Source organism: Bacillus sp. JJ1562, assembly GCF_036962705.1.
Taxonomy (GTDB): Bacteria; Bacillota; Bacilli; order Bacillales; family Bacillaceae_L; genus Ferdinandcohnia.
In genome coordinates this window covers 115343-157414 of sequence record NZ_JBALOQ010000018.1, presented here as the reverse complement: position 1 = coordinate 157414, position 42072 = coordinate 115343, and the positions used below count along the sequence as shown (strand labels likewise).

Annotated in this window: 43 protein-coding genes and 2 pseudogenes (1 of these 45 running past the window's edge); 41 read left to right on the top strand and 4 right to left on the bottom strand. The window is 38.2% G+C overall.

The features are described 5' to 3' along the window. Window positions 1-583 precede the first annotated feature (583 nt). Window positions 584-1420: a hypothetical protein gene (locus tag V7097_RS12735; RefSeq protein ID WP_335703995.1), complete on the bottom strand. Its 837-nt coding sequence runs from the start codon at window positions 1418-1420 to the stop codon at window positions 584-586. A gap of 77 nt (window positions 1421-1497) precedes the next feature. Beyond that, a complete protein-coding gene (locus V7097_RS12730; RefSeq protein WP_335703994.1) occupies window positions 1498-1869 on the bottom strand; it encodes a rhodanese-like domain-containing protein in 372 nt (123 codons plus the stop codon). Between the two features lie 155 nt (window positions 1870-2024). On the opposite strand from V7097_RS12730, the gene V7097_RS12725 reads away from it, so the two are divergent. The 6 genes and pseudogenes from V7097_RS12725 (at window position 2025) to V7097_RS12700 (ending at window position 8036) form a co-directional block, all read left to right on the top strand. Beyond that, a complete protein-coding gene (locus V7097_RS12725; protein WP_335703993.1) occupies window positions 2025-2861 on the top strand; it encodes a lipoate--protein ligase family protein in 837 nt (278 codons plus the stop codon). Between the two features lie 342 nt (window positions 2862-3203). Next, window positions 3204-4643: pseudogene (locus V7097_RS12720) on the top strand (vitamin B12-dependent ribonucleotide reductase); the annotation flags it as partial. Window positions 4644-4849: 206 nt separating this feature from the next. Continuing rightward, entirely contained in the window at window positions 4850-5404 is a 555-nt protein-coding gene (locus tag V7097_RS12715) for a hypothetical protein (protein ID WP_335703992.1), read from the top strand. Continuing rightward, complete coding sequence (locus tag V7097_RS12710) at window positions 5385-5777, top strand: hypothetical protein (RefSeq protein ID WP_335703991.1); 393 nt, start codon at window positions 5385-5387, stop codon at window positions 5775-5777. The genes V7097_RS12715 and V7097_RS12710 overlap by 20 nt, the downstream gene beginning before the upstream one ends. Before the next feature lie 79 nt (window positions 5778-5856). Further along, window positions 5857-6984 (top strand): annotated as a pseudogene (locus tag V7097_RS12705) (vitamin B12-dependent ribonucleotide reductase); the annotation flags it as partial. 167 nt (window positions 6985-7151) lie between these two features. Further along, entirely contained in the window at window positions 7152-8036 is an 885-nt protein-coding gene (locus V7097_RS12700; protein ID WP_335703990.1) for a patatin-like phospholipase family protein, read from the top strand. Between the two features lie 43 nt (window positions 8037-8079). Here V7097_RS12700 and V7097_RS12695 read toward each other — a convergent pair whose 3' ends face one another. After that, a complete protein-coding gene (locus tag V7097_RS12695) occupies window positions 8080-8487 on the bottom strand; it encodes an SA1362 family protein (RefSeq protein WP_335703989.1) in 408 nt (135 codons plus the stop codon). Between the two features lie 301 nt (window positions 8488-8788). On the opposite strand from V7097_RS12695, the gene V7097_RS12690 reads away from it, so the two are divergent. From V7097_RS12690 to V7097_RS12560, 27 genes are all read left to right on the top strand, one after another. Beyond that, the gene (locus V7097_RS12690; RefSeq protein ID WP_335703988.1) at window positions 8789-9310 is read left to right on the top strand and encodes a YqhR family membrane protein; all 522 of its coding nucleotides are present in this window, start codon (window positions 8789-8791) and stop codon (window positions 9308-9310) included. Between the two features lie 93 nt (window positions 9311-9403). Next, window positions 9404-10465, top strand: coding sequence for a M24 family metallopeptidase (locus V7097_RS12685; protein ID WP_335703987.1), 1062 nt, complete (start codon window positions 9404-9406; stop codon window positions 10463-10465). A 40-nt stretch (window positions 10466-10505) separates the two neighbouring features. Next, window positions 10506-11063 carry an elongation factor P gene (efp, locus tag V7097_RS12680; RefSeq protein ID WP_335703986.1) on the top strand — a complete coding sequence of 186 codons (558 nt, stop codon included), beginning with the start codon at window positions 10506-10508 and terminating at the stop codon, window positions 11061-11063. A gap of 161 nt (window positions 11064-11224) precedes the next feature. Continuing rightward, on the top strand, window positions 11225-11506 hold the full coding sequence (locus V7097_RS12675) for a YqhV family protein (RefSeq protein ID WP_335703985.1): 282 nt from the start codon (window positions 11225-11227) through the stop codon (window positions 11504-11506). A gap of 76 nt (window positions 11507-11582) precedes the next feature. Then, a complete protein-coding gene (gene spoIIIAA, locus V7097_RS12670; RefSeq protein WP_335703984.1) occupies window positions 11583-12506 on the top strand; it encodes a stage III sporulation protein AA in 924 nt (307 codons plus the stop codon). Then, on the top strand, window positions 12507-13022 hold the full coding sequence (gene spoIIIAB, locus V7097_RS12665; protein WP_335703983.1) for a stage III sporulation protein SpoIIIAB: 516 nt from the start codon (window positions 12507-12509) through the stop codon (window positions 13020-13022). It abuts the gene before it with no gap. Between the two features lie 15 nt (window positions 13023-13037). Then, window positions 13038-13244 carry a stage III sporulation protein AC gene (gene spoIIIAC / locus V7097_RS12660; protein ID WP_057997579.1) on the top strand — a complete coding sequence of 69 codons (207 nt, stop codon included), beginning with the start codon at window positions 13038-13040 and terminating at the stop codon, window positions 13242-13244. A 14-nt stretch (window positions 13245-13258) separates the two neighbouring features. Beyond that, entirely contained in the window at window positions 13259-13648 is a 390-nt protein-coding gene (gene spoIIIAD / locus V7097_RS12655) for a stage III sporulation protein AD (protein ID WP_335420607.1), read from the top strand. 35 nt (window positions 13649-13683) lie between these two features. Continuing rightward, entirely contained in the window at window positions 13684-14880 is a 1197-nt protein-coding gene (gene spoIIIAE / locus V7097_RS12650; RefSeq protein ID WP_335703982.1) for a stage III sporulation protein AE, read from the top strand. A 15-nt stretch (window positions 14881-14895) separates the two neighbouring features. After that, window positions 14896-15546 (top strand): stage III sporulation protein AF, encoded by a 651-nt coding sequence (spoIIIAF, locus tag V7097_RS12645; protein WP_335703981.1) that lies wholly within the window; start codon window positions 14896-14898, stop codon window positions 15544-15546. After that, complete coding sequence (gene spoIIIAG, locus V7097_RS12640; protein WP_335703980.1) at window positions 15547-16215, top strand: stage III sporulation protein AG; 669 nt, start codon at window positions 15547-15549, stop codon at window positions 16213-16215. It begins immediately after the preceding gene. A 1-nt stretch (window position 16216) separates the two neighbouring features. Beyond that, the gene (locus V7097_RS12635; protein ID WP_335703979.1) at window positions 16217-16834 is read left to right on the top strand and encodes a SpoIIIAH-like family protein; all 618 of its coding nucleotides are present in this window, start codon (window positions 16217-16219) and stop codon (window positions 16832-16834) included. A 245-nt stretch (window positions 16835-17079) separates the two neighbouring features. Beyond that, the gene (gene accB / locus V7097_RS12630) at window positions 17080-17580 is read left to right on the top strand and encodes an acetyl-CoA carboxylase biotin carboxyl carrier protein (RefSeq protein ID WP_335703978.1); all 501 of its coding nucleotides are present in this window, start codon (window positions 17080-17082) and stop codon (window positions 17578-17580) included. Between the two features lie 15 nt (window positions 17581-17595). Beyond that, window positions 17596-18945, top strand: a complete 1350-nt coding sequence (accC, locus tag V7097_RS12625; protein ID WP_335703977.1) for an acetyl-CoA carboxylase biotin carboxylase subunit — start codon at window positions 17596-17598, stop codon at window positions 18943-18945. A 382-nt stretch (window positions 18946-19327) separates the two neighbouring features. Next, window positions 19328-19738, top strand: a complete 411-nt coding sequence (locus tag V7097_RS12620) for an Asp23/Gls24 family envelope stress response protein (protein WP_335703976.1) — start codon at window positions 19328-19330, stop codon at window positions 19736-19738. Window positions 19739-19903: 165 nt separating this feature from the next. Then, window positions 19904-20296, top strand: coding sequence for a transcription antitermination factor NusB (nusB, locus tag V7097_RS12615; RefSeq protein ID WP_335703975.1), 393 nt, complete (start codon window positions 19904-19906; stop codon window positions 20294-20296). 53 nt (window positions 20297-20349) lie between these two features. Further along, window positions 20350-21216: a bifunctional methylenetetrahydrofolate dehydrogenase/methenyltetrahydrofolate cyclohydrolase FolD gene (gene folD / locus V7097_RS12610; protein WP_335703974.1), complete on the top strand. Its 867-nt coding sequence runs from the start codon at window positions 20350-20352 to the stop codon at window positions 21214-21216. A gap of 12 nt (window positions 21217-21228) precedes the next feature. After that, entirely contained in the window at window positions 21229-22575 is a 1347-nt protein-coding gene (gene xseA, locus V7097_RS12605; protein ID WP_335703973.1) for an exodeoxyribonuclease VII large subunit, read from the top strand. After that, window positions 22576-22809: an exodeoxyribonuclease VII small subunit gene (locus V7097_RS12600; protein WP_335703972.1), complete on the top strand. Its 234-nt coding sequence runs from the start codon at window positions 22576-22578 to the stop codon at window positions 22807-22809. Between the two features lie 2 nt (window positions 22810-22811). Then, entirely contained in the window at window positions 22812-23705 is an 894-nt protein-coding gene (locus V7097_RS12595; protein WP_335703971.1) for a polyprenyl synthetase family protein, read from the top strand. Between the two features lie 58 nt (window positions 23706-23763). Then, the gene (gene dxs, locus V7097_RS12590) at window positions 23764-25653 is read left to right on the top strand and encodes a 1-deoxy-D-xylulose-5-phosphate synthase (protein WP_335703970.1); all 1890 of its coding nucleotides are present in this window, start codon (window positions 23764-23766) and stop codon (window positions 25651-25653) included. A 2-nt stretch (window positions 25654-25655) separates the two neighbouring features. Beyond that, the gene (locus V7097_RS12585; protein WP_335703969.1) at window positions 25656-26489 is read left to right on the top strand and encodes a TlyA family RNA methyltransferase; all 834 of its coding nucleotides are present in this window, start codon (window positions 25656-25658) and stop codon (window positions 26487-26489) included. A gap of 163 nt (window positions 26490-26652) precedes the next feature. Beyond that, the gene (gene ahrC / locus V7097_RS12580; protein ID WP_335703968.1) at window positions 26653-27102 is read left to right on the top strand and encodes a transcriptional regulator AhrC/ArgR; all 450 of its coding nucleotides are present in this window, start codon (window positions 26653-26655) and stop codon (window positions 27100-27102) included. Window positions 27103-27132: 30 nt separating this feature from the next. Beyond that, window positions 27133-28842, top strand: a complete 1710-nt coding sequence (gene recN, locus V7097_RS12575) for a DNA repair protein RecN (RefSeq protein WP_335703967.1) — start codon at window positions 27133-27135, stop codon at window positions 28840-28842. Between the two features lie 371 nt (window positions 28843-29213). Then, window positions 29214-30503, top strand: coding sequence for a SpoIVB peptidase (spoIVB, locus tag V7097_RS12570; protein WP_335703966.1), 1290 nt, complete (start codon window positions 29214-29216; stop codon window positions 30501-30503). 287 nt (window positions 30504-30790) lie between these two features. Beyond that, on the top strand, window positions 30791-31585 hold the full coding sequence (gene spo0A, locus V7097_RS12565) for a sporulation transcription factor Spo0A (RefSeq protein ID WP_335703965.1): 795 nt from the start codon (window positions 30791-30793) through the stop codon (window positions 31583-31585). A gap of 153 nt (window positions 31586-31738) precedes the next feature. Next, window positions 31739-32467, top strand: a complete 729-nt coding sequence (locus V7097_RS12560) for a glycerophosphodiester phosphodiesterase (protein ID WP_335703964.1) — start codon at window positions 31739-31741, stop codon at window positions 32465-32467. A 25-nt stretch (window positions 32468-32492) separates the two neighbouring features. Here the strand turns inward: V7097_RS12560 and V7097_RS12555 are convergent, their stop codons facing one another. Then, on the bottom strand, window positions 32493-32756 hold the full coding sequence (locus V7097_RS12555) for a DUF2627 domain-containing protein (protein WP_335703963.1): 264 nt from the start codon (window positions 32754-32756) through the stop codon (window positions 32493-32495). A 178-nt stretch (window positions 32757-32934) separates the two neighbouring features. On the opposite strand from V7097_RS12555, the gene V7097_RS12550 reads away from it, so the two are divergent. The 8 genes from V7097_RS12550 to V7097_RS12515 all read left to right on the top strand — a co-directional run. After that, a complete protein-coding gene (locus V7097_RS12550; RefSeq protein WP_335703962.1) occupies window positions 32935-34656 on the top strand; it encodes a sigma-54-dependent Fis family transcriptional regulator in 1722 nt (573 codons plus the stop codon). Window positions 34657-34818: 162 nt separating this feature from the next. Beyond that, the gene (yqiS, locus tag V7097_RS12545; RefSeq protein ID WP_335703961.1) at window positions 34819-35724 is read left to right on the top strand and encodes a phosphate butyryltransferase; all 906 of its coding nucleotides are present in this window, start codon (window positions 34819-34821) and stop codon (window positions 35722-35724) included. A gap of 36 nt (window positions 35725-35760) precedes the next feature. Then, the gene (gene bcd / locus V7097_RS12540) at window positions 35761-36858 is read left to right on the top strand and encodes a branched-chain amino acid dehydrogenase (RefSeq protein WP_335703960.1); all 1098 of its coding nucleotides are present in this window, start codon (window positions 35761-35763) and stop codon (window positions 36856-36858) included. A 112-nt stretch (window positions 36859-36970) separates the two neighbouring features. After that, a complete protein-coding gene (buk, locus tag V7097_RS12535; protein WP_438824230.1) occupies window positions 36971-38083 on the top strand; it encodes a butyrate kinase in 1113 nt (370 codons plus the stop codon). Between the two features lie 251 nt (window positions 38084-38334). Continuing rightward, window positions 38335-39756 carry a dihydrolipoyl dehydrogenase gene (gene lpdA, locus V7097_RS12530; protein WP_335703959.1) on the top strand — a complete coding sequence of 474 codons (1422 nt, stop codon included), beginning with the start codon at window positions 38335-38337 and terminating at the stop codon, window positions 39754-39756. Window positions 39757-39838: 82 nt separating this feature from the next. Then, the gene (locus V7097_RS12525; protein WP_335703958.1) at window positions 39839-40834 is read left to right on the top strand and encodes a thiamine pyrophosphate-dependent dehydrogenase E1 component subunit alpha; all 996 of its coding nucleotides are present in this window, start codon (window positions 39839-39841) and stop codon (window positions 40832-40834) included. Between the two features lie 12 nt (window positions 40835-40846). Beyond that, window positions 40847-41830 (top strand): alpha-ketoacid dehydrogenase subunit beta, encoded by a 984-nt coding sequence (locus V7097_RS12520; RefSeq protein WP_335703957.1) that lies wholly within the window; start codon window positions 40847-40849, stop codon window positions 41828-41830. 63 nt (window positions 41831-41893) lie between these two features. Next, a protein-coding gene (locus V7097_RS12515) for a dihydrolipoamide acetyltransferase family protein (protein ID WP_438824233.1) crosses the window boundary here: on the top strand, window positions 41894-42072 show its start. It continues 1084 nt past the right edge of the window; only the first 179 of its 1263 coding nucleotides appear in the window; its start codon is at window positions 41894-41896; the stop codon falls past the right edge of the window.

Genomic DNA, 42072 nt, shown 5'->3' with positions numbered 1-42072 from the left:
GGCAAACACAAGATCAGCCAATATGGTTGGTCTTTTTCGTGTTTTTGGGGTTTGCAATGTGCGAAAGAGTAACACTAAGTAGAATCGTGCCGCTTTTGCGATTGAAATGGGTAAAAGGGGAATGCAAAGTTTAGATGCGTTCCATTTTTTGGAGTTATGATGTGTGAAAGGTAACGCAAGCAATCACTATTGAGGATATTTTGGCAGTTGTAAAACAATAAATGATATACCGTCAAGTCGAAAAACGATAAATGGTATACTGCAAACGGTCTAAACGGTGTATTACCCAGCCGTAAAACAATAAATGATTACCGCAAATGGCCTAAACGGTATATCACAATGCCGCAAAACGAAAAATGATATACCGCAAACAGCATAAACGGTATATCACCCAACAGTAAAACGATAAATGGTATACCACAAACGGCCTAAACGGTATATCGCCAAGTCGAAAAACGAAAAATGGTATACATAAACGGTATATCACCAAACTGCAAAACGATAAATGTATACCGCAAACCCTCTATTCGATAAGTTTCCTCACCTAAATTTCTTCCAGATCATTTATTTAACTAAGCTCTCTTTATCCAGAAAGCAACAAAGCACCTAGTAATGGTAAAAGAAGTGCAGCAATCCAGAGTGGTGGGAACAGCTTTCTTGATTTTTTTATTTTCTTAGTTGGCAAGCTGAATTTAAAAATACTTTTATGTAAACAATCCATCATAGCAAATATCATGGTGGTTCCCAAAAAACTATTTAGAAGAGAAACAATATAGTATGCCACTTTTTTATCAGTAAATGGAAGCTTAGCGATTAAAAATGTCAAAATAAATGAGGCAAATACAATAAGTAATAGGGTTCCAAGATTTTGTATAAATAGTTTCGGCGATTCTACAATGGCATCTTTAACAGTTGCATCTTCTAAGACAATTATGTATGGAGTTAGGGAGAAAAAAAGTACAATCAGAATTACTATTATGGCTAGTGGCCAAAAAGTATGAACTAATAGAGAGAGTAAGATACTGATTAGGAGCTCAATTATTGAAAATTGTACCATTCTTTCAAAGTAATAGGGTGCTATTTTTAATATTGAATATGTATTATCAGGTCCCTCTAAAAAGCATTTCATGGAGCCGAGATACATGCTAAGTGCGTAGCTTTTTATAAGTAGTATTCCGATGGTGGCAATGCTAGTAAGTAGCCAGTTACTTGTATAAGGCTCATATAAAGAAAAAATGACATCATCTAAAAGTGGAATCCCATAGGGTATTTGAATGTCAAAATTGGAAAATGAAAATGGAGTAAAGCCAAAATAAACCCCTAATACCCCAATGAATGTTAGAATCACATTCACGATAAGTGGGATGATGATTAGTCTTGGGTGGTAGATGGTATGGTAAAGTCCTTTCGAAATGTTCAAAGTATCACCTCGGGTTATTCTTTCCATATTTTATCATAAAGGGGCATGAAAAAAACCTATTCCAATGATGGAATAGGTTATTTTTTCTTTATTTTACCTGACCACTTTTTAAAGCCACCTTGTAGCTGGTAAAGGTCTTTATAGCCTTTTCTACGAAGTAATTGTGCTGCACGACCACTACGAACAGTGTTTTGGCAGTATAAGTAGACTGGTTTATCAGGTCTGATTTCTGTTAAGCGCATTTTCATTTGTGATAACGGTATATTACGTGCACCTAGAATATGACCCCCGTCAAATTCGTTTGGTTCACGGACATCGATCAGTTGTGCTTTACGATATCCTTCACGAAACTGTTCTTCGTTTAAAATAGTTACTATTTTTCTTTGGTAGAAGAATGTAAAAATTCCGTATGCAATGAGTGCACCTAAAACAATTAAAAGTATTTCCAAAATCAATCTACTCCTTTTTCTATCTCTCATTTTCTATTATATTCGTGTGGTTAAAAAGAATCAAAGGAATTCTCTGGAGGTTTTGATTTTGAAAAACAATTTTTGTTCTGATAGACTAAGGAATGGCAAACAATATAGAACAAAGAGGGTTTCGTATGGAAAAAGAGGTATGGAGATTTATTGATTCTGGCCATTGTTCGCCAGAGTTTAATATGGCATTAGATGAAGCGTTACTTGATTGGAACAGCGAGGGGAAAATTCCACCGACGATACGTTTTTATGGTTGGAATCCAGCAACTCTTTCAATCGGTTATTTTCAAAAGGTAGAAAAAGAAATTGATCTTGAAGCTGTGAAAAAATATGGTCTTGGCTTTGTTCGTCGTCCAACAGGCGGAAGAGGAGTGCTACACGATCAGGAGCTTACATATAGTGTGATTGTGTCGGAAGAGCATCCTGACATGCCCAAAACGGTAACAGAGGCATACCGTGTCATTTCTGAAGGAATTTTGCAAGGCTTCCGAAAACTAGGTTTAGATGCGTATTTTGCTGTTCCTAAGACTGCTGAAGAACGGGAAGGATTAAAGAATCCACGATCTGCAGTGTGCTTTGATGCACCTTCTTGGTACGAGCTTGTTGTGGAAGGAAGGAAAGTAGCTGGTAGTGCCCAAACGAGACAGAAGGGTGTTATTCTTCAGCATGGTTCGATCCTACTAGATATAGATGAGGATAAATTATTCGATCTATTTAAATATTCAAATGAACGTGTCAGGGAAAGAATGCAACGCAATTTTAAAAATAAAGCAGTTGCTATAAATGCATTAAGAGAGATTCCAGTTACAAATGAAGAAGCAAAGCAGGCTTTTAAAGAAGGTTTTGAGGAAGGACTAGATATTGTGCTTGAACCTTATCAATTGACAGATGAAGAATTGAACTATGTACATGAAATTGCAGAAAGACGATACAAAACAGATGAATGGAATTTTAAACGATAAACGACTTTTTTTAGTCGTTTTTTTACTTGGATAAAACCGGAAATCTTTGGTGTAACTGAGTTTTGGCTAATATAGGTAAAAAGCAACCGACAAAATTCTTCAAAAAAGACTAAATAATTTAGTTTACCTAGTTTTTCCTCTGTTTTTCTTTATTTATTATACTATTTTTAGTTTGACAAAATAGATTTTATTTATATAAAAATCAATATGTAGTAGTGTCGAAAATTATTTAAACACTATATATTGATTTTTGTGTTGTCTTTAATATGGATATATGATACTTTAATTTTATCACACTAAAATAAACACAATTGAATTAATAGATTTAAGGGAGATGTGAGAATGACTGTTGTGCTAGAAAAAATGAATATTAATGTTGAAAGGTTGAACCAGGATATACGCCTTTTTCCTCAGGTCCATCCAATTACAGAGGACATGAAGATAACGCATAAAGGTGTATCTAGGCTTGTAATGCTTGATAGGTATACCTTTAAGGATACTGAGAAGCTTACACTTGCAGAAGGTGACTTTGTTGTTCTAACCATTAAGGAAGATCCTAAGTTTCCTGCACGTGGTTTAGGTTTCATCGTTGACATCGATTGGGAACAAAAGACAGCACAGGTGCTAGTCGATGAAGAGTATCGCGGTGTGTTGGACAATCCTGAAGAAGTGGAAACAGGAATTGTTAATCGTTCACTTGACGTTATTGAGAAGCCACTTGAAGTCTTCTATGAGCAAATTGCAAAGAGAAATGCCACTGGTTTAGCTTCAGTTGAGAACACGGAAGAGAAGCGTAAGGAATGGTTTGAAAAGTTCTATCAAGAGCTTGTAAGTCTAAACTTCATTCCAGCTGGACGAGTTCTCTACGGAGCGGGTGCGGATACAGATGTGACGTATTTTAACTGTTACGTAATGCCGTATATTCAGGATTCTCGTGAAGGTATCTCTGAGCACCGTAAACAGGTCATGGAAATCATGAGCCGTGGTGGCGGTGTCGGAACAAACGGTTCTACCTTACGTCCACGTAACACACTAGCACGCGGTGTAAATGGTAAGTCATCTGGTTCTGTTTCATGGTTAGATGACATTGCGAAATTAACACATCTTGTTGAACAGGGTGGATCAAGACGCGGAGCTCAGATGATCATGCTTGCGGATTTTCATCCGGACATTATTGAATTCATCATTTCAAAAATGCAAAACCCAAGAATTCTTCGTTATTTAATCGAAAATACAGAAGATGAAACAATTAAAAAATACGCTCAAGAAAAGCTAAAATTCACTCCGTTTTCAGAGCAAGAGGTTCAAATGTACCAAGGTATTGTGAACTATAAACAAATTCCTGGTCTTGGTGGATTTAGTGATAAAATCATAAAAGACGCTGAACAAAAGCTAGTAACTGGTGGAACTTATAGTGTTCATAATCCGGAGTTCTTAACAGGTGCAAATATTTCTGTGTGTATCACTAAGGATTTTATGCAGGCTGTTGAAGACGATGGGTTATATGAACTTAAATTCCCAGATGTTGAAAGCTACAATGAAGAAGAGATGAAAATCTACAATGAAGAATGGCATAAGGTTGGGGACGTACGTGAGTGGGAAAAACTAGGCCATAAAGTACGTGTATATCGTAAAATCAAGGCAAAAGAGCTTTGGAACCTAATCAATATCTGTGCTACTTATGCTGCGGAACCAGGAATTTTCTTTATTGATAATGCAAACGAAATGACAAACGCGCAAAGCTACGGTCAAAAAGTTGTTGCAACAAATCCGTGTGGTAAATAGCTTGCCTCACGTTAAACATTGCGGAATAAAGCGGGGATCCTGAGATTGGCAACCCGAACCGAAGGCTGAAAGTAAAGACTCAGTCAGGGGCAACGCATAGATGGTGAACCTGTTATAACAGAATATAATCCATCCACGAGGCCGCAAAATTACACAATTTCATAAACAACCCAAATCAAGACGTGAAAATTTGAGGTGAGAGAATGAATAGAGGATATGCGGGATTCTATAAAGAACATTATTTAAGGAGTTCATACGAATACGCATATGCAAGATACCTTGATTTTCATTCTGTTCCTTGGAGCTATGAAGATACAAACTTTGATGTTGGGTATAAAGTATATAAGCCTGATTTTTTCTTCTATGGGGAAAACGGAGAAATAAAGAAGATAGTTGAAATTAAATCTCGAAATAAAAAAGCTAATGAAGATGCTAAAAAAGTTCTAGAAATAATTGCTGATAAGCACAATATTGATTGTGAATTAATTTCTTATGAGGAATTGTTAGACCTATATATGACACTAACATTCACTTTAAATTCAGTCATCACAGAATGGATAAATTCTGAACACACAACACTTAATAAGGCTGCATTTGGAGAATTGAATGGGCACTTTAACCTTAGACATAGTGAGAGTACCAAAAAGAAAATAGGCGATCATACAAAACTCCTATGGGCAAAGGACAGTGTAGCAAGACGGAAAATGCTTAGTGGATTAAGAAAAAAGAAAAAGTGGAATGAAAAAGGGCTATATTAAAACTCCTCGTGAAATAAGATTTTGTAAACAATGTGCGAAGCAATTTGAAACATTTATTACATCGGCCAAAAAATATTGTAGCCAGTCTTGTGCTGGAAAGGTTGCTATAAAAAGAGCAACAATCCATTATGTAGAACGAAGACAGATTATTCATCACGATATAAAGGATTACATTATTCGCTGGACAATTGATAATAACGAAATTGTTTCTAGAGCACCATTTAATAAAATTAAAACAACTATTTCTCCGTTATTAATAAATATCCAAACAGAATTTGGTGTAAAAGACTTCAGAGTTATATCAAAAGCTGTATTTGGTGAAGATCGTGGAAGAAAAGAATTACTAAGGTTCATGAAGAGTTTGTGTAATTAAAATGTATGCTGAACTTACGGGAACTCAACCGTAAGAACTATCGGATAAAAAGCCGGTAGGATAACATTTGCGAGAACTGGAGCAACCTCTCGCACCATACAGTGTATGTAACCTTGCAGCTGTTAATTTAGCTGAAATGGTTGATAAAGACACTAAAACTGTTAACTTTGATAAGCTTAAGCAAACAGTTGAAGTTGGAGTAAGAATGCAGGATAACGTAATCGATGCAACTCCATACTTCTTAGAAGATAATAAAAAGCAAGCGTTAGGTGAGCGCCGTGTTGGTCTAGGTGTTATGGGATTACACGACCTCCTTATCTACTGTGAGACCGAATATGGTTCAGAGGAAGGAAATAAGCTAGTTGACGATGTGTTCGAAACAATCGCAACAACTGCTTACCGTGCTTCAATCGAATTAGCAAAAGAAAAAGGCAGCTTTCCATTCTTAGAAGGTAATTCACAAGAGGATGGCAATCGTATCAGAGAAGCCTTCATAAATACTGGATACATGCAAAAAATGCCTGAAGATATCAAAGAAGGAATCAAAGAACACGGAATTCGTAACTCACACTTACTAACTGTGGCTCCAACAGGCAGCACAGGAACAATGGTTGGCGTCTCAACAGGTTTAGAACCTTACTTCTCATTCTCATATTTCAGAAGTGGACGCTTAGGTAAGTTTATTGAAGTAAAAGCAGATATCGTTCAGGAATATTTAGAGCAGCATCCAGAAGCAGATCCAAACAACCTTCCTAACTGGTTCGTTTCTGCAATGGAGCTATCACCCGAAGCACATGCTGATGTACAATGCGTCATCCAACGTTGGATTGACAGCTCCATCAGTAAAACTGTTAATGCACCAAAAGGCTATACTGTTTCTCAAGTAGAAGCTGTATATGAGCGCCTCTACAAAGGTGGAGCAAAAGGTGGAACGGTTTACGTTGATGGAAGCCGGGACGCTCAAGTTCTTACATTAAAAGCGGAAGAGAATACTTTTGATGATACAGAAGTTACAACAGAGGAAGAAGAAAAACCAAAAAACCGTGTAGTCCTTATGGATACTATCATGGATTTACGTCAAACTGACGTTACAATTGGTTCTGAAGTAGGCGATACATGCCCGGTATGTCGTCAAGGTACAGTAGAAGATCTTGGTGGATGTAACACATGTACAAACTGTAATGCTCAACTAAAATGTGGATTGTAATTTAAACAGTAAGAGGGAATCAAATCGATTCCTTCTTTTTTTTATTTTCAAAGATAATCATACGTACTAATTCCCAAGCTTCGTGATTACAAATGTATAAAGGCATTGTTTTAACATTTTTTAGCAGAACTCCCTTACTTCTATAGTGGGGGATTGGGAGGGGTTCTATGTTAATCGATGGCGTTTTTTCGGGTGGAGGCATAAAAGGATTTGCGCTAATTGGCGCGTATCAGGCAATTGAGGCAAGGGGATTGGCTTTTAAAAGAATGGCCGGAACTAGTGCAGGTTCCTTAGTTGCCTCCCTAATTGCGGCGGGTTACACAAGTGGTGAAATTATTGCCCTCATGGAAGAATTAGACCTCAGTGCTTTTTTGGATCAACGAAAAGCCCTGTTGCCTACACCCCTAGCTAAATGGCTTCTTTTATATTGGCGGCTTGGTTTATATAAAGGCGATATGTTAGAGAAATGGATTTATCAAAAGCTCCGCGCGAAGGGTGTTGTGACCTTTCAAAACCTCCCGCAAGGTCGATTAAGGATTATTGCCTCTGATTTAACGAATGGAAGAATCATAGTGTTGCCAGATGATTTAGAACGCTATGGCATTCATCCGGCATCCTTTCCGGTTGCAAAAGCGGTTCGGATGAGCTGTAGCCTCCCTTATTTTTTTGAGCCCGTCCGTTTAAAAGACTATCAAGGCAATACAATCGTAGTGGATGGTGGGGTATTATCAAACTTTCCAATTTGGCTTTTTGATGAAGAAAAAAAATTAAAAAAACGCCCTGTCCTTGGAATTAAGCTGAGTGGAAATAGTCAGCAGCAAAAACAAAATAAAATTAACAATGCCATCGATATGTTTGGAGCCCTCTTCGAAACCATGAAAAATGCCCATGATGCACGCTATATCTCACGTCGACATGAAAAAAACATCATTTTTATACCAATTGAAAGTGGTTTGACGACAGAGTTTAGTGTAACGGATGAAAAAAAGCAAGAACTCATTCAGATAGGTAAAAAGCGTGCTGAAGCCTTTTTACGAACCTGGGGTTATTAAAGGAGAATCAAAAAAACTTTATTCAGTCAACTGCTGAATAAAGTTAAAATAATGCTCGATTCTTCTTTTTTCCCTTTTTTCCTTCAATTACGGTTAGGTGTGTCGTATTCGTTTTTCTCTTTTTGTGAATAGACGATACAGTCGATCGTTTTGTCGCGCTTGTCGTAGGTTTCTTACTGCCCACTCCAATAGTCTGTGCCTTTTTTTGACTTCCAGTTTTAAATCGCTTCCTTGATTGTTTAGCTGCGCGTAAATAAGCGGAATGTTCCTTTCCTCCCATTCGTCGACTAATCACAAATTTATATAGTAGATAGATTATACCTATGAATAGGAAAATCATGCCTGCTTGCACGAGTAATGAACCCGGACGAGTGAATAGAGTGTAGACAAATCCAAGTGCACCTAATCCTAGTAAAATCATGACGACTATATTTGATTTACGACGTTTCATGAGATACACCTCCTGAAAGCTATACTTATATTGTATTATAAAACAATATCGTTGTTGCTCGTATATTTCATTAAATTAATTGATAATTGTAAAAAAAATAAGTACTTCTTCTTATATATATTCTACAAGAAATACTAATAAACCTCTATGTTAACAACATCAATTATGACAATTTTATTTTTATTCCAATAAACATTTACTATTGTGCCCAGCAATTTCCATTACTACACATTTTTCCACGAATCTTTTTTATATAGATTAAAAAAGTTCTGGACATACTACCAAATGGAGGTGTTGATCTATGGTAGATGCTGAAAAAAAGAATCCAGAACTTGAACAAAATAAAAAAGACCGTGAGATGTCTATAATCGGTAAGGTTGTTGTGATAGGTTTGTTCGGGGGCATTTTTTGGAGTTTGCTGTCCTATTTTACGTATGTTTTCCATTTTACTGAACTTAGCCCAAATCTAATTCTTAAGCCATGGATCCTTGGTGATTGGAAAAATCGTGTGTTAGGTCAGTTTATTGGAATTTTTGTGATTGGTATTATATCAATCGGAGTAGCATTTATATATTATGCTTTACTAAAAAAGTTAAAGTCCATTTGGGTTGGTGTCGGTTTTGGCATCGTTTTATGGCTAATTGTGTTTTATCTGTTTAATCCAATCTTTCCGGATATCAAAACCGTTGCCGAACTTGACCGTAATACAGTTATTACTACAATATGCTTTTATATACTATATGGTGTCTTTATTGGTTACTCGATTTCATTTGAGCAAAATGAAATGAAGGGAGAAAGGCAAGCTGTCTCTACAAATGAGTAGGTAAATGAAGGGGAATTATGATAGAATGTTCTTGTTCGAACATTCTATTTTTAAGGGAGTTTTACGTATTAGAGCATTTAGGGGGAAAGCTAGATGAGTAAATTAGAAAAATTACGAGAGAGTTTTTCTGGCTATGGAATCGATGGTTTATTGGTTACCAATAGCTACAACAGACGTTACATAACAAATTTCACCGGCACAGCAGGTGTTGCCCTCATTTCTCGAGAGAAGTCAGTTTTTATTACAGATTTTCGCTATGTGGAGCAAGCAAATGAACAAGTGAAGGAATTTGAAATTGTGCAACATTCAGGTCCGATCATTGAAGAGGTCGCTAAACAAGCTGAAAAAATGGGAATTAAAAAGCTTGGATTTGAGCAGGAGGATCTTTCTTTTGCGACATATACTGCATACGATAAAGAAGTGAAGGCAGAACTTGTCCCTGTATCAGGTACAATTGAAAAGTTACGCTTGATTAAGACAGAATCAGAGATTAAGATATTAAAGGAAGCAGCGGAGATAGCTGACGCCGCCTTTACACATATCTTAGATGTGATTCGTCCTGGCATTACAGAAATTGAAGTTTCAACTGAGTTAGAATTCTTTATGCGAAAACAGGGTGCTACTTCATCTTCATTCGACACAATTGTTGCATCAGGTTATCGTTCTGCCTTACCACACGGGGTAGCAAGCGATAAAGTGATTGAAAAGGGTGATTTTGTAACTCTAGATTATGGAGCATACTATAAAGGATATTGTTCTGACATCACACGTACCGTTGCAGTTGGTACTCCAAGCGATGAACTAAGAAATATTTATGAAGTTGTTTTAGAGGCTCAACTTCGTGGTATGGCAGGGATCAAGGCTGGCATTACAGGTAAAGAAGCTGATGCTCTAACTCGTGATTACATTGCGGAAAAAGGATATGGCGAATATTTTGGTCATTCCACCGGCCATGGACTTGGTATGGAGGTTCATGAGCAGCCATCCTTATCATTCCGATCTGACAATGTACTTGAACCAGGTATGATCGTAACCTGTGAACCAGGAATATACATAGCAGGTTTAGGTGGCGTGAGAATTGAAGACGATCTTGTTGTTAGAAAAGACGGCAACGAAACTCTTACTTTCTCTAAAAAGGAATTAATTATTCTTTAGACAAAGATTTGTCACCAATTGAATTAGGAGGAAATAATATATGATTTCAGTTAACGATTTTCGTACAGGTTTGACAATTGAGGTAGATGGTGGAATTTGGAGAGTTATGGATTTCCAACACGTGAAGCCAGGAAAAGGTGCTGCATTCGTTCGTTCGAAGCTTCGTAATTTACGCTCAGGTAATGTGCAAGAAAAAACCTTCCGCGCCGGTGAAAAAGTAGCAAAAGCACAAATCGAAAACCGTAGAATGCAATATCTATATGCGAATGGTGATTCACATGTATTCATGGACAATGAATCCTATGAGCAAATCGAGCTACCAGCATCTGCGATTGAATATGAGTTAAAGTTCTTGAAAGAAAATATGGAAGTTCACATCATGATGTTCCAAAGCGAAACGCTAGGGGTCGAGCTTCCAAATACAGTTGAGCTTAAAGTTACTGAAACAGAGCCTGGTATTAAAGGGGACACTGCTTCTGGTGGTTCTAAACCAGCTACTCTTGAAACAGGCTTAGTTGTACAAGTTCCTTTCTTCATTAATGAAGGAGATGTGTTAATCATCAACACAGATGAAGGATCTTATATATCACGCGCATAATAAATAATGTTGAGGACTCACCGTTTGAGGTGGGTTCTTTTTTTATCTATAAAATCTACAGTACTTCTACCACATTACATATCATCAAAAAAATTTCCCTTCTGAATTTAATTAAACAAGCATAGGTTGTACAAAAGAAATTTTATTGGGTGGGGACTACGATGAAACGAATGTTTTCGATGTTTGATTCTTCTGTTTTAACGATGGCTGGACTGAGGATTATCTCTGGATGTTTGGAAATTACGGCAGCCATATTAATGCTGGCTTTTAATGATGTGAAAAAGGCACTAGCCGTCAATGCGCTACTGGCGATTGTCGGTCCGTTTATTTTGATAGCGACGATGTCGATCGGTCTAATCGGATTAGCAGACCAGCTGTCTTATTCAAAGCTTCTATTCATAGGGCTTGGGGTTGGGTTTATTTTGTATGGTATCTTCCGGTAGAAATCGGATGAGTAGGCATAATGTGTCCAAGCTAGCATACATTGAATTATGAGAGATCATATGAGGAGTTTACTATATGAATGAAATAGTTGAGGTATTACCGAAATCAATCGCTAACCTAATTGCTAAGTATCCTCCAGAAAGAATAGAAAAAATGGAAGAAATCCGAATTAGGGTCTCGAGACCTCTTGAAGTTATTGAGAATGGAATCCCGATTTTCCATAACTATATCGTTACAGGTGAAGATGCCCTTCAGCTCCTCAACAAGCTAGGTCAATATTCGATTTATACACTTGAGGAAGAGTTGAAGCGTGGCTATGTCACAATCCAAGGCGGGCATCGAGTGGGACTAGCTGGTAAGGTCATTACTGAAAAGGGAAAAGTCAAAGCCATTCGAGATGTAACCTCCTTCAATATTCGGGTTGCCAAACAAAAAATCGGTGTTGCTGCACCACTTGCTCCTTATCTCTATGACTCATATTGGAAAAACACCATCATAATTGGTCCGCCTCAAACCGGTAAAACAACATTATTAAGGGACCTTGCAAGGATGATCAGTTCAGGAATTAAATCGAGAGGTATTCCCGCAATGAAAGTGGGAATCGTTGATGAACGTTCTGAGATTGCTGGTTGTGTAAAAGGTGTTCCACAAGTATCTCTAGGTCCAAGGGTTGATGTACTAGATGCCTGTCCGAAGGCAGAGGGCATGATGATGATGATTAGGTCGATGAGTCCTGATGTTTTAATAGTGGACGAGATTGGTAGAGAGGAAGACAGTCAGGCAATTATGGAGGCTGTAAATGCTGGTGTAAGCTTGATTGTCACAGCACATGGTCATCAGATTTCTGACCTCATGAAGCGACCGTCTCTAGAAACAATGATAAACGCAGGAGTAATGGAGAGATATGTAGAGCTATCACGCACAAAAGGACCAGGTACTGTAAAAGCCATCCTTGGTCCAACTGGAAAGCAACTTTTACCAAAAGTGAGCGTGACGTAAATGATAAAAATAATTGGAGCCATATTTATATTACTTGCAACAACATGGGCTGGATTTGAAGCGGCACGCAAATTAAGTGAGAGGCCTCGCCAGCTCAGGATGCTTAAAACGGCCTTGCAATCACTAGAGGCAGAAATCATGTATGGACATGTTCCATTAATTGATGTGGCTACCCATCTTTCACGACAAATTCCGAAGCCAGTTTCTTATTTTTTCGAAGGTTTTGCAAAACGGCTTCAAACGGGCGAGGTCAGTGTCAAGGTAGCCTGGGATGAGAGTCTGAAACAAGTGTCTAAGTTGACCGCTTTTCACCAAGGAGAAACTGAGATTCTTCAGCAGTTTGGTGAGACACTTGGGCAGCATGACAGAACTTCACAGCAGAAGCACATTTTGCTTGCTATTACCCATCTTGAACGAGAAGAAAGCGAAGCAAAAGATAGACAATTGCGTTATGAAAAAATGGTGAAAAGCCTGGGCTTTTTGTCAGGATTATTAGTAGTCATTTTATTGATTTAGGGGGAGAAGAAGCGAATGGGAGTGGATGTAAATATTATTTTTCAAATAGCCGGTGTAGGAATAGTGGTTGCCTTTCTCCATACAATCCTAGATCAAATGGGTAAAAAGGAGTACGCCCAGTGGGTTACACTTTTGGGCTTCATCTATATCCTGTTTATGGTTGCAACAATCGTAGAGGACCTCTTTAAAAAGATTAAATCTGTATTCCTCTTTCAGGGGTAAGGAGGGGATGAGCGATTGAGATTATTCAAATCGTTGGATTAGGTTTAATTGGAACCTTTCTAGCACTCATTGTAAAAGAACAAAAACCAACCTTTGCCTTTATGCTTGTTGTGTTTATCGGCTGTGTGATTTTTCTCTTTTTAGTTGGAGAAATCGCAGATATTATTCGGATGCTTGAGAAGGTTGCCATTAATGCAAATGTGAACACTGTGTATGTTGAAACAATTCTTAAAATCATCGGAATTGCCTATATCGCTGAATTTGGAGCACAAATTACAAAGGATGCAGGTCAAGGATCAATTGCCTCAAAGATTGAACTCGGAGGAAAAATCTTAATTTTAGCAATGGCGATACCAATATTAACAGTTTTAATAGAAACAATAATTGGGCTTATTCCTAGTTAATCTATTGAAACGAATGTTTCAAGGGGGTGGTTGGCGTGACCGGTAGTAAAGCTTTTTCTTTCCTAATCTTATTGCTTTTCTTTTTTTCTTTACCTCAAATTGTACAAGCCTCACCCTCACAGCAAGAAATCATCGACAATCAAATTCAAAATCAGGTTGAGGAACAGTTAGAAACCCTCGGCATCGACGAAATAAAACAATTTTGGGATGAAATTGTAACGGAATATGGCGGGTATTTACCTGAAAGTCAAAAGGGTAGTTTACTAGAATTCATCCGCGGCGAAAAAGAGCTGTCATTGAAGGAATGGCTTCTTGGACTCGTCAAATTCGTGTTCCACGAGTTAATTGCAAATGGAAAGCTTCTTAGCACACTGATCATGCTTACGATTTTTAGTATGTTTTTACAAACACTTCAAAATTCATTTGAGAAAAGCGCTGTCAGCAAGGTCGCTTATTCGATTGTATATATGGTGTTAATCATCATCGCGTTAAATAGCTTCCGGGTTGCCATTATGTACACAGAGGAAGCCATCCAGTCGATGATCAACTTTATCTTAGCATTAGTGCCATTATTGCTTGCATTAGTAGCATCATCAGGTGGAATAGCATCAGCGGCATTTTTCCACCCACTGATTTTATTTTTAATGAATACAAGTGGGCTTTTGATTCAATATATCGTTTTACCGCTCTTGTTTATGTCTGCGTTGCTGAGCATCGTAAGTACTTTAAGTGAACAGTACAAGGTGACACAGCTTGCCAAGTTACTCCGAAATGTGAGTATTGGAATCATTGGTGTCTTTTTGACCATTTTTCTTGGAGTGATATCCGTACAAGGAACCACGACAGCGGTTGCGGACGGAATAACAATCCGGACGGCAAAATTTCTTACCGGCAATTTTATACCTGTCATTGGTCGAATGTTCACCGATGCCACCGATACCGTAATAAGTGCATCAGTTATATTAAAAAATACAGTGGGGATTTTTGGGGTGGTAATCCTTTTGTTAATTGCTACGTTTCCGGCAATCAAGGTGCTGTCCTTAGCGATTATTTATAAGCTGGCAGCAGCGCTCTTACAGCCACTTGGAGGAGGACCTGTCATTGAATGTTTAGATATCATCAGTAAAAGTGTCATTTATATTTTTGCAGCATTAGCAATCGTGTCGCTGATGTTTTTCCTGAGTATCACGGTCATTGTAGCTGCTGGAAACCTGACATTAATGGTTAGATAACAAATGAGATTGGGGGTGAGGACGCTGAGTTTTATTGCTGAATGGATAACGAATATTATTTTATTTATTTTACTCGCCACAATTGTGGACATGCTGTTGCCAAATTCGAGTATGCAAAAATACGTGAAAATGGTAACAGGGCTATTATTAATCCTAATTATCTTAACTCCGTTGTTCTCCCTTTTTAAATCTGATTTGGATCAGGCCTTGTTAAATATGAACTTAAAGCCGGTTCAAACCGAAAAAAATCTAGAAAATTTAATAGATTTGAAGAAAAAAGAAATACAAGCCTCACAACGTGCATATGCTGTAGAAACAGTGCAAGTCCAAATCATAAATGACATTAAAGAGGAGTTGATGAAAAATCAAGCAAATCTCACAGTTCAAGATGTAGCAATACACCTTACTAATGAAGCTGAAAACAATGAGACTGTTTCTTATGATGACATTCAGTCAATCGAGGTGGTGCTATCAAAAGAGACTGCCGAGCCTGATAATGTCCCAGTAGTCAAACAAGTTGAGATTGATACCTCCAAACAGATTGAACCAGTGAATAAAAAAGTAGACCAAACCAACGTCAAAGCAATCACAAAATCATTATCTACTAGATGGGAAATTGACTCAGAAAAAATCGTAGTCACTGTGGAAGGGGGGAAAGAGTCGTAGATGGATAAGAACAAAGGAATTTTGAACACAATCAAAGGGATGTTCCCCGGATCTAAGGATGATCCGCCAGATAAAAAGGGAAACAGGAAAAATCAATATTTCTTGCTTTTATTAGGAGTTGGAATTGTCTTTATGTTAATAAGTAATCTATTTTCAGATGATAAACCAACATCTTCTGTGATGACTGCATCTTCAGATGTAAGTGCAAAAGATGAGCCAGCATTTGGGCAGCAAAAGGATGACCTGACAATGGCAATTTCAAAATATGAGGATCGTTATAAAAACGAGCTCAAGGAGGCACTTGAAGCCATTGCTGGTGTCGAAGACGTAATCGTTTCGGTTAGTGTAGATGCTACTGAAACAAAAATACTTGAAAAGAACACCGTAACCCAAAGCCAAATCACAAATGAAGAGGACAGGGATGGTGGGAAACGACAAGTAGAGGATATTACATCAGATGAGCAAACTGTAATCATTCGCAGTGGTGATTCAGAAACACCAATCGTCCTGAAAATTGAAAAGCCAGAAATACGCAGTGTTCTAATCGTCGCTAAGGGTGTTGAGAACGCGAAAATAAAACAAATGGTAGTGGAGGCTGTTACAAAAGGATTTGATGTTCCAAATCATAAAGTAGCTGTTGTACCAAGGAAAACGAAGGGGGATTCATAAAATGTTATTGAAAAAGCAAACGGTGTGGTTATTAACAATGCTAAGTCTAGTTGTTGTGTTGTCAGTCTATTACATTACAACACCTGAAAATAACAATAATAATGTTGCAGTGGAGCAAGACGAGCAAAAGGACAATGAAAAAGAAAATATGGAAACATCCACTGATAATAAAGAAACATCCACTGAGAATAAAGACGGTACGAGTGTTACTGTAGAAGAAGATGAAGATGGCAATGTCATTTCTTCTGTTGCAAGTGATGATATGTTTGCGGAATTACGTCTTCAGGTTGACGAGCATCGTAGTAAATTAAGAAGCACTTTAGAAGAACAAACAGCTTCAACAGAACTTACTGCTGATCAAAAAAATAAAGCATATGAAGATTTAAAAAAGCTAGATGATATTCAGACAAAAGAAAAGATTATTGAAACAATGATTAAAAGTAATAACTACGACGATGCTCTAGTTCGAGTAGAGGGCGATAAAATTAAAATTACAGTTAAATCAAAGGATAGCTCAAAGAAGCAAGCTAACGAGATCCTACGACTTGTTCGAAGTGAGTTAGGTGAACTTCAAAATGTGGCAGTACAATTTGAAGTATCTGGTGAAAAAGAAAAATAATGTTAACGAAAGCACGGTATAAATGGCCGTGCTTTTTTGTTTTTTTATAAAAAAATGAAAATCAGGAAAAGATTTGGTATGATTGGATTACCGATGTTAGCGTTTTCGATAAAAAATCTCTGCAAAATATTGAAATGACCCTTTTAAATATCGTATCATATTAGTATGTGGTACTAATACTAGCAATAAAATGCTACTCTAAAATTTCGTAATATATTTTGATTTATTTACAAGGAGTGTAAGGAATGTTAAAAATTCAAGAGCTACGTGAGCTTATTAAGTTAGTTGATCAATCAAATATTGATGAGTTTACCTTTGAGAGCGAAGGCTCAAAAATTAAAATGAAAAAAAATAAAGAAGTAGCTGTTCAAACAGTTGTTGAAAGCAAGGTACAAGCACAGCCTGTTGCTCCAGTTGTTACAGAGGTAGCTCAGCCTGCTGCGCAACCGGTACAACCACAGGCAGTGCCAGCAGAACCTGTTGCAACTGCACCAGCAGTTGATAAAAACTTACATAAAATTGTTTCACCGATGGTTGGTACTTTCTATTCATCTCCATCACCAGATGCTGATGTGTATGTTCAAAAAGGTGATAAAGTAAAAGAAGATTCTGTTGTATGTATTGTTGAAGCAATGAAGCTATTTAACGAAATCGAAGCAGAAGTAAATGGAGAAATCGTTGAAATACTAGTTGAGAATGGTCAGCTTGTGGAGTATGGCCAACCATTATTCCTAGTAAAAGCATAAGTAAGGAGCGACCGTATGTTAAAAAAGATATTAATAGCAAATCGAGGAGAAATTGCAGTCCGTATCATTCGAGCTTGTAAAGAGCTTGGAATTGAAACGGTAGCCGTTTTCTCTGAAGCAGACCGTGAATCTCTTCACGTTCAATTAGCAGATGAGGCCTATTGTATTGGACCTAAATCTTCAAAAGATAGCTATTTGAATTTTACAAATATTATTAGCGTGGCAAAGCTAACAGAAAGCGAAGGTATTCACCCTGGATATGGCTTCTTAGCAGAAAATGCGGATTTCGCAGAGCTTTGCCGTGAAGTAAATCTAACCTTCATTGGTCCGAGTCCTGAAGCCATTAACAAGATGGGTACAAAGGATGTTGCTCGTGAAACAATGAGAGAAGCAGGGGTACCAATCGTGCCTGGTTCTCAAGGAATTATCAAGGATGCAGAGGAAGCAATCGCACTTGCAAATGATATGGGATACCCTGTTATTATCAAAGCTACTGCTGGTGGCGGCGGTAAAGGGATCCGTGTGGCTAAGGATGAAGAGGAGCTAGTTAAAGGTATCAACATCACTCAGCAAGAAGCAGCAACAGCCTTTGGTAACCCTGGGGTATATATTGAAAAATATATTCAAGATTTCCGTCATGTAGAGATTCAAGTGTTAGCAGATAACCATGGAAATGTGATACATTTAGGAGAAAGAGATTGCTCGATTCAACGTCGTTTGCAAAAACTTGTTGAAGAAACTCCATCACCTGCTCTAAACGAAACAACAAGACAAAAAATGGGTGATGCTGCTGTTAAAGCAGCTCAAGCTGTTAACTATTCAGGTGCGGGAACAATCGAATTCATCTATGATCATATCAATGATAAATTCTACTTCATGGAAATGAATACAAGAATTCAAGTTGAGCATCCCGTTACAGAGATGGTAACCGGTGTAGACCTAATCAAGGAACAAATTCGTGTTGCATCTGGACAAGAGCTTTCCTTAACTCAAAGTGATGTAACCTTTAATGGTTGGGCAATTGAATGCCGAATCAATGCAGAGAATCCTGAGAAGAATTTCATGCCTTCTCCTGGGAAGATTGAAATGTATCTACCACCTGGTGGTTTTGGGGTAAGAGTAGACTCTGCTGTCTATCCAGGCTATTCAATACCCCCTTATTATGATTCCATGATTGCAAAGCTCATTACATATGGGGCAACGAGGGAAGAAGCAATTGCAAGAATGAAGCGTGCGCTTAGTGAATTTGTAATTGAAGGTGTACACACGACGATTCCTTTCCACCTCCGTCTAATGAATCATGAAAAATTTGTAGGTGGGGAATTCAATACAAAATTTCTTGAATTATATGAGGTTATGAAGTAGTACAATCAAATACGCCTTGGCGTATTTGCGCCCGATTTTTTTAAGCACACACGAGGTGGGTCACAAAGACGCTGCCACAGGATGTGGCGAACTTAGTCTTTGATCCTATGCGAGATACAGTGAAACTTCAATCAGTAGATGCTTTATTTCACAGATTGTTAGTTGAACCAATCGGGCATTAACTGGAAGTTGCCCTTCATAAGGACATAGTGCCAGTTAATGCGGGGGAAATTTCCTATGAAAAATCGTGGCATCCGGCGGAGGCTTAACTTTATTCAGATGGGATTTGAACCCCCATCTGAATTGATTACTCATCCAGCATTTATCCACCACATATAGAAGTGATGGACTGAATAAAGTTAAATATAGGAGGTGCTTGCTGATGGCAGCGGAAACGAATATTTTAGAAATGAATCAAGGTAGCAACAGTCTTGGTAAGGTTGAAATCGCACCAGAGGTAATCGAAGTAATTGCAGGTATCGCTTCTTCAGAGGTTGAAGGAGTAGCTTCAATGAGAGGTAACTTTGCTACAGGTGTAGTTGAGAAACTTGGAAAGAAAAATCATGGAAAAGGTGTTAAAGTTGAATTAACAGAAACAGGTATTATTGTGGATGTATTCTGTGTCATGAACTTTGGCGTATCCATTCCTAACGTTGCTCGTCAAATTCAAGACAATGTACGTCAAGCTTTATTGAATATGACAGCTCTAGATGCAAATGAGGTAAACATCCACGTTGTTGGTGTCTTATTTGAATCCCAAAAACCGGAAGTTCAAATCGAAGAAGAAATGTAAGCAAGTGAGAACTGTCTGATGGCAAACGCTATCAGACTTTTTTATTTTTATTCTTCCATTTAAGGATTGGTTTTTATTTTGAAATTATTTTATGATATTATCATGTTATTGGAATGTAACTGATAGGGACAAAAGTTTTATATACATAAAGGAGAAATAATTAGTATGAAAAGACGTACAGCTAGACAGAAGGCTTTGCAATCGTTATTTCAGGTTGATGTAAGCGAGAGTGATCCGAAGGAAGCGATTGAAAGCGTATTGGAAGAAGAGTCTTCTGATCCTTTCCTGGAGCAACTCGTTCATGGAGTTGTCGAACATAAAGAAGAAATTGATGAGTTATTACGAGAGCATCTAGAAAAATGGAATTTAGAAAGACTTGCAAATGTGGACCGGTCGATTTTACGAATTGCTGTTTTTGAAATGAAATATGTAGAGGAAATTCCCGTAAAAGTAAGTATTGATGAGGCAATTGAGCTCGCCAAAGAATTTGGTGATGATAGCTCTAGTCGTTTCATCAATGCGATTCTATCGAAAATAAAAGATACATTATTGAAGTGATCATACCTATGTATAACTCAAAAATTGTTTGATGTATAAAGGGAGAGTTGAAAATGGCAGCAGAGATAATTAGTGGGAAAGAATTAGCACAAACAAAACGCAACGAACTTGCAAAGGAAGTACAGAAGTTATCACAGGAAGGAATCATACCAGGTTTAGCTGTGCTTTTGGTTGGTAATGACCCAGCTTCAAGATCCTATGTAAAAGGAAAAGATAAAGCGTGTAAGGAAACTGGCATTCATTCTTTAATGCTTGAATATCCGGAGACGATCACAGAAGAATTTTTACTTGGGGAAATTGACCGCCTAAATCAAGATCCATCTATCCATGGAATTCTTGTTCAATTACCATTGCCAAAAACAATTAATGAAACAGCTGTTATCGAAAAAATCTCACCTGAAAAAGATGTAGATGGCTTCCATCCAATTAATATTGGACGAATGATGACTGGACAAGATGCCTTCCTTCCGTGTACACCATTTGGAATTATTGAAATGGTGAAATCGAAGCAGATTTCTATTGAAGGGAAGCATGTCGTTGTTGTTGGAAGAAGTAATATTGTTGGAAAACCTGTTGGTCAGCTCTTCCTTAAAGAAAATGCTACCGTGACCTATTGCCATTCAAAAACGACAAATCTAAAAGAAATGACTCTTCAAGCTGATATTTTAGTTGCTGCTGTTGGTAAGGCGAATTTTATTCCTGCTGACTATATTAAAGAAGGTGCAGTTGTGATTGATGTTGGCGTTAATCGTCTTGAATCAACTGGAAAGCTTGTTGGTGACGTTGTGTTTGATGATGCAAAGAAAAAAGCAAGCTATATTACACCAGTACCTGGGGGCGTCGGACCAATGACGATTACAATGCTTCTGCATAATACAGTTCAATCATCAAAGAATGTTGCCCTTCTTTCAAGGAAGTAGGGATCGGTTAGAATGGAACAAAATCGTTATTTAACCGTAACAGCTCTAACCAAGTATATTAAGCGTAAATTTGATGCCGACCCGCACCTTCAAGATATTTGGGTGAAGGGGGAAATTTCAAATTTTAAAGCACACAGTCGTGGGCATATGTATTTTACAATCAAGGACCAACAAGCACGAATTCAAGCTGTTATGTTTGCTGGCTACAACCGTGAGTTGAAGTTTACCCCTGAAAACGGGATGAAAGTATTACTCCGCGGTGAGGTTACAGTATTTGAATCGAACGGTAATTATCAGCTCTATGTAAAAGAAATGCAGCCTGACGGAATCGGGAATTTATATTTAGCCTATGAAGAAATGAAAAAGCGTCTTGAGGCAGAAGGGCTTTTTTCGCAAAAGTATAAAAAGCCAATTCCAAAAATCCCTCATTATATTGGGATTGTTACATCGCCGACAGGTGCAGCAATCCGGGATATTATCACAACGATAAGACGTAGATATCCGATTGCAAAGGTCATTGTTTTTCCTGCTTTAGTCCAAGGTGTCAATGCAGGACCTTCCATAGTAAAGACCATACAAAAAGCGAATGAATTTGGAAAAATTGACGTACTTATTGTTGGACGTGGTGGTGGTTCGATTGAGGAGCTTTGGGCATTTAATGAGGAAATTGTTGCACGCGCGATTTTTCAGTCGAAGGTTCCGATTATTTCAGCGGTAGGACATGAGACAGATATTACGATTGCTGATTTTGTTGCGGATCTACGTGCACCTACACCAACAGCGGCAGCGGAATTGGCTGTTCCGCATATGGCCGAGCTTTCAGAACGTTTATTAGTGAGACACACACGTCTATTACGTGCTATGAAGGAAAAACTGGTAAATGATACGAAACGATTAGATACATTAAAAAAATCCTATGCTTTTCGTTTTCCAAAGAATCTCTATGATCAGAAAGAGCAACAGCTTGATCGCTTGGTAGAACGTTTAGAAAGAGAAGGTGTTATGGCAATTGCTCGTAAGCAAGAGGAATTTCAAAAGCTAAAGCTAAGATTGCAGCATAACCATCCAAGTGCAAAGCTTATTCAAGCAAAGCAAAAGCAGGACCTAAATACGAAAATGCTATTAAAGGAATTTGCACAAATTTTAAAACAAAAGCAATATGTCTTTTCATCGACAGTAGCAAAGCTTGAAGCACTTAGTCCATTAAAAATCATGGACCGTGGCTATAGCCTTGTATACGATCAGGAAGAACATATAGTGAAAAGTGTACAGCAAGTTGAAATGGGGAATCGAATCAAGGTGAAGCTTAAGGACGGTCATCTTGACTGTGAAGTAATTGAGATAGAGGAGAGACAGTAAATGAGTGAAGAGAAGGTATTATCCTTTGAGGAAGCAATGGAGCAGCTCGAACATATTGTTGAGCGTCTTGAAGAAGGGGATGTCCCATTAGAAAAAGCAATCACTTATTTCCAAGATGGAATGAAGCTTTCAAAGCTTTGTCATGACAAGCTTCAGCACGTTGAAAAGCAAATGGAGCAAATTTTGCGTGAAGATGGCGAACTTGAGCCGTTTACGATTCAGGAGGAAGAATAATAGTGAGACAAACTGAGGTAGAGCAATTTTTAAACGTACAAAAGAAGAATATTGAAGAGCAGCTGCCAACGTATATTTCACACTTATCAGCTCCGCAAAACATCAAGGATGCCATGCAATATTCGCTTGAAGCAGGTGGGAAACGAATTCGCCCGTTATTGCTGTTAGGGACGCTTCGTTCCTTTGGTAAAGATGAGAATATTGGATTGCCAACTGCTTGTGCAATTGAAATGATTCATACGTATTCCCTTGTTCATGATGATCTTCCAAGTATGGATGATGATGATCTTCGTAGGGGAAAGCCAACCAATCATAAGGTCTTTGGAGAAGCAATCGCGATTTTAGCAGGGGACGCCCTTTTGACTTATAGCTTTCAGGTAATTTCTGAATCCATGAGAGACCACATCTCCCCTGAAAAGAAGCTTTTACTCATTACTGAGTTAGCAAAAGCCTCAGGACCTGAAGGAATGGTTGGTGGACAGGTTGCTGATATGGAAGGTGAAGGAGCAGTCTTAAACCTAGAAGAACTAGAATACATTCATCGCCATAAAACTGGAAAATTATTAGCATATAGTGTAATTGCAGGGGCAATTCTTGCAGATGCTACTAGTGAACAGCTCGATAAGCTCACACAATTTGCTCATCATTTAGGCTTAGCTTTTCAAATTCGTGATGACATTTTAGATATTGAAGGCACAGAAGTTGTACTTGGGAAACCGGTCGGCAGTGATACAGGCAATCATAAAAATACATATCCTGCTTTATTAACGCTTGAAGGTGCAAAGGAAAAATTAACTTTTCATACAGATGAAGCAAAACGGTTTTTATATAGTGTTGATATGAAACATGATATACTAGACTATATGTGCAATCTAATCGCATCTAGAGATCATTAAATATACTCAATCAAAGTATATGAAATGCGCTAATAGTAAATGAAAGTGAGTGAAACCTTTGGATCTTCTAAGTATTAAAGACCCTAAGTTCCTTAAAAATATGTCTATAGACGAATTGAATAATTTGAGTCAGGATATCCGTCAATTTTTAATAGAGAAACTTTCAAAGACCGGTGGACATATTGGCCCTAACCTTGGCGTTGTTGAATTAACAATTGCATTACATAAGGAGTTTAACAGTCCAAAGGATAAATTTATCTGGGATGTTGGACACCAGTCCTATGTACATAAAATTTTGACAGGACGGGCTTGTGAATTTGATACATTGCGTCAATATAAAGGGCTATGTGGGTTTCCGAAGCGTGTTGAAAGTGAGCATGACGTTTGGGAAACTGGACATAGCTCAACGAGTCTTTCCGCAGCGATGGGAATGGCTGTTGCACGTGATGTAAAAGGAACTAAGGAATTTGTCGTTCCCATCATTGGTGATGGTGCCTTAACGGGTGGGATGGCACTGGAAGCATTAAATCATATCGGACATGAAATGAAAGACATGATTGTCATTCTAAATGACAATGAAATGTCAATAGCACCAAATGTAGGTGCTCTTCATCATGTCCTTGCGAGATTACGTACAGCAGGTAAATATAACTGGGTAAAAGATGAGCTTGAACTCTTACTCAAGAAAATCCCAGCTGTAGGTGGAAAACTTGCAGCAACAGCTGAGCGTGTGAAAGATAGTCTTAAATATCTTCTTGTATCTGGAGTCTTCTTTGAGGAACTAGGATTCACATACCTAGGTCCGATTGATGGACATAATTTTGAGGATTTATTTGAAACTCTTCAATATGCAAAGAAAACAAAGGGCCCAGTACTAGTCCATGTGATTACGAAAAAAGGAAAAGGCTATACTCCTGCTGAAACAGACAAAGTAGGTACATGGCATGGAACAGGCCCATATAAAATTGAAACAGGCGATTTCGTAAAACCGGTAAATGCACCTCCAGCATGGAGTGCTGTTATTAGTGAGGCCGTTCGGAAGCTAGCAAAAAATGATCAGCGAATTGTCGCAATTACACCTGCTATGCCCGTAGGTTCAAAGCTTGAAAAATTTGCGAATGAATTTCCAGATCGCATGTACGATGTGGGAATTGCTGAACAGCATGCAACTACGATGGCTGCTGGCCTTGCAACGCAAGGTCTGAAGCCGTTTCTCGCAATTTATTCGACGTTTTTACAAAGAGCATATGACCAGGTCTTGCACGATGTTTGTCGTCAAAATCTGAATGTATTCATTGGGATCGATCGTTCTGGTTTGGTAGGGGCAGATGGGGAAACACATCAAGGTGTGTTCGATATTGCCTTCTTAAGACATATGCCTAATATGGTCATCATGATGCCAAAGGATGAGAATGAGGGTCAGCATATGGTAAATACGGCTATTCATTACGATGACGGTCCTATTGCATTACGATATGCGAGAGGAAACGGTCTTGGAGTCGAAATGGATGAAGAGCTTAAGCTTATTCCAATTGGTTCTTGGGAGGTTGTAAAGCCCGGCACAGATGCTGTTATTTTAACGTTTGGGACTACGATTCCGATGGCACTTGAAGCAGCAGAGTTACTCGAAAAAGAAGATATTTCAGTAAGAGTCGTAAATGCTCGCTTTATTAAACCGCTTGATAATGATATGATGCATCAAATTTTGGGTTCAAATCTTCCTGTATTAACTATTGAGGAATCAGTCTTGTTGGGTGGATTTGGAAGTTCGGTACTTGAATTTGCCAATGAGCATGAATATCAAAATGCAAAAATTGATCGAATGGGAATTCCAGATCAATTTATCGAGCATGGATCTGTAAATGACCTACTTGGTGAAATTGGAATGACGACAGAGAATGTGGTTGAACGTATTCATAAGCTCGTACCTAAGAAGAAAAGAGTGTAGGCATGGGTACAAAAAAAGAAAGACTCGATGTATTATTAGTTGAACGTGGGTTAATTGAAACAAGGGAAAAAGCGAAGCGTTCAATTATGGCTGGACTCGTTTATACAAAAGAAGAGCGTCTTGATAAACCAGGAGAAAAAGTAGAAATTGATATTCCGCTCACTGTCAAGGGAAATGTTATTCCCTATGTTAGCAGAGGTGGGTTAAAGCTTGAGAAAGCCATAAAGGAATTTGATCTACATATAAAGGATAAAATCATGATTGATGTTGGCTCCTCCACTGGAGGCTTTACGGATTGTGCCCTTCAAAATGGCGTCAAGAAATCATATGCTCTTGATGTCGGATATAACCAACTTGCTTGGAAGCTACGCCAGGATGAACGTGTTGTCGTTATGGAAAGGACAAACTTTAGGTATGTAACGCAAGCTGACCTCCAAAGTGGTTTACCGGAGTTTGCTACAATCGATGTATCCTTTATCTCATTACGCTTGATTTTACCTGTTTTAAAAACACTTCTCGTACCAAATAGTGATGTTGTAGCTCTTGTAAAACCACAATTTGAAGCCGGTAAGGAGCAGGTGGGTAAAAAGGGAATTGTGCGTGAGCCCAAAATTCATGAGGCTGTACTGACACATATGATTGAATTTTCCTTGAAGGAAGGGTATGATTGCATCAATTTATCATACTCACCAATTACTGGTGGGGAAGGAAATATCGAATTTTTACTTCATTTACGCTGGAATGGACCAGTAGAAGTCGGTAAAAACAAATTACCTGTTTCCCAACAAGAAGTTGTTGAAAGTGCACATGCAAATTTAAAGAATGATAAATCATAATGTAAAGGGGATAGCCACTGTGCTGTCCTCTTTCTTCATGAAAAAATTTTTACCTCATTCATATTGTTAACCTTAAAATCATTAAAAAAAATGTACAATTTTGTCAGAATCGGCTAACATAAGAGGTAATAATCGACGATTTTACGAGAGAGAGGAATTCATGATGAATAAGGGGCAAAGACATATTAAAATACGTGATATTATTACGAGCAATGATATCGAAACACAGGATGAAATTGTTGATATTCTAAAAAGTGAGGGGTACAACATTACCCAAGCGACCGTCTCCCGTGATATTAAAGAACTTCATTTAGTAAAGGTGCCAATGATTGATGGGCGTTATAAATACAGTTTACCAGCAGACCAACGTTTCAATCCGCTTCAAAAGCTCAAACGTTCATTGATGGATGCTTTCGTAAAAATTGATTCAGCGGGACATATGCTTGTTATGAAAACTCTTCCGGGGAATGCAAATGCAATTGGCGCCTTAATTGACCATTTAGATTGGGACGAAATTTTAGGTACAATTTGTGGTGATGACACTTGCTTAATTATTTGTAAAACTCCAGAACAAACCGAAATTGTGTCAAATCGATTCTTAGACATGCTGTAATGGAGAGAGTGGAATAAGGAGGTGTAGGAATTGTTAGCAGAATTATCTATCAAGAATTTCGCTATTATTGAATCTCTTTCTATTTCATTGGAAAAAGGTTTAACTGTTTTAACAGGTGAAACAGGAGCGGGTAAATCCATCATAATAGATGCAGTTCATTTATTGGTGGGTGGCAGAGGCTCCGTGGAATTTGTACGATATGGGGAAGATCGTGCCGAAATAGAAGGTCTGTTTTTAATCGAAGATGACAATCACCCATGTTACGCAAAAGCTCAAGAATTTGGTATTGAAATTAGCGAGGGAATGATTGTATTAAGAAGAGATATTTCGAAATCAGGGAAAAGTGTCTGTAGAATTAATGGTAAACTTGTCACCATTTCAATACTTCGTGAATTCGGAAGAACTTTAATTGATATTCACGGACAGCATGAACACCAAGATTTGATGAATCAGGATCAGCATATTTACATGCTAGACCAATATGGCGGGAATCCACTTAAACAAGAATTACAGGAATACCATGCGGTATATAAGAATTTTTTAAATGTAAAGCAGCGATTAAAAAGCTTCAATGAAAATGAACAAGAGATGGCTCATCGTCTAGATTTAATTCAATTTCAATTAAAAGAGATTGGAAAGGCGGAACTAAAGCCTAATGAAGATGTAGAACTAACCGAGGAACGAAGTAAGATTTCAAATTACGAAAAAATCTTCAAATCCCTTCAAAATAGCTATAATGCTCTTTATGGAGACCAAAAAGGTCTTGATTGGGTTGGACTAGCCATGAATCATACCGAAGATGTAATGGATATTGATAAAGAATTAAAGAACATTCATGAGACCATCTCCAATAGCTTTTATCTATTAGAGGAAATTTCCTATAACATACGCGATCAGCTTGACGAATTAGAGTTTGATCCTGCAAGACTTGATTTTATTGAAGGTCGTTTAAATGAAATCGCACAGTTAAAGAGGAAATATGGACAATCCGTTGAGGAAATTCTCGAATATGCGGCAAAAATCGAGGATGAAATAGACACAATCCAAAATCGTGAGCAGCATATTGGTAAGCTTAAGGAAGAGCTTGAATCGATTTTGGAAGATGTAAAGCTTGAGTCTGAAAATGTTTCACAACTTCGAAAACAGCTAGCAAAAGAGCTAATTGATAAAATCGCGCAGGAATTAAAAGACCTGTATATGGAAAAAGCGAAATTTGATATTAACTTTTTTGAGGATTTGCCTATTAAATTCACTCCAAATGGGAAAGATGTTATTGAATTTTATATTTCGACTAATCCTGGTGAACCACTTAAGCCTCTAGCAAAAATTGCATCAGGTGGTGAACTATCAAGGATTATGCTGGCAATTAAGAGTATTTTTTCAAAACATCAAGGTGTTACCTCGATCATATTTGATGAAGTTGATACGGGTGTAAGTGGCCGTGTTGCTCAAGCAATTGCAGAAAAAATATATGGGGTCTCTGTAGGCTCTCAGGTTCTTTGTATTTCTCACCTTCCACAGGTTGCGGCAATGGCTGATACCCATTTATTTATTGCGAAGGAAACTGTTCAAGGAAGAACCACAACATCAGTTATCCCTCTAGATGAAACCGAAAAAATCAAGGAAATTAGCCGTATGATTTCCGGGGTGGAAATCACAGATTTGACGAAAGAGCATGCGAAAGAATTGTTAAGCCTTGCAAAAGAAAGCAAACTTGCAAGACAAATGGTAAATCACTAGATGTCTTTGATTGTTTAGCTTTATACAAAGTTATGAGCGATTTTTATTTGTAATGCTATCCAAAATGGGTAGCTTTTTTAATCTCTTAGTGGTTATAAATGTTGCTCTGAAAGGCCAAATTAAAGAATGTAGCCATAACTTTATTCAGTCGGGATTCAAACCCTGACAGAATGAAGTTAAGCCTCCGGCGGATGCCACGATTTTTTAAATTAAATTTTTTGAGACATAAGAACAAAGACTAAAAACGCCACATCATGTGGCAACGTCTTTGTGACCCACATCGTGTGGACCTAAAAAAATCGGGCTGCAATATGCTAAGGCGCATTTGATTCAGTATGGCGTGGGATAGGAGCGAGGAGAGTGAAAAGTAAATGAAAATAGAAAAAATTAGATATATAATCGGTACATTTCTCCTTGTTTCAATAATGGCTTTAGGGTTTTACAAGCCGCTTAAAGATTATATAGAAATTCCTAAACACCTTACTTTATTTGAAGGCCAAGATTTCACAGTACAATCCTCATTACCAGTCACCACAACTATTCAGGATTCCAATTTTGCCTTTTCATCAGCGGTCGATGATCAACAGATCTCAGTTGCTGCAAAGAAAAAAGGTGAAGGTGAAATGATGGTTGCATTAGCTGGTATTCCAGTTAAAAAAGTAAATGTTAATGTTTTATCTGACTTTAAAGTCGTACCTGGGGGTCAATCTATTGGGGTGAAACTTAATACGCTTGGTGTATTGGTTGTTGGTCACCACCAAATTGAAACAGAAGATGGTAAACAGTCCCCAGGTGAAATTGCTGGGGTACAGGTGGGCGACATCATTAAAGAGATTAACGGTAAAAAAATTGAAAAAATGAGTGATGTTGGACCATTTGTTCAAGAATCCGGTAAGACAGGTGAACCGTTAAACCTAGTAATTGTCCGAGATAACGAGGATATCAATGCGAAGCTTATGCCATTAAAGGATAAGAACGACGAGGCATATCGAATTGGGCTATATATCCGCGATTCGGCTGCTGGGATAGGGACAATGACCTTCTACCATCCAGAAACAAAAAAATACGGGGCATTAGGACATGTTATCTCAGATATGGATACGAAGGAGCCTATCGTTGTATCTGATGGACAAATTGTAAGATCGACAGTTACCTCCATTGAAAAAGGAAGTAATGGTGACCCCGGTGAAAAGCTTGCACGTTTTTCAGCAGATAAGGAAATCATCGGGAACATTAAGCGAAATAGTCCATTTGGCATTTTTGGTGAGTTAAACAAACAAGTGAATAACGGCATAATGGATAAGCCGCTACCAATTGCACTTTCACATCAAGTAAAGCCAGGACCTGCAAAAATTTTAACTGTTGTAGAAAATGATAAGGTTGAGGAATTTGACATTGAAATTGTAAGTGCTGTTCCTCAAAAAATTCCTGCAACAAAAGGAATGGTTGTTAAGATAACCGATAAACGCCTTTTAGAAAAAACCGGTGGTATCGTTCAAGGTATGAGCGGTAGTCCAATCATTCAAGACGGTAAATTAATTGGAGCAGTTACACATGTATTCGTTAATGACCCAACAAGCGGATATGGTGTTCACATTGAATGGATGCTAAGTGAAGCGGGTATTGATATCTATAAAAAGGAACAAAAAAAGGCGAGCTAAAATGCTCGCTTTTTTCTATATGGATTTATTTTTTTTCCTATCGCCAAAAGTTGAATGAGATTATATAATAAAATCAAATAAAGATTTTTCGACAAATCCTAAATTTCACCAATAAATTTTGGCGTTTTGAGTCGAATCTTTAATTATAATGGAGAATTATTTATTTTTCAATAAATTTTTCCTATTTTTTTAAAAAAATAAAGGAATTCTTATTGCATTGTCGAATTCTTTCTTTAGAATAGAAATATATACAATTTTTGCGGATTTTAGCTTGAGGAGGAAACAAAGTGAAAAAAATAAAAGTTTGTGTGGTTGATGATAATAGAGAACTGGTTAATTTACTTGATGAATATTTATCTAGCCAAGATGATATCGAAGTCTTAGGTGTTGCTTATAATGGTCAAGATTGCCTTAATATGCTTCAAGATAAACAGCCAGATGTTCTCGTTTTAGATATTATTATGCCTCACCTAGATGGCTTAGCTGTATTAGAAAAACTACGTGATTCAAATCTTGAAAAACAGCCTTATGTTATTATGTTAACAGCTTTTGGTCAAGAAGATGTAACGAAAAAGGCTGTCGATTTAGGAGCCGCCTATTTTATTTTAAAGCCTTTTGATATGGAAAACCTTGCAAGTCGAATCCGTCAAGTTAGCGGAAAAGTAGCTCCAGTGATTAAACGAAATCCATCCAATCAAGTTGTTCGTTCACAGCAAGAAAATAGCCCGAAAAACTTAGACGCTAGCATTACAAGTATCATTCACGAAATTGGAGTTCCTGCTCATATTAAAGGGTATCTATACTTAAGAGAAGCAATCTCAATGGTATACAATGATATCGAATTATTAGGATCTATCACAAAGGTTCTATATCCAGATATTGCGAAGAAATTCAATACAACTGCAAGCCGCGTTGAGCGTGCAATTCGTCATGCCATTGAAGTTGCATGGAGCCGTGGTAATATCGATTCTATTTCTAATCTTTTCGGTTATACAGTAAGTATGTCAAAAGCAAAGCCTACAAATAGTGAATTCATCGCGATGGTCGCTGATAAGCTTCGTCTAGAACACAGAGCTTCTTGAGAGGGTAAGAAGTAAATAAACCGAACCTATAATTCAGCTAATTATCAAAAACACCGATTTCAATGTGAAAGTGGTGTTTTTTTCTTTATTTTTTCTCCCTTTAATAAAATTGCTTTATAATGGAGATATACTAAATAAAGGAGAATATCAATGATGAAAACGAAAATTTTTGGGCATAGGGGTTCGGCCGGAACACACCCGGAAAATACAATGATTTCGTTTAAAGAAGCGGCAAGTGTTGGTGCTGATGGGATTGAGTTAGATATTCAAATGACGAAGGATGGTGTCATTGTTGTCATCCATGATGAAACCGTCAAACGAACAACAAATGGAAAAGATAAGGGCTGGGTTAAGGATTATACATTAAAACAAATCAAAAAAATGGATGCTAGCTATAAATTTAGGGATAAGTATGGAATATGCGAGATTCCTACACTTGAGGAAGTATTTGATTGGGCAAAATCAAATCAGCTACTTATCAATGTTGAATTTAAAACAGGATTAGTTTCCTATAAGGGTATAGAAGAGAAAACCTTGAAGTTGATTAATGACTATGGACTAGAAGATCGAATTGTTTTATCCAGCTTTAATCATTATAGCTTAGTGAAGTGTAGACAGCTGTCGAGTACAATTGATTTGGCGATTTTATATATGGAGGGTCTTTATGAGCCTTGGGATTATGCAAAACGCCTTAACACAAATGGCATCCATCCATATCATCAAACGATTAGTAAAGAAATAGTCGATGAATCGAAGCAAAATGGTATTGCGGTTCGTCCGTTTACGATAAATGATGAGAAAAAAATGAAGCAATTTATTGATTTTGGATGCTCTGCCATAATCACTGATTATCCGAAGAATGCAGTGCAATTTATTAAATAAAAAATCCTGCTCGTCAAAAGCAGGATTATTTATTTTGCTCTCCAACAGGGGAGCTTTCTTTATTAAATCTGTCTTGAACCTTATTTCTTTTACGGTCACGGTGGAGAATGAATCCACCGATAAAGGATAAACCGGCTAGAAAGAAAATAAGACCGATAATAAATTGTAGCATTAAGTTTGGAATCGGGCTGTGTAACACACCAAAAAACATATCCCTCATAAATTTAATCCCCACCCCGGCAATAATGCCTGGTATGAGTAGCACGATTAAAGCCAATATACGTTGCATAATTTAAAATCCTTTCAAATAAAGACTTCTCTATATTTAAATTTAAGCTAATAATAAAATTTGTCAAGATGGAGGTTTAAGGTTATTATAAAGGTGTGCATTTTTTTGCAAAGGATATAATAAGGGTATGTAAAATATTGCAAAACCCTAACCTTGCAATCAGGAGGTGACATTGGTTATGCAGAAGGTTATGGTCGATTTGATTTTAGATTCAACCCATGATGGAATGATTGTCATTGATATTAATAGCCAAGTCATCTTACTAAACAATAGTGCATCTAAGATGATCGGTGTTAAAAAGGAAGAAGTAATCGGAAAGCATATTTTCGAATGCATTCCGGACAGCCGATTGCCAGAGATTCTTTCAACAAGGGCTATTGAAGTGAACCAGGAATTTGTTTTGGAAAATGGACGGAAAATCATTACAACACGAATTCCAATGGTCAATGAATCAGGAATGTTACTAGGAGCATTTGCTGTTTTTAAAGATATTACTGAAGTTGTCAATCTTGCTGAAGAAATAACAAATTTAAAAGAAATACAAACTATGCTTGAAGCAATCATCCAATCCTCTGATGAAGCTATTTCCGTAGTAGATGAGGATGGACGAGGCATTTTAATAAATCGTGCATACACCCGAATAACTGGACTTGATAAGGACCAGGTCATCGGGAAGCCTGCAAATGCTGATATTTCTGAAGGAGAAAGTATGCACATGCAGGTGTTAAAAACGAGAAGACCTGTAAGAGGTGCCCGGATGAAAGTGGGCCCAAATGAAAAAGATGTGATAGTAAATGTTGCGCCAGTCATTGTGGATGGCAAGCTTAAGGGAAGTGTTGGAGTCATTCACGATGTGTCTGAAATTAGTCAACTCACAACAGAATTGAATCGGGCCAGACATATCATTCGGTCTCTTGAAGCGAAATACACATTTGATGATATTATCGGTTCCTCTGAAGAGATGGAATTTGCAATTGAACAAGCAAAACTTGGAGCAAAAACCCCAGCCACCGTTTTGCTTAGAGGGGAATCTGGGACAGGCAAGGAATTGTTTGCACATGCGATACATAATGAAAGTAAGAGAAAATATAATAAGTTTGTTCGTGTGAATTGTGCTGCAATCTCAGAGTCACTATTAGAAAGTGAGCTTTTTGGATATGAAGAAGGTGCTTTTTCAGGAGCGAAGCGCGGTGGAAAACGTGGCATATTTGAGGAAGCGAACAATGGTAGTATTTTCTTAGATGAAATTGGTGAATTGTCTTTAAATACTCAAGCAAAATTATTAAGGGTTTTGCAGGAAAGAGAAATAAGAAGAGTTGGGGGAACAAAATCGATTCCTATTGACGTACGAATAATTGCTGCTACAAATGTAAATTTAGAAAAAGGAATCGGAAATGGAACCTTTAGAGAGGATCTCTACTACCGCATAAACAAAATTCCGATTTATATACCATCGTTAAGAATGAGAAAACCGGATATCAAACCACTTGCAGAGCATTTGCTACTTAAAATTAATCAAGATTATGGGCGGACGGTTGAAGGAGTATCTGAAGAAGCAATTAACTATTTATATGGATATGATTGGCCTGGTAATGTTAGGGAGCTTGAAAATGTCCTTGGTAGAGCCGTAATCTTTATGAACTATCAGGAAAGACTAATTGATGTTAAGCATATCCAACCACTACATAATATGAAGGAAAAAGCCCCTACTAGTCCTTCTTTACCTGAATCTGAAATTAAGGATGTCCTTTTATCGGACATAGTCGAGAAGTACGAAGCAAAAGTTATTTTAGAGGTATTGAATTTGAATGGTGGAAATAAAACAGCTGCTGCAAAATCATTAGGGATATCGCTTCGAAGTCTATATTATAAATTGGAAAAGTATAATCTTGCAAATTAAAGCACGCAATTTTTTGCAAAATATGCAATATGTTGCAATGGGTTTTTCTGGGGAATTAGACTGTATAAAGCGCTTTCAATATATTTTACGTTGGCACGATAATTGCATGATTAATAAGTGTAAAAAACGAGGGAATTATGATTGTAAAGAAGGTAAAGCCGAATGAAACTGACTAATCTTATCAGAAATGCAACAGGTCAATCCCGGGTTACCGTAGCAGTAGCGGCCGCTGAGGATGAAGAAGTACTTGAAGCAGTTGTTGAAGCAGTAAATCACAGGTTGGCTCGTTTTTTATTGTTTGGTAATCAAGAAAAAATAAACAAAATCCTTTCTGAAAAAGGAGGATATAGAGCCGAGCATGAAGCACTAAATGTAGTAAATTCACCATCACAAGAAGAAGCGGCGAGGGCTGCTGTAAAAGCAATTCATGCTGGAGAAGCAGATGTGTTAATGAAAGGGAATATCTCAACATCAACTATTTTAAAAGCCGTTTTGCATAAAGAATATGGACTACGGACAGGGAATGTTTTATCACATGTTGCTGTTTTTGAAGTACCTGATTATGACCGCCTCGTAATCGTAACTGATGCAGCTATGAACGTAGCGCCGGGGCTGCAGGAAAAGGTCCAGATTTTAAATAATGCGGTTAAGGTGGCAAACTCCATTGGGATAACCGTACCGAAAGTTGCACCCATAGCAGCTGTTGAAGTGGTAAATCCAGCGATGCAATCAACTTTAGATGCGGCTGTTTTAACCCAAATGAACCATCGAGGTCAAATTCAAAACTGTATCGTCGATGGACCATTGGCTCTTGATAATGCCATTTCGATACATGCAGCTAAGCACAAAGGAATCACGAGCGCAGTGGCTGGACTGGCTGATATTTTGCTTGTTCCTACAATAGAAGTTGGAAATGCATTATATAAATCATTGGTTTATTTTGCAAAAGCAGAGGTAGGAGCTGTTATTGCAGGTGCTTCTGCACCAATTGTTTTAACTTCCAGAGCTGACTCTGCAAAAAGTAAATTATTTTCATTAGCGTTGGCAGTATGCTCTGCCAATAAATAATCAACTAATCGTCAATCTTGGGGAGGATCTAACAAAATGGAAATCTTTTCTTACATGGAAAAATTTGATTATGAACAATTAGTATTTTGTCAGGACAAACAATCTGGTTTAAAGGCGATTATCGCTATTCATGATACAACATTAGGTCCGGCACTTGGCGGTACCCGTATGTGGACATATGCTTCAGAGGAAGCAGCGATTGAGGATGCATTAAGACTTGCGAAAGGGATGACATATAAAAATGCAGCTGCTGGATTAAATCTTGGTGGAGGCAAAACAGTTATTATTGGTGATCCTCGCAAGGATAAAAACGAAGAAATGTTCCGTGCTTTTGGACGTTATATTCAAGGTCTTAACGGACGTTACATCACAGCAGAAGATGTGGGTACGACTGTTGCAGATATGGACATTATTCACGAAGAAACTGATTTTGTAACGGGCATATCACCAGCGTTTGGTTCATCCGGTAACCCTTCTCCAGTGACTGCGTTTGGTGTATACCGCGGAATGAAAGCCGCAGCCAAAGAGGCGTTTGGTTCGGACTCGCTTGAAGGAAAGACTGTGGCTGTTCAAGGCGTTGGAAATGTAGCCTATACACTATGTAAATACCTTCGTGAAGAAGGAGCTAATTTAATTTTAACAGATATTAATAAAGATGCAGTAGACCGTGCTGTTAGAGATTTCGGAGCAAAAGCAGTGGACCCTAACGACATTTATGGTGTAGAGTGTGACATTTATGCACCATGCGCACTAGGTGCAACAGTAAATGATGAGACAATTCCACAATTAAAGGCAAAAGTCATTGCGGGTTCTGCCAACAATCAACTAAAAGAACCACGTCATGGTGACATGGTTCATGAATTAGGGATTATCTACGCTCCAGACTATGTGATTAATGCGGGTGGAGTTATCAATGTTGCCGACGAATTATATGGCTACAATCAAGAGCGTGCGCTTAAAAAGGTTGAATCACTTTACGACACAATTGAAAAAGTAATTGAAATCGCAAAAAGAGATGGCATTCCAACCTATCAGGCTGCAGATCGTTTGGCAGAAGAGCGCATCGAGAGAATGAGAAATTCCAGAAGTCAATTTTTACAAAATGGGCACCACATTTTAAGTCGAAGAAAATAAGGACTAGTAGATGGGGGAAGACTTTAATGAGTTTTTCCTCCATTTTACCCTTTATCATTTCTAAGGGATTTTAAAAAAACCGTAGGACTGCATTTAAGTACTGGAGGTTTCAATGTTGCATGACAAAGAATATCGGATTCTCGTTATCAATCCAGGATCAACATCAACGAAAATCGGCGTCTATGATAATGAACGTTCTGTTTTTGAGAAGACAATTCGACATGATCGTTCAGAATTAAATGCTTATGACAATATTATTGATCAATATGAATTTCGAAAAACAATGATTCTAGAAACATTAGATAATGAAGGTATTAATATTTCAAAACTGAGTGCAGTTTGTGGTAGGGGTGGGTTATTAAAGCCAATACAAGGTGGAACCTACAAAGTAAATGATGAGATGCTTCATGATTTGAGAATTGGGTACGCTGGGCAGCATGCATCAAATCTTGGAGGTATTTTAGCGTATGAAATTGCATCTGGGTTAAATATTCCGCCATATATCGTCGATCCTGTTGTTGTTGACGAACTTGAACCTATTGCTAGAATATCAGGTTTTGATTTGATTGAAAGAAGAAGCATTTTTCATGCTTTAAATCAAAAGGCAGTAGCAAGAAGAGTTGCGAAGGATCTTGGAAAAACTTATGAAGAAATGAATTTAATCGTCACCCATATGGGCGGTGGAATCACAGTCGGCGTCCATAAGCGTGGTAAAGTGGTTGACGTAAACAATGGGTTGCATGGTGACGGACCATTTAGCCCAGAACGAGCTGGGACAGTTCCTGCGGGGGATTTAATCGACCTTTGCTTTTCTGGTCAGTACTTCCGTGAAGAAATCATGAAAAAACTTGTTGGCCAAGGTGGTTTAGTCGGATATCTTGGTACAAATGACGCAGTGGAAGTTGAAAGAATGATTGAAAAAGGTGACAAAAGGGCGAGATTAGTCTACAAGGCAATGGCGTACCAAATCGCCAAAGAAATAGGATCAGCAAGCGCGGTTCTTTCAGGGCGTGTTGATGCAATTATTTTAACCGGTGGATTAGCATATGGAAATGAATTTATCTCCGAAATTTCCAACCATGTGAATTGGATAGCGGATGTCATCATTCAGCCAGGAGAAAATGAATTACAGGCATTAGCGGAGGGTGCATTACGTGTGCTGCGTGGGGACGAGAAGGAAAAAGAATATCCCGGAAAGCAACTCCGGGCCCCTGTCTTAAAATAAGTGTTTAAAAAGGAGGTTAAAAAGGACCGAGAAGTTCAAGGCGGCGCAGCTTTGAGTACCGGAGCGAGGCGACTGCTTGAGTTAACATCCTTGCAGCCTTGCGCTGAGGAATTAACTTCGTGAATAAGCTAGTAGACACAAGCGCATAACCTAGTTATTCACCATGTACTTGGAGCAGTGTTCGAGGAAATTTGATGTGTCATTTTCGGCCGACTTTTTAACATCCTCTTAAAATAGGAAGGTGGTTGGTTATGTCAAAGGAATATGATTTAGTGATTATAGGAGGCGGTACCGGTGGGTATGTCGCTGCAATTCGTGCCTCACAGCTTGGACTGAAAGTGGCAGTTGTTGAAAAAGGGAAGCTTGGTGGTACCTGTTTGCATGCGGGGTGTATTCCTAGTAAGGCTCTTTTAAGAAGTGCAGAAGTGTACTCGACAACGAAAAGAAGTGAAGAATTTGGTGTGATCACAAAGGATGTATCCCTTGATTTTTCAAAAGTACAGGACCGAAAAAATAAAATCACTGAACAACTATATAAAGGTGTCCAGCATTTAATGAAACAAGGGAAAATTGATGTAATAGAGGGCTTGGGACGAATTTTAGGTCCTTCTATTTTCTCACCAATGCCTGGAACCATTTCAGTTGAAATGAACAATGGTGAAGAAAATGAAATGCTGATTCCCAAAAATGTCATAATTGCAACAGGCTCTAGACCAAGGTCTTTACCTGGACTCGAAATTGATGGCGAATATGTTTTATCTTCTGATGAAGCCCTAAAAATGAATTCTCTTCCCAAGTCTATTATCATCGTTGGAGGAGGCGTAATCGGAATTGAATGGGCATCAATGCTTCACGATTTCGGAGTAGAAGTAACAGTGCTTGAATATGCTGATCGAATTCTTCCAACGGAGGATCATGAAATCTCAAAGGAAATGCAGCGATTACTCAAGAAAAAAGGCGTAAAAATAGTAACTGGTGCGAAAGTTTTACCTGAGACCCTTGAAAAAGGAGATGGGATTACGATTAAAGCTGAGCATAAAGGTGAAGCTAAGTCCTTTACTGCAGAAAAGGTGCTTGTATCTGTCGGTCGACAAGCGAATGTTGAAAATATTGGCCTTGAAAATACGGAGATTGTTTTGGAAAAAGGATATATTACAACAAATGAATTTTTCCAAACAAAAGAATCCCATATATATGCGATTGGAGATGTAATTGGTGGTCTTCAGCTTGCTCATGTAGCATCCCACGAGGGTATTGTTGCAGTTGAGCATATTACTGGAGAAAATCCTTCACCAATGGATTATTCACTCGTCTCAAAATGTGTTTATAGTAATCCTGAGATTGCGAGTGTCGGATTTACTGAAGAGGAAGCTAAAGAGAAAGGATTTACTGTTAAAGTAGGTAAGTTTTCTTTCAGAGCAATCGGAAAGGCACTTGTTTTTGGTGAGTCTGATGGGTTTGTTAAACTTGTTGTTGACGGGTCTTCAGATGATTTACTAGGTGTTCATATGATTGGTCCACATGTGACGGATATGATATCGGAGGCTGGTTTAGCGAGAGTACTAGATGCAACTCCTTGGGAGATTGCGCAAACTATCCATCCGCATCCATCGTTATCAGAAGCAATTGGAGAAGCAGCTTTAGCCGTTGATGGAAAGGCAATACACGCATAAGTTTTTCACCAATTTAATATTTTGTTAATATGCGGGGTTGTCCAAACCTGCGTACAATTTGATTTGTTAGGGAGGTATTTTCATGACCGAAAATCGTCATCAAGCATTGGGGCTAAGTGATGAAGCAGTTCTTGAAATGTATGAAACCATGCTGTTAGCTAGAAAAATAGATGAAAGAATGTGGTTATTAAACCGCGCTGGAAAAATTCCTTTTGTTATTTCCTGCCAAGGTCAGGAAGCAGCACAAGTAGGTGCAGCGTTTGCACTTGACCGAGAAAAGGATTACGTATTGCCGTATTACCGCGATATGGGGGTTGTTCTTACATTTGGAATGACTGCAAAGGAATTAATGCTGTCAGGATTTGCAAAGGCAGAAGACCCGAATTCAGGTGGACGTCAAATGCCTGGTCACTTTGGTCAAAAGAAAAATCGGATTGTAACAGGTTCCTCACCTGTAACAACACAGGTTCCACATGCAGTAGGCGTAGCGCTTGGGGGAAGAATGGAAGGAAAGGATTTAGTGACGTTTGTGACGTTCGGAGAAGGTTCTTCGAATCAGGGAGATTTCCATGAAGGCGCCAATTTCGCAGCTGTTCATAAGCTTCCAGTTATTTTCATGTGTGAAAATAATAAATATGCCATTTCTGTTCCATATGAAAAGCAAGTAGCCTGTGAAAAAATTTCCGATCGTGCCATTGGATATGGGATGCCTGGGGTAACGATCGATGGAAATGACCCACTTGAAGTATATAAAGCAGTGAAAGAAGCAGCGGATAGAGGCCGCCGAGGGGAAGGACCAACTTTAGTTGAAACCATCTCGTACCGCCTAACTGCGCACTCATCTGATGATGATGATCGTGCATATCGTGAGCAAGAAGAAGTGGCAGAAGCGAAAAAGAATGATCCAGTCCTTTCTTTTGCGACATATTTAAAAGAAGTCGGAGTCTTAAATGAAGCGAAGGAAAATGAAATTGGAGATCGTATTGCTACACTTGTCGATGAAGCAACCGATTATGCAGAAAATGCACCATATGCAGAGCCGGAATATGCTCTTAAACATGTATACGCGGAACAGTAAGGGGGAAAAAGAATGCCTGTAATTTCATATATTGATGCCGTAACAATGGCAATTCGCGAAGAAATGGAACGAGATCCTAAAGTTTTTATCTTAGGAGAGGACGTAGGGAAAAAAGGTGGAGTATTTAAGGCGACTAATGGGCTTTATGAACAATTCGGCGAGCAGCGGGTAATGGATACCCCTTTAGCTGAGTCAGCTATAGCAGGTGTTGGAATAGGTGCAGCAATGTATGGAATGAGACCTATTGCAGAAATGCAATTTGCCGATTTTATTATGCCTGCTGTCAATCAAATTATCTCTGAAGCAGCTAAAATCCGATATCGTTCAAACAATGATTGGAATTGCCCAATCACAATTAGAGCCCCCTATGGTGGGGGAGTACATGGAGCACTGTACCACTCACAATCTGTAGAAGCGGTTTTTGCAAACCAACCTGGCTTGAAAATTGTAATGCCTTCAACTCCTTATGATGTAAAAGGCTTGCTAAAGGCTGCAATTCGTGATGAAGATCCAGTTTTATTCTTTGAACATAAACGTGCATATCGTTTAATTAAAGGTGAAGTACCAACTGACGATTATGTACTACCAATTGGGAAGGCAGATGTGAAGCGTGAAGGTGAGGACATTACAGTTATTACGTACGGCCTATGTGTTCACTTTGCCTTACAAGCTGCAGAACGTCTCGCGAAAGACGGAATCCAAGCACATATCCTTGACTTACGAACTGTATATCCACTTGATAAAGAGGCGATTATTGAAGCAGCTTCAAAAACTGGTAAAGTTTTATTGTTAACGGAAGACAATAAAGAAGGAAGTATTATGGGTGAAGTTGCTGCTATCATTGCTGAAAATTGCTTATTCGATTTAGATGCCCCGATTAAGCGACTTGCCGGCCCAGATGTGCCAGCCATGCCGTATGCACCAACTATGGAGAAATATTTTATGGTAAATCCCGATAAAGTAGAAAAAGCAATGAGAGAGCTTGCGGAATTTTAACTATTCATTTTAACGAATGAATGGTGACAGGAGGTTTTATGAGTGGCAACTGAAAAAATAATAATGCCCCAGCTAGGTGAGAGTGTTACTGAGGGAACCATTAGTAAATGGCTTGTAGCAGTTGGGGATACCGTAAACAAATATGATCCTTTAGCTGAAGTAATGACAGATAAAGTAAATGCAGAGGTACCATCCTCTTTTGCAGGTACTATTAAAGAGCTAATTGCGGAAGAAGGTGAAAC

What these genes read in the sequence shown, in the direction of transcription:
- ahrC (WP_335703968.1), top strand. Translation starts at nt 26,653, where the DNA reads ATGAATAAGGGGCAAAGACATATTAAAATACGTGATATTATTACGAGC.
- accC (WP_335703977.1), top strand. Translation starts at nt 17,596, where the DNA reads ATGTTAAAAAAGATATTAATAGCAAATCGAGGAGAAATTGCAGTCCGT.
- V7097_RS12600 (WP_335703972.1), top strand. Translation starts at nt 22,576, where the DNA reads ATGAGTGAAGAGAAGGTATTATCCTTTGAGGAAGCAATGGAGCAGCTC.
- V7097_RS12710 (WP_335703991.1), top strand. Translation starts at nt 5,385, where the DNA reads ATGAAAAAGGGCTATATTAAAACTCCTCGTGAAATAAGATTTTGTAAA.
- nusB (WP_335703975.1), top strand. Translation starts at nt 19,904, where the DNA reads ATGAAAAGACGTACAGCTAGACAGAAGGCTTTGCAATCGTTATTTCAG.
- V7097_RS12560 (WP_335703964.1), top strand. Translation starts at nt 31,739, where the DNA reads ATGAAAACGAAAATTTTTGGGCATAGGGGTTCGGCCGGAACACACCCG.
- V7097_RS12520 (WP_335703957.1), top strand. Translation starts at nt 40,847, where the DNA reads ATGCCTGTAATTTCATATATTGATGCCGTAACAATGGCAATTCGCGAA.
- efp (WP_335703986.1), top strand. Translation starts at nt 10,506, where the DNA reads ATGATTTCAGTTAACGATTTTCGTACAGGTTTGACAATTGAGGTAGAT.
- V7097_RS12715 (WP_335703992.1), top strand. Translation starts at nt 4,850, where the DNA reads ATGAATAGAGGATATGCGGGATTCTATAAAGAACATTATTTAAGGAGT.
- spoIVB (WP_335703966.1), top strand. Translation starts at nt 29,214, where the DNA reads ATGAAAATAGAAAAAATTAGATATATAATCGGTACATTTCTCCTTGTT.
- V7097_RS12725 (WP_335703993.1), top strand. Translation starts at nt 2,025, where the DNA reads ATGGAAAAAGAGGTATGGAGATTTATTGATTCTGGCCATTGTTCGCCA.
- V7097_RS12525 (WP_335703958.1), top strand. Translation starts at nt 39,839, where the DNA reads ATGACCGAAAATCGTCATCAAGCATTGGGGCTAAGTGATGAAGCAGTT.
- V7097_RS12585 (WP_335703969.1), top strand. Translation starts at nt 25,656, where the DNA reads ATGGGTACAAAAAAAGAAAGACTCGATGTATTATTAGTTGAACGTGGG.
- V7097_RS12635 (WP_335703979.1), top strand. Translation starts at nt 16,217, where the DNA reads ATGTTATTGAAAAAGCAAACGGTGTGGTTATTAACAATGCTAAGTCTA.
- V7097_RS12675 (WP_335703985.1), top strand. Translation starts at nt 11,225, where the DNA reads ATGAAACGAATGTTTTCGATGTTTGATTCTTCTGTTTTAACGATGGCT.
- V7097_RS12555 (WP_335703963.1), bottom strand. Translation starts at nt 32,756, where the DNA reads ATGCAACGTATATTGGCTTTAATCGTGCTACTCATACCAGGCATTATT.
- buk (WP_438824230.1), top strand. Translation starts at nt 36,971, where the DNA reads ATGTTGCATGACAAAGAATATCGGATTCTCGTTATCAATCCAGGATCA.
- spoIIIAB (WP_335703983.1), top strand. Translation starts at nt 12,507, where the DNA reads ATGATAAAAATAATTGGAGCCATATTTATATTACTTGCAACAACATGG.
- accB (WP_335703978.1), top strand. Translation starts at nt 17,080, where the DNA reads ATGTTAAAAATTCAAGAGCTACGTGAGCTTATTAAGTTAGTTGATCAA.
- V7097_RS12700 (WP_335703990.1), top strand. Translation starts at nt 7,152, where the DNA reads ATGTTAATCGATGGCGTTTTTTCGGGTGGAGGCATAAAAGGATTTGCG.
- yqiS (WP_335703961.1), top strand. Translation starts at nt 34,819, where the DNA reads ATGAAACTGACTAATCTTATCAGAAATGCAACAGGTCAATCCCGGGTT.
- V7097_RS12685 (WP_335703987.1), top strand. Translation starts at nt 9,404, where the DNA reads ATGAGTAAATTAGAAAAATTACGAGAGAGTTTTTCTGGCTATGGAATC.
- V7097_RS12550 (WP_335703962.1), top strand. Translation starts at nt 32,935, where the DNA reads ATGCAGAAGGTTATGGTCGATTTGATTTTAGATTCAACCCATGATGGA.
- V7097_RS12620 (WP_335703976.1), top strand. Translation starts at nt 19,328, where the DNA reads ATGGCAGCGGAAACGAATATTTTAGAAATGAATCAAGGTAGCAACAGT.
- lpdA (WP_335703959.1), top strand. Translation starts at nt 38,335, where the DNA reads ATGTCAAAGGAATATGATTTAGTGATTATAGGAGGCGGTACCGGTGGG.
- xseA (WP_335703973.1), top strand. Translation starts at nt 21,229, where the DNA reads ATGGAACAAAATCGTTATTTAACCGTAACAGCTCTAACCAAGTATATT.
- folD (WP_335703974.1), top strand. Translation starts at nt 20,350, where the DNA reads ATGGCAGCAGAGATAATTAGTGGGAAAGAATTAGCACAAACAAAACGC.
- V7097_RS12690 (WP_335703988.1), top strand. Translation starts at nt 8,789, where the DNA reads ATGGTAGATGCTGAAAAAAAGAATCCAGAACTTGAACAAAATAAAAAA.
- spoIIIAC (WP_057997579.1), top strand. Translation starts at nt 13,038, where the DNA reads ATGGGAGTGGATGTAAATATTATTTTTCAAATAGCCGGTGTAGGAATA.
- bcd (WP_335703960.1), top strand. Translation starts at nt 35,761, where the DNA reads ATGGAAATCTTTTCTTACATGGAAAAATTTGATTATGAACAATTAGTA.
- V7097_RS12695 (WP_335703989.1), bottom strand. Translation starts at nt 8,487, where the DNA reads ATGAAACGTCGTAAATCAAATATAGTCGTCATGATTTTACTAGGATTA.
- spoIIIAA (WP_335703984.1), top strand. Translation starts at nt 11,583, where the DNA reads ATGAATGAAATAGTTGAGGTATTACCGAAATCAATCGCTAACCTAATT.
- spoIIIAG (WP_335703980.1), top strand. Translation starts at nt 15,547, where the DNA reads ATGGATAAGAACAAAGGAATTTTGAACACAATCAAAGGGATGTTCCCC.